This is a genomic window from Geodermatophilus sp. URMC 65 (genome assembly GCF_053502545.1).
Genome location: NZ_CP199954.1, coordinates 5,448,501 through 5,504,588 on the forward strand (window position 1 = coordinate 5,448,501; position 56,088 = coordinate 5,504,588).

A 56,088-nucleotide genomic window follows, 5' to 3' on the forward strand; every position below is an offset into this window, starting at 1 on the left:
CCGGCAGAACCCACGGGCTGTCGGCGAGGGCGGGGAACCGGGCGCGGCAGGACTCCCAGGCGTGCCACGCGGTCAGCGCGCCCGGCACCGACCACTCGCCGTCCTCGGTGCGGACGACGATCCGCCGCGCCGTCGGGTGCACCTGGTCGCGGCGCAGCGACCGGAACTGCCCGACGGTCCCGGGCCAGCCCAGGGCCAGCGCGCACCACGCCACGGTGCGCAGGTGCTCGGGGTCCTCGGTCCTGATCTGGGAGAGTGGCCGCAGCTCCAGGGTCTGCGGGTCGGGCTCGGGCGTCCGCACCATCGGCAAGGCGATCCCGCCGTACCGGGCGACCTTGCTGTACAGGGCGACGGTGGCCGGCTTCCAGCCGCGCGCCGCGGCGATGGGCTCCATCCCCTCCTCGACGAGGGCGTCGGGCCCCATGCCGACCTCGAGCGCGGCGTCGACCAGCCGGCGCCACTGGGCCTCGTAGCCCGGAGGCACGGGCAGCCGGTGCCAGGCCCGCTCGGGGGGCGGAGCCGGCATGGCCGGGAGAGGCGGTTCCCACCGGTCGCTCATGCTCTCACTCTACCGTTATCACCAACAAGTAAGACAAGAACTCAGGAAGGACACCGGCGCCTCCGGCGCCGCCGCACCGACAACAACAGTTCCGCCGCTCATCCCGTTCGGCGCGCGGCACCGCGGCAGGCTGGTGATGCTGATCAGCGTGCGGACGGTGGGTGTCGAGGAGGAACTGCTCGTCGTCGACCCCTCGGGTCGGCCGGTACCGCTCGGGCCGGCCGCGCTGGAGGTGGCGGCCCGACGTGGCGAGGGCGAGACGGTCGAGGAGCACGACCGCGCCGAGCGGGAGGACGGCGACACGGGCGAGGTCGACGATCCGGCCGCCCGCCTGGTGCCCGAGCTCAAGGCCCAGCAGCTGGAGTTCGGCACCCGCGTGTGCACGGGCCTCGAGGACGTCGCCGCCGACCTGCGGCACTGGCGGGAGCGGGCGGACGCCGCGGCCCGCGGTGTCGGCGCCCGGGTGGCCGCGCTGGCCAGCTCGCCGGTGCGCGTCGAGCCGCGGACCACGCCGGGGGAGCGGTACACCCAGATGGCCGACACCTTCGGGCTCACCGCGGCCGAGCAGCTGACCTGCGGCTGCCACGTGCACGTCGCCGTCGAGGACGACGAGGAGGGTGTCGCCGTCCTCAACCGGATCCGCGTGTGGCTCCCGGTCCTGACCGCGCTGACCGCCAACTCGCCGTTCTGGCTGGGCCGGGACAGCGGGCACGCCAGCTACCGCGCTCAGGCGTGGAACCGCTGGCCGTCGTCGGGCCCCAACGAGCTGTTCGCCGACGCCGCCGCCTACCACCGGCTCGTGCAGGAGCTGCTGGCGACCGAGACGATCGTCGACACCGGGATGGTCTACTTCGACGCCCGGCTGTCCGAGCGGTGGCCCACCGTCGAGGTGCGGGTCGCCGACGTCGCGCTGCGGGCCGAGGACGCCGTCACCCTCGCCGGCCTGGCGCGCGGTCTGGTCGACGCCGCCGCGGGGGAGTGGCGGGCCGGGGTGCCGGCGCCCGCCGTCCGCAGCGAGGTGGTGCGCATGGCCGCGTGGCGGGCCAGCCGTTCGGGGCTGACCGGGGACCTCGTGCACCCCGCCACCGGCCGCCCCGCGCCGGCCGCGGAGGTCGTGACGGCGCTGCTGGAGCACGTGCGGCCCGCGCTGGCCGCCGCCGGGGACGAGCAGCGGGTCGCCGACGGCGTCGCGGCGGTCCTCGACCGGGGCACGGGGGCGGACCTGCAGCGGCGGGTGTTCGCGGAGACCGGTGACCTCACCGCGGTGGTGCGGGCGGCGGTCGAGGCGACGCACTCCTGACAGCGGTGCCCGGAGACGCCGGTTATCGTCCCGCCATGTACACCGCCAGCTGGGGCGACGTCGTCCGCCGGGACCTCTTCGGTGCGCACCCGGACCCCCGCGACCGCCCGTACCGGTTCGTCATCAGGCTGGCGCTGGCGGTGTTCCGGCTGTTGCGCTTCCGCTTCGACGTCCGCGGCGCCGAGCACGTGCCGACGTCGGGCGGCGCGGTGGTCTGCAGCAACCACGTCAGCTACCTGGACTTCACCTTCCTCGGCCTGGCGGCGCTGCCGCAGCACCGGCTGGTGCGGTTCATGGCCAAGGCCTCGGTGTTCCACCACGGCTTCTCCGGGCCGTTCATGCGGGCGATGCACCACATCCCCGTCGACCGGAAGGCCGGGGCGGCCGCGTTCGACCTCGCCGTCCGCGCGCTCAAGGACGGCGAGGTGGTCGGCGTCTTCCCCGAGGCGACGATCAGCAGCAGCTTCCGGGTCAAGGAGCTCAAGGCCGGCGCCGCGCGGATGGCGATCGATGCCGGCGTCCCGGTCATCCCCGCAGCGGTCTGGGGCGGCCAGCGGCTGTTCACCAAGCACCACCCGATCCAGCTGACCCGCGGCGTGGCGGTCACCGTCGTCCTCGGTGAGCCGATCCGCCCGGAGCCGGGGGAGGAGACCCGCGCGCTGCTGGCCCGCATCCGCACGGCGATGGAGGCGTTGGTCGACGAGGCGCAGCGCACCTACCCCCAGCCCCCGGCCGGCCCCGACGACCTGTGGTGGCAGCCGGCGCACCTGGGCGGCACCGCGCCGACGCTCGAGGAGGCCGTCCGCCTGGACCACAGCGACGTCAGGGGCAGCCGCCCCAAGGCGAGCCCTCTGGCGAGGGTGCGCCGGCTGCTGCGCCGCCGCGCCCGCTGATGGGCGGCCGACGAGCCGAGTCCTGGGTCGGCCCCGTCCAGACGCTCGCCGCGAGCCTGCGGGCGGTGAGGAGGACGCGATCCTCCTTCAGTCGACGACCGCAGGCGCCATGAGCCGGAAGGCGTCGAGCTCGACGTCGTACCAGCGGCGCATCCGGCCCAGCGGGGTCATCCCCAGCCGGGTGCAGACCGCCACCGACGCGGTGTTGCCGGGCCGGACGACGGCGTACACCTCCGGCAGGCCCGCCCGGAAGCCTCGCTCGATGACCGCCCGCGCCGCCTCGGTGGCGTAGCCGCGGCCCCAGCTGTCCGGGTGCAGGTGCCAGCCGACCTCCACCTCGCCCACGCCGTGGGGGAGGGGCTTGAGCAGCACCGTGCCGGCCACCGTCCCGGAGTCCAGCTCGAGCGCCCAGACGCCGAAGCGGTCGTCGGCCTGCGCCACCGCGCGCCAGCGGGCGACCAGCTCGACCGGCGGGACCGACGGCGTGCCGCCCAGCCAGCGGGTGACCTCGTCACGGCCGTAGAGGTCCACCAGCCGCGCCAGGTCGTCCCGGCGGGTGGTCCAGGGCCGCAGCCGCAACCGGGCGGTGCGCAGGTCCCCGCGGTCGGCCGCCACGCCGTCCTGCCTACCGCCGGGGGCGGTCCGCGGCCACCGGACGCCGGACCCCCGGGACGCGTTCCCGGAGGCACCGTGGTGTCCTTCCCCGGGGGCGGACGGCACCCGCGCGACGGAGGGGGCGGAGCGTGACCGAACGCGTGCTGGTCGCCGGCGTGACGGTCGGCGACCGCGCCGGGCGGGCGGTGCTGGTGCAGGACGGCCGGATCGCCTGGCTGGGGGACGCCGCCGCGGCGCCGTCCGCCGCCCGGGTGGTCGAGGGGGAGGGGGCACTGCTCACCCCGGCCTTCGTCGACGCGCACGTGCACGCCACAGCGACCGGTCTGGCGCTCAGTGGCCTCGACCTCCACTCGAGCCTGAGCCTTGCGGACGCCGTCGCGTCACTCCGCGCACACGCGGAGGCCACTCCGGGCGGCGTCCTGCTCGGCACCGGCTGGGACGAGACCGGCTGGCCGGAGGGGCGCGGGCTCACTCGGGCCGACGTCGACGCCGTCGTCGGCGACCGGCCGGCCTACCTGGCGCGGGTCGACGTGCACTCCGCCACCGTCTCGACCGCGCTGCTGGACCGGATCCCGGGGATCGCCGACCTGCCCGGGTTCTCCGCGGACGGGCAGCTGCGGCTGGACGCCCACCACGCCGCCCGGCAGGTGGCCTACGGGGCGGTGGACGCCGTCCAGCGCGGCGCCGCGCAGCGGGCCACCCGCGCGGCGGCGGCCGCCCTGGGCATCGGCAGCCTGCACGAGATGGCCGGCCCGGAGGTCTCCGGCGCCGACGACCTGGCGGGTCTGCTGGCGATCGCCGCCGCCGAGCCCGGTCCGCGGGTGTTCGGCTACTGGGGTGAGCTGGCCGAGCGCGGCGGCCTGGACGTGGTGCACGAGCTCGGCCTGACCGGCGCCGGGGGCGACCTGTTCTGCGACGGTGCCCTGGGCTCGCACACCGCCGCGCTGAGCCGTTCCTACAGTGACCGACCCGAGACCGCGGGTCACCTGCGCTTCGAGACGGCGTCCCTGGTCGCGCACGTGCGGGCCTGCACCCGCGCCGGCGTGCAGGCGGGGTTCCACGTCATCGGGGACGCCGCGGTCGACCAGGTGCTCGACGCGGTCGGCACGGTCGTCGACGAGCTGGGCGCGGCCGCGGTGCGGGCGTGCCGGCACCGCCTCGAGCACGTCGAGATGGTGTCCCCGGCGGCGGTGGAGCGGCTGCGCGCCTGGGGGATGGTCGCCAGCGTGCAGCCGGCGTTCGACGCGGCCTGGGGCGGGGACGCCGGGATGTACGCCGAGCGGCTCGGGGTGGACCGGGCGCTGGGCACCAACCCGTTCGCCGACCTCGCCGACGCCGGGGTCGCCCTCGCGCTGGGCAGCGACGCCCCGGTCACCCCCCTGGACCCGTGGGGCGGGGTGCACGCGGCGGTCGACCACCACACGCCGGGATCGGGGCTGCGGCCCTTCCGCGCCTTCGACGCGGCCACGCACGGCGGCTGGCAGGCCGTCGGCAGGGAGCACCCGCAGGGGCCGCTGGCCGTCGGGGCACCGGCCGACCTGGCGCTGTGGGCGACGCCGGAGACGCTGTCGGCGGTGCTCGCCGGGCGGAGCCGGCCGGCCTGCCGCCTGCTCCTGGTGGACGGCGCCCCGGTCGGGGACGCGGGCGCGTAGGGCGCGAACGGGTTCCGGTCCGTTGCCCGGCCCGCGGGAGCCGGGGACCGCAGCGGCGCGGTGCTTACAGTGACTGCAGGTCCACACCCGGAGGTGCTGACAGCTGACCGGAGGCGGCGTACGCGGGGTCCGCACGGACGGGGGACCCGGAGCGGGGCATCCGCCGGTCCCCGGCGGGATGGGATGCTGGACCGCGGACCGCCGGCGAGGACGCCGGTGGCCGCCACCCCGTCCGATCGGCTCGGGGCAGGTCAGCGACCGGGGGATCCCGGCCGCACGGGTGCACGGGAGGCACGGGTGCCGTCAGCGACGCCGACCGGCACCCTCGAGCGGTCCGCCGGGTCCTCGGGCCCGAGCTCCGCGGCCGCGTCCCGGCGGCGCTGGGTGGGTGGGCAGGTGGCATGGCGCACGCTGCTGGCGGCCCTCGCCGGCGGACTGCTCCTGCTCGCCTTCCCCGGCTCCTCGCTGCCGCTGCTGGCACCGCTGGGCCCGGCCGCCCTGGCGCTGGCCGTCCACGGGCAGCGCGCCCGCTCCGGCGCCTGGCTGGGCCTGGTCGCCGGCCTGACGTTCTTCGTGCCGCTGCTGTCATGGAGCGGCATCTTCGTCGGCGCGCTGCCGTGGCTGGCCCTCGCCGCCTCGCAGGCCGCCCCCGTCGCCCTGCTCGGCGCGGCGACGGCCGTCACGTCGCGGCTGCCGCTGTGGCCGCTGTGGGCGGCGGCCCTCTGGGTGGGCCAGGAGGCGCTGCGCGGCCGGTTCCCGTTCGGCGGCTTCCCCTGGGGCCGGCTGGGCCTGAGCCAGACCGAGGGCCCGTTCCTGGCGCTCGCCGCCTACGGCGGAGTGCCCCTGGTCGGGTTCGCCGTCGCGCTCACCGGCACGCTGCTGGCCGCCGCCGTCCTGCGGCTGCGCTCCGGAGGACGGCGCGCCGCAGCGCTCACCGCCCTGGGCGCGCTGGCCGTTCCGGCGCTGGGCGGGCTGGCCTGGCTGCCGCTGCCCGGCTCCTCCCTGACCGCCGGCGGGCCGACCCGGACGGTCGCGGTCGTGCAGGGCGACGTCCCGAAGCCGGGCCTGGAGTTCAACGAGCGCCGCCGGGCGGTGCTGGACAACCACGTGGGCCGGACGATCGCCCTGGCCGCGGCGGTCGCGGCCGGCGAGCAGCCGCAGCCCGACCTCGTCGTCTGGCCGGAGAACAGCTCCGACATCGACCCCTACCGCAACGCCGACGCCGCCCGCGAGATCAGCCGCGCCGCGGCCGCGATCGGCGCGCCGGTCCTGGTGGGCGCCGTCGTCAGCGGGCCGGGTGAGTTCATCAGCAACACGGCGATCGTGTGGGACCCGGAGACCGGGCCGGGCGACACCTACGTCAAGCGCCACCCGGTCCCCTTCGCCGAGTACATCCCCTTCCGGGACTTCTTCCGGCTGTTCAGCGACAAGGTCGACCTGGTGCGCCGCGACTTCGCCGCCGGCGACGAGGTCGGCCTGCTCCAGATGGGCGGCGCCCGGATCGCCGACGTCATCTGCTTCGAGGTGGTCTACGACGGCCTGGTGCACGACGCCGTCTCCGCCGGTGCCGGGATGATCGTCGTCCAGACCAACAACGCCACCTTCGGCTACAGCGCCGAGAGCGAGCAGCAGGTCGCGGCCGCCCGGGTCCGGGCGGTCGAGTTCGGCCGGTCGGTCGCCCTGGCCTCCACCAGCGGCATCTCGACGGTCATCGCCCCCGACGGCTCCGTGGCCGCCGCCTCGGGGCTGTTCGAGCCGGCCGTGTTCGTCGAGGAGGTCGCGCAGCGCGACTCCAGCACCCTCGCCGAGCGGCTGGGCGCCGGACCGGAGTGGCTGCTGAGCGCGCTGGGCGCCGGGGCGCTGCTCGCCGTCGCCACGGCCGCGCTGCGCCGCCGGCCGTGGAAGAGGACGGCGTGGTGAGCCCGCGCGTGCTGGTCGTCGTCCCGACCTACGACGAGGTGGACAACATCGAGCCGATCCTGGAGCGGCTGCACGCGGCCCTCCCGGAGGCGCACGCCCTCGTGGTGGACGACGGCTCGCCCGACGGCACCGGCGAGCTGGCCGAGAAGCTGGCCGCGCTCGACCCGCGGGTGCACGTGCTGCGGCGGACCACCAAGTCCGGCCTGGGCCCGGCCTACGTCGCCGGCTTCCGCTGGGGCCGCGCGCGCGGCTACGACGTCCTGGTCGAGATGGACGCCGACGGCTCGCACCACCCCGAGCAGCTGCCCGACCTGCTGGCCGCGCTGGAGGACGCCGACCTGGTGCTGGGTTCGCGGTACGTGCCCGGCGGTCGGGTGGAGGACTGGCCGCTGCACCGGCTGCTGCTCTCGCGCGCGGGCAACCTGTGGACCCGCTGGTCGCTGCGGCTGCCCCTGGCCGACGCCACCGGCGGTTTCCGGGCGGTGCGCGGCGAGCTGGTCGACCGGCTGCCCTTCGACGACGTCGCCAGCCAGGGCTACTGCTTCCAGGTGGACTGGGCGTGGCGGGCGGTCCGCGCCGGCGCCCGGGTGGTCGAGGTGCCGATCACCTTCACCGAGCGCACGTTCGGGCGGAGCAAGATGAGCCGCTCGATCGTTCAAGAGGCGTTGGTACGGGTCACCTGGTGGGGCCTGCAGGACCGGCTGGCCGACCGGCTGCCGGGCCGGGTCCGCCACCCCGTGCCGGGACGTGCCCGCGACGGCGGACGGTCGACCGAGGTCCGGTAGGCGGACCCGGGACCGCCGCCGCGTGCGGGCAGAGGGAGAGCCGTGGGACACCGCGTGCGCGTGCTGGTGGGGCTGTGGGCGCTGGCCGAGGTCGTCGTCCTCGTCCTGGTCGCCTCGTGGATCGGCGTGGGGTGGACGGTGCTGGCCGCTCTGGCCACCACCGCCCTGGGCTGGGTGCTGCTGGCCCGCCAGGGCACCCGGGCGCTGGCCGAGCTGCGGGAGCGAGCCCGCGAGCGGCGGGCCCCCGGACGGGCCCTGGGGGACGCCGGGCTGATCGCCGTCGGCGGGGTGCTCATGGTGCTGCCCGGCTTCTTGGGCGACGCCGTGGGACTGCTGTGCCTGCTGCCGCCGACGCGCTTCCTGGTCCGCGGGCTGCTGGGCCGCACGGTGGCCTCCCGGCTGCCGGTCGGGCTGCGCGGGCCGGTGCGGGTGCGCAGTGCCCGCGCGGAGGGGACCCTCGGCGGTCCGTTCGGTTCGGGTGCGCACGCGTCCGGGTTCGGGCGGCCGCTGGTCATCGAGGGCGAGGTCGTGCGGGACGAGCCGGTGCGCGACGACCGCCCCTGACGCTGCCCCGCTCCAGGCCGGCCCGCCCCTGGGGTTGATCATGGAGTCGTCGCCTGGCCGCACGGCGTGTCCGCGCTCGTCGCCTGCAACGAGCCCATGATCATCTGCCGGGGAGAGCCGCACCGGGCCCCGAGACGCGGAACGGCCCCGGTGGGGGATCCACCGGGGCCGTTGCCCGCGTCGTGCGACGGTGTCAGCTGGCGCGGGTCCGCCGGCCGCGCAGCACCTCGAGGCGCTCGGCCAGGACCTCCTCGAGGTCCTCCACCGAACGGCGCTCCAGGAGCATGTCCCAGTGCGTCCGCGGGGGCTTGACCTTCTTCGGTGCGGGCTCGGTGCCGCCGACCAGCTTGGCGGCCGAGCCGTCGAACTTGCACTCCCAGGTGTCGGGGAGTTCGGCGTCATCCGCGAAGGGCACGGTGAACAGGTGGCCCGACGGGCACCGGTACTCCGCGTACTGCCGCTCGATCGGCGCGGTGTTCCGTTCGGTCTCGTAGCTCACGCTGCCCAGTCGGCTGCCCCGCAGGGAACGCTCGCCCATGGCACACCGTCCTCTCGTGCTGGTGGTGTCGGTCCAGACTCACCGTCGCAGCAGGGGACTACCCACTGGACGGCGGGATCAAGAGGACCAACGACAGAGTTCGCGGAGAGATTCCGCGGAATCGGTCCCGAATCATCGCATGGGGTGGTAATGCGACCTACGGCACCCCCCTTCCGGGGGAGCAGGGGCCGGCGCGTCAGCTCAGCGCGAGCTGCCCCGGGCCGGCCGCCGTCGGGCCCAGCTGACCCAGCACGTGGTGGTGCCGGCAGAGCACCTGGTAGTGCACGTCGGCGTCCCGGGCGTCGGGAGCCGGCTTGGGCGCCGTGTCGGCGACGACGACGGTCTCGCCCTCGCGGACCATCTCCCCGTCCACCACCCGGGCGTTGAGCAGCCCCGGCAGCCCGCACCAGCACAGCACCTCGACCTGGATGCGCTGGACGTCGTCGGCGACCTCGAGCAGCCGCTGGGTGCCCGGGAACAGCCGCGCCCGGAAGTCGGTGGTGAGCCCGAAGGCGTACACGTCCACGTGCGACTCGTCGACGAGCTCGGCGAGCTGGTCGACCTGCTCGGCGGTGAGGAACTGGGCCTCGTCGACGATCAGGTAGTCCACCCGGTGCCCGGCGGCCCAGTGGTCGCGCACCAGCAGCCGCAGGTCGGTGCCGGCCGCCACCTCCAGCGCCTCGCGGCACAGCCCCACCCGGGAGCTGATCTGCGGCTGCGCGGAGCGGTCACCCTGGGTCAGCAGCAGGCCCCGCCGTCCCTGCCGGCTGTGGTTGTGGTCGACCTGCAGGGCCAGCGTGGACTTGCCGCAGTCCATCGGCCCGTGGAAGAAGCGCAGGTGGGCGGGTGCCGGGTGCCGGGTGGCGGCGCCGGTCGCCGGCGGCGGGGACGGCGGACAGCAGCGGTGCGCCGTCCGTGTCGGTCAGGGGTGTCACAGGATCTCCTCGCCGGCGCTCGTCGGTCCTGCGCCACGGGGTGCTCCGCTCATCCGTGACCTCGCCGGCTCGGTCACAGGCGCTCCGGTGGGGTGTTGCCGGCCGCGACGACCGCGCGGCGGATGGGCAGCGCGGCCAGCGCGACGAACCCGGCCACGAAGAAGACGACGAGGCTGACGATGGCCAGCCGGTAGGACCCGGTCAGCTGGTAGGTCAGCCCGAACGCCAGCGGGCCCAGCCAGCTGGTGCCGCGGTCGCTGATCTCGTAGAAGCCGTAGTACTCGGCCTCCTTGCCGGCCGGGATGAGCTGGCTGAACAGCGACCGGGACAGCGCCTGCGTACCGCCCTGCACCAGCCCGATGACGGCGGCGAGGGCGTAGAACTGCCCGACCGCGCCGGCCTGGAGGAAGTAGGCGACCACCAGCACGCCGATCCACGCCACCAGGGCGCCCAGGACGACCCGCTTGGCCCCGTACCGACCGGCCAGCCGGCCCAGGCCCAGCGCGCCGGCGATGGCCACCACCTGCACCATGAGGATCGCGCCGGTCAGCACCGACTGCTCCAGGCCGAGTTCCTCCGTGGCGTAGGTGGCCGACAGCGAGATGACGGTCTGCACGCCGTCGTTGAACAGCAGGTACGCGCCGAGGAACCACAGCGTCAGCGGGAAGGCCCGCATCTCCCGCATCGTCGTCACCAGTTGGCGGAAGCCGCTGCGCGACCGTGCGGACGCCTCGCGCACCGGCCGGTTGCGCAGCCGGGACACCGTGAAGACGGTGAACGCGCCCCACCACAGGCCTGCCGTGGCCAGGCAGATCCGCACCGCCTCGCCGGTGGTCAGCCCCAGGGACGGCGCCCCGAGCACCAGCCCCAGGTGGACGGCGAGCAGCAGCGCACCGCCGACGTAGCCGAACGCCCACCCACGGCTGGAGACGGCGTCCCGCTCGTCGGGGCCGGCCAGGTCCGGCAGCCACGAGTAGTAGACGACGGTCGCCGCGCCGAAGCTGATGTTGGCCACGATGAACAGCAACGCGCCGAGCAGGTAGCGGCCGTCGGCGACGAAGTAGAGGGCTGTGGTGGTCAGCGCGCCCAGCGCGGCGAAGCCGGCCAGCATCTCCCGCTTGCGGCCGGTCCGGTCGGCCACGGCGCCGGTCAGCGGCAGCACCAGGACCTGCAGCAGCACCGACGCCGACAGCACGTAGGAGAACCAGCTGCCCGGCGGGATGGACAGGCCGAGGAAGCCCAGCCGGCCGTCGGGCCCCGCCGCCTCCTCGGCGACCGACGTCAGGTACGGGCCGAGGAAGACCGTGGTGACGCTGGTGTTGAACACCGACATCGCCCAGTCGTAGGAGTACCAGCCGAACCGCTCGCGGCGCAGCGCGCGGTCGGCAGCGGGGCTGGTCGGCCCGGTGGTGGCGGCGGTCGTCACGGCCGCAGGGTGTCAGCCGTGAACGAGGTCGTCCAGCAACTGCTGGTCACGCCGGGATGTCGCCGGGACGACACCGTCGTGGTCGGCCGCCCGGATCCAGCTCACCGCGGGACCCACTGGCCGCGGCGCTCGAGCAGGTCCCGGAGCATCGCCGGGCGGTCGGTCATCACGCCGTCCACCCCGAGGTCGAGGACGGCCGCAGCCTCCTCCTCGGTGTCCACCGTCCAGACGTGCACCTGCAGCCCGCGGGCGTGCGCCGCGGCGATGAAGCGCTCGTCGACCAGCGCCCGGCCACCCAGCTGCAGCGGCACCTGCGCGCAGCCGGCGGGGATGCGCACCAGCCCGGCGGCGCGGGGGGAGTAGGAGGACAGCCGCAGCGCCGCCACCCCGCGCGGGCCGAGCGAGGTGCACACCGAGGGCCCGAACACCCGGCGGGCCGCGGCGACCCGGGCGTCGGAGAACGACCCCAGGCAGATGCGGTCCTCGGCGCGCAGCCGGCGGACGGTCCGGGCCAGCGCGGCGACCACGCCCGGTGCCTTGATGTCGAGGTTGAACCGCACGTCGGGCCAGGCGCCGAGCAGCTCGTCGAGCCGCAGGATCGGCTCCCGCCCCCCGATCCGGGCGGCTGCCAGCTCGCCCCACCCCAACTGGTCGACGCGCCCGGTGCGGTCGGTGACGCGGTCGAGGGTCGGGTCGTGGAAGACGATCGGCACGCCGTCGGCGGTGACCCGGACGTCGGTCTCGAGGTACCGGTACCCCATCGCCACGCAGGCCTCGAAGGCCGGCAGGGAGTTCTCCAGGTGCTCGATCGCCCCACCCCGGTGGGCCATCGCGATGGGGGTGGGTCCGTCGAGGAACGCGTACCGGACCGGGCCCACGCCGACACGCTAACGCCGCTGGTCCACGCACCGGTCGGGGCCTCGTCCGCCCGCCGTGACCGGCCTCCCGCACGCGCGGACCGGGCGTGTCCGCCGTTTGTGTCGGTGGCGGCGTCTACGGTGCGCAGCGTGGCAGAGCGAGACACGATCCGGACGATCGACGAGGAGGCAACGACCGAGACCGGGCTGCCCGGCCCGCGGAGGGGGAGTGGCAGCGAGCGCCGGTGCGGCTGGTGCCGCCGGGTGCTGCCCCAGCAGGGGTCGGTCGGGCGCCCGCGCCAGTACTGCGGTCAGGCGTGCCGGCAGCGGGCCTACGAGCAGCGTTCCGCGACGGCGAGGGCCGGTCTGTCCGGCGACGTCGTGCTGGTGACCCGGGCGGAGCTCGACGGGCTGCAGGACCGGCTGTACCAGCTGCGCTGCGCGATCGAGGACGTGCAGACCCTGCTGGGCGAGCGGCACACCAAGGCCGAACTGGAGCGTTCCCTGCAGGACCTGGTGCGGTCGACCGGCCGGCTCGACAAGCTCTGGGTCTCCGAGCGCGCCGCCGGCTGACCGCACCGGCCCGGCGGGTCAGCCGTCGTCGGCGTCGTCGTTGCTGTTGCCCTGCTCGACGCCGTCGTCCTGGTCGGACAGGTCGGGCACGTTGTCCTGCGACGGGTCCGACTCGTCGTTGGTCTCGACGTTCGGCGGCGTGTTCTCGTCGGTGCTGCCGTCGTTCTGGTCCTGCCCGGCTGCCTGACAGGCGGTCATCGTCGCGCCACCCCCGAACAGCGCCAAGGCGGTCATCAGTGCGGCGATCGGGCGTCGGAGTTGCATGTCTCCGACCCTAGGCAGCCGTCGCGCGGCGCGCCCGTCGAAGAGCGTCCCATCCGTCATTCCGTCACAGTGACGTAAATACCCGTGGGTGAGCGGGCCCGGGGAAGTGGCGACCGAGAGGTCGGCGGAGGGTCGGGATGAGGAGTCGAGGTGGCCAGTGGACCAGCCGACGGCGTACCGGGCGTCGCCGGACGACGGGAAGCCGGCTGCCGGGCTGATGAGCCGTCATGCAGAAGCCCGGCGGGCCAACGGGCGTCGAGCAGATGGGTCGAGCTGTCGCGTCGCGGCGGGCGCCCGTCGTCGTATCGGCGCACCCGTTGACGCGACGTCATGAGCAGCGCACACCACGTGTCCTGGCTTGGCTGAGTGCCGGTCGGACCGGGTGGTGTCCGAGCCCCTCTCGACCGTCTGACCCTGAACGCCGATAATGCACATTATGTCAAGTAGTCCGACGGGGATCCTCCTCCGTCGGACCTGGTCACGACAGGGTCAGGACGTCGTAGTCGGCGAAGCGACGGTCCGCCGTGACCAGGACGAACCGCCGGCGCGCGGCCTGGGCGATGAGCATGCGGTCGAACGGGTCGCTGTGGTGTCTCGGCAGCGCGCCGGCTGCGAGGCCGTCCTCGACGGTGACCGGCAGCGCCTCAAAACCCTCCTGGTCCAGCTGGTGGATCAGTCGATCCGGGGACGGCGAGCTTGCCCACCGCGGCCTTGATCGCCATCTCCCACGCCGTCACCGCTGACACCACCACCGTCGACGTCGGGTCTGCGATCGCCTTCCGCATCGTCGGCGTCAGCCGCGGGTCACCGAAGAGCCACCACAACAAGACGTGGGTGTCCAGCAGCAGGGTCACGAGTCGACGTCACCGTGGAAGGCGGCGATCAGCTCCTCGGGCGTCTCGTCGAAGTCGTCCGCGATCCACCCCTGACCCCGCCAGGCTCCCGGCGTCCGCGGTTCGGTCCGCACGGTGACCGGCACCAGCCGGGCGATCGGCTTGCCGGCTCGGGCGATGACGACGTCCTCCCCCGCCTCGACGGCCTCGAGGAGCCGCGAGAGATGCGTCTTCGCCTCGTGGACGTTGACGGTCGTGGACATGTGTCGAGGGTATGGCCAAGTCTGACTAAGTCGACGGTGAGGGCCGGCCGCTCACCGACGTCCTAGCGGTCTTTTCGCCACGTGACGTTGTGCGGGGCGATGCCCGGGGGCGAGAACCGATCAGTTCGCCGGTGCGGGATGGTCCACCCCTCGACGTCCCGACCGAGAGGAACCCCGTGCCCAGCAGCGTCACCCCGATGATCATCACGCACGACCTCGAGCGCCTGGCCCGCTTCTACACCGGCGTCGCCGGCGCGACGGAGACCAGTCGGACCCCCGACGGGGGACCGACGTTCTACCTCGGCCTGCGCGTCGGCGACTCCGAGCTCGGCATCGTCTCCGACGGATCGATCGAAGGGGCGCCGGCGGGCCGGGTGTTGCTCAGCATCGAGGTGCCCGACGTCGACGCCGCCCTCAGCCGGGTCGAGGCCCACGGCGGACAGGCACCGGCGCCGGCCAACGACATGCCGTGGGGGCAGCGCGTCGCCCACGTACGAGACCCGGACGGCAACGCGGTCAACCTGACCACCACGCGATGACCGGCCTCAGCGGCTGGCGAACGCGACCCGCAGCCCGAGGGCCACGAGCACGGTCCCGCTGACGGTCTCGAGCCGCCGACGGATCCGCGGCCGCCGGAACCACGAGCCCGCGCGGGCGACCCCGGCGGCCAGGGCCAGGTAGAGACCGGTCTCCAGACCGACCTGCAGCAGGCCCAGCAGCGCCGTCGTCGCGAACACCGGCCCGTCCACCGGGACGAACTGCGGGTAGAACGCGAGCATGAGGACGGCGGCCTTCGGGTTGGCCAGTTGCACCAGGAGGCCCTCGCCGAACGCCGTCCACCAGTGGCGGTGGCCCGAGGACGGCCCTGGCTCCCCCACCGTGTCCGGATGCCGTCCCTCGCGCCACGCCGTCCGCCAGGCCTGGATCCCGAGCCCGAGGAGGACGGCCGCGCCCACCACGCGGAGCACCAGGTAGGCCACCTCCGAGGCGGTCACCAGCGCGGCGAAGCCCGCACCCGCCAGGAGAGCCCACACGTAGAGGCCGGCCTCCAGGCCGAGCACCACGGGTACCGCCCCGCCGGTCCCCCGCAGCGCCGCGCGCCGGATGACCAACGCCATCGCGGGGCCCGGGGAGACCGAGATGAGCACCACGGCCAGCACGAAGGCCGGCAGTGACGAGACGAGGTCCACGGCTGGTGATGGTCGCCCGCCTGGTTCGTCGCGTCGACCGGATATCCGGGTTGCGATCGGTGTGTTGTCTAGCTCTTCTCGTAGTTTTAAAAACATGTTGGGGATAACGGACAACGTGTCGATGGGCCGCAGAGCGCCGAGCGCCCCCGCCTCACATCGGCGGGGTGCGCTATCGGTGGGACCACCGAGCGCCGGCCGGTCGGACGGCGCTCGCCGACGCCGGGACCTGCACGTCGCTGCCGGACGCAGCCGGGACGGTGCCCGAGGTGCTCAGCGACCGCACTCCACCCGGAGGACCACGCCGGACGTCGGCTGCAGGGTCACCGACCGCGCGGTCCGGCCACTGCGGTCGACCGTCCCGCGGGGCGGGACCACCGTGACCGTCGCCTGGGTGGGGTTGACCGCCGCCCAGGCCGTCGTGAACCTGCGGGTCCAGGCGCCGGACGGCTCACGCAGCGCATCCGCGGCGGCCGGGCCGGTCGCGACGGCCATCTCCGGCAGCCACTCCGGCTGGGTGTAGTCCCCCGCCGCGGTGGTCGACGGGGTCCAGTACTCGTCGCCGTTGCCGCGCACGAGGACGCTGGCGTAGGCGTACAGCAGGGTCCGGGTGTCCCCCGGGGCCGCACGGGTCACGCTGAGGGTCAGGCCGGGGCCCGCCAGCTGCCCTGTCTGCGTCACCCAGCCGGTCCGGCCCCAGTCCCACAGGAAGCCCGCACCGGGGTCGGTCCCCCAGTGCGCGAAGTTCTCCTCCATGGCCCCGCCGAACGCCGCGTGCGCGTCCCACCGCCCGTCCTGCAGCCGCGCGTCCGAGGTGTTGGGGACCAGGAGCCTGCCCCGTTCCCGCAGGGCCTGCCCGGCCCGCGTGACCAGGCCGTCGAGTCCCTCCTGCAGCCGCGCGTCGGTCTCCGCTGCCGACGCCGTGCCGGCGAGCAGGCCTGCGTCGTACCACCGCAGGGTCGCCAGGTCGTTGTCGGCGAGGACGCCGTCCCAGCCGGCCGAGACGACCTCCGCGACGACGTTGTCGACCCAGCGCTGCTGGTAGGCCGGGTCCCACACCGCCATCTGCCAGTGCCCCGGGTGGGGGTCCCACTCGATCCGCTCCCCGGCGTCGTCGACGGCGAACCAGGACGGATCCGCCTCGCCGTACCCCACACCGGCCGGCGGGAGCGGATCCGTGTGGTAGCTGCGCGTGCTGGCGAGGTCCTTGTACACGAGCACGACCACGGAGGGGTCCTGCTGCTTGATGCGCTCGAGGGCCCACGTCTCCCAGGGGTTGAGGACCACGACCCCGTACCGGGTGGCCGCGGCGTCGATCTCCTGCTCGGTCGGCCGGTCCCCGATGGCGTACCAGAAGCCGCGCCGTCCGGCGGGGTCGTCCGCCGCATCGGAGGGCTGCGGACAGGCCGACGCATTCGGTGCCGGATCGCGGGTGGAGGCGCTCGGAATCGCGACGAGAGCGGCCGAGAGGACCGCACCGACCGATCGCCACAGTCTGCGCGTCCTCGGGGAGGTGATCACACCGGTGGGCATCGACGGGTCGGGCGTCCCGCTCGATCCCCCGTCGGGGTGACCCTGCCCGCGCGCCTGCCCGCGGGCGCTCCCACCCTCGTCTTGCGGCGGTGCGATCCCGATCACATCCTCTGTTCATGGGGTCGGCCCGCGTGTCGTTCTCCGAGTACCGCGACCTGGTTCGATCGGACCTCTACAGGCTGCGCGCACGCTCGGGCCCGGCGGAGTTCCTCCGCCACGTGGTGCTCGGGGGCTCCTCCGGGGCCTTCCAGTACGTCTTCTGGATGCGTACCTGCCGGTTCACCCGCAGCCACCCGCAGCTCCGGTTCGTGCTGGACCCCGTGAGCAGGGTGGTGCTGCGGCACTACACGTACAAGTACGGCATCGACGTCCCGTACACGACGAGCATCGGCAGCGGTTTCTACATCGGCCACTTCGGCGGCATCGTGGTCAACGAGCGCGCCGTCATCGGGCGGAACTGCAACATCTCCCAGCAGGTCACCCTCGGTCAGGCCAACCGGGGCAGGCGCAAGGGGTACCCCGTCGTCGGCGACGACGTCTACCTCGGCCCGGGAGCGAAGGTGGTCGGTGCTGTGCGCATCGGGGACGACGTCGCCATCGGGGCCAACTGCGTGGTGACCGAGGACGTGCCGGACCACGCCGTCGTGGTGGGCGTGCCCGGGCGGGTCATCTCCCTCGACGGCTCCGCGGAGTACGTCGACAACACCGACCACCCGCAGCGGTCCCGTCCCGAGCGCCCCCCTCAGGCCTCGTCGAGCACCTCCTCGTAGACCTCCAGCATCCGGGCCCCGCTGGCGGAGAGCTCGTACTCCCCGACCACGTGGCGACGGGCAGCGGCGCCCTCGCGGTCGGTGGCCGCCCGGTCCCGCAACCGGACCCCGACCGCCTCCGCCAGCGCGGCGGGGTCCTCGGCGGGCACCACCGCGCCGGTCCCGGGCAGCACGATCTCCCGGGCTCCCGCGACGTCGGTGATCACGACGCTGCGGCCGCTGGCTCCCGCCTCGAGTGGGACGAGGGCCATCCCCTCCCAGCGGGACGGGACGACGACGACGTCAGCGGCCGCGTACCAGTCCCGGGGATCGGGGCTGTTGCCGACGAGGACGACGCCCTCCCCGCCGGTGGAGGACAGCCGTTCCTGCCAGGGCCCCTCCCCCACCAGCGCCAGGCACGCGCCCGGAACCGACTCCCGGATCCTCGGCCAGGCCTCGAGCAGCACGTCCTGCCCCTTCTGCTCACTGAGGCGGCCGACGCACACCGCCAGGGGTCCGGCGCCGGAGCCGAGCCTCGCGCGCGCCTCGTCGCGGTCCCCCGGACGGAACCTGTCGGTGTCCACCCCGTTGGGCACCACGCGGGCCCTGTCGTCGAGGGGCACGCCCAGTTCCTCCGCGTGGCGGCACTCGGCCTGGCTCACGCACACCACCCGCTGGGCCCACCTCACCGCCCGGACCTCCCAGGCCAGGGTGGCCCGCCGCAGCAGCCCCTGGACGGCCAGGAAGGACCAGGCGTGCGGTTGGTACACCGTCGGCAGCCGCCCGCGTACCGCCAGACGGCCGGCGAGCCCGGCCTTGGCGCTGTGCAGGTGGACCAACGAGGGGCGCAGGGCCAGCAGGATCCGGCGCAGGCTGGCGGTCTCCCGGACGACGACCGGTCCGGGGCTGCGCTGCGCCGTCCAGGACACGTGCCGCGCCCCGCCCGCCACCGCCTCGGACGCCAGCCACCCGTCGTCCGGACACACGACGGTGACCTCGAACCCGGCTGCCGCCTGGTGGCGGACCAGCCCGGCCACGCAGCGGGCGACGCCCTCGGTCGTGGGCTGGGCGACGTGGACGACGTGGACGGTCACGAGGTCTCCCCCAGGAGGTCGGTGTAGAGGTCCAGGTGTCGGTCCAGGGCCGTGCCCACCGAGAACCTCTCCCTCGCGATGGCCGCCGCCCGCGTGCCCCACTGGGCGGCGTCCCCGACGGTGGTCAGTTCCTCGAGCGCCCGGGCCAGAGCAGCGGCGTCGCCGGGCGGCACGACGATGCCGGCGCCGGCGACCATCTCCGCGACCCCTCCGACGTCGGTCGCGACGACCGGCTTGCCGGCGCCGAGCGCCTCGATGAGGACCAGCGGCTGCTGTTCCATGGCGGACGGCAGCACGAACGCGTCGGCCCCGGCCAACAGGGCAGGCACGTCGCCGCGGAAGCCGAGGAACTCGACCCGCCCGCGCAGCCCGGACCCGGCGGCGAGCGCCTCGAGTCCGGCCCGTTCGGGGCCGTCGCCGGCCACCTGCAGCGTCACGTCCGGCGGGAGGGCGGCGCGGGCCATGGCCTCGAGCAGGACGTGCACGCCCTTGCGGCGCACGAGCAGGCCGACGAACAGCAGCCGCCGCACCGGCCCGCGGAGCACGCCGGCCGGAGGCAGGGGCATGCCGTTGTCAATGTGGACCACGCGGTGGGCGGGGACCCGCAGCCGCTCCCGCAGGAACCGGCCCATCGACGACGCGGGGACGACCGTGCGTGTCACGGCTCGCGCCACGAGGGCGTCGGCCGCCAGGACCGTGCGGGTGTACCGCGAGGGTCCTCCCCCACGCCCGCCCTGGAACCACGACTGGGTCACGTCGTCGGGGACCCCGTGGTAGGTGTGCACGACGACCCCCGGCCGGCCTCCTCGGCGCGACCCCCAGGTGGCGCCGGCACAGACCAGGCCCGAGCGACGGTCCTGCGCGTGGACGACGTCGGGTCGCCAGGCGAACAGCTGACGTCGGGCGCGGCGGATCGCGCCTGCGGCACCCTTGCCCTCGACGAGCACCTCCGTGTGGAGGTGGGCCACCCGGTCGGCGCCCCGGGCCGGCCTCGGGCCGAAGACCCGGACCTCCCAACCGGGCACCCGGCTCGCCGCCAGGGCGAGTTCAACGGTGACGTCCACCGGTCCGCCCCGGTCCTGGGTGAGCAGGTAGGCCAGTCGCCGGGTCCGTGCCGGGCCGCTGTTCATCGTCGGGTTCCCTCCGTCTCGCGATCCACCGGGGGCGCTCCTCACCGCGCCGCGGCCGCACGCAGGTCGCGGACCAGCGGTCGGTCGACGAGCACGAGGACCCCGCAGTACGCCACCAGGACGACGACCCCGGTGACGGCACCGCCGACCAGTGAGCCGGCAGGCGGGAGGAGACCGGCCCGGCCGGCCGCCGTGTGCAGGGCGGCGACAACGGCGGCGGCGAGCAGCGGCGCGAGGACGACACGGCCGAGGCCGGGCCCCAGCAGCCCTGCTCCGCGGAGCATCCCACCGACGACGGCGGCGGCGACCGCGACGGCACCGACCTGGGCCCAGGCCACCCCGATGATCCCGAACCGGACGAGTCCGATCGCGGCGGCGAGGAGGACCACCACGTGGACGACCTGCGCGCGCAGGTACAGCCCGGGGCGTCCGGATGCCCGGAGGGCCTCGTGCCCCATCAGCACGACGCCGAGCAGGACGCCGTAGACGGCGAGCACCCGCAGGACCGGCGCGGACCCCGCCCACCGGGGGTCGATCACGACGATCCGGTCGGCGAGCAGCGCGACGGCGGTGTAGGCCCCGCCGGTCGTCGCCACCAGGACGTGCAGGAAGCGCACCACGGCCGGAGCCATGGCCTGTTCTCCACCGGAGGCCATGAGCCGGGCGTACAGGGGGAAGGCCACACCGCCCAGCACGACGGCGCCCATGACGTAGGGCACGAAGGCGATGCGGAACGCGAAGGAGTACACGCCGGTCGCGGCCTCCCCGAGGGCACGGGAGATCACGACGTAGTCCAGGTTCAGGAGCACCAGGCCGAGCACCGCCCCCGGACCGGTCACCGCCGCCCAGCGCACGGTGCTGCGTGCGTGGGGACCCGACCAGCGCAGCGACACCCGGATCCCCACGGCGAGACCGAGCAGGGGGGCCAGCACGGCGGTCGTCACCAACCCGGCGACCAGCGACCACTCCCCCAGGCCGAGGGCGGCAGCCGCAACCGTCACCGCCGCCCCGGCGAGGGCGCTGCCGGCATCCGGCACGAGGCGCCGCCGGAAGTCCAGGTGGCGGTGCAGGTAGGCCATCTGCACCCCGGCGAAGGCCGTGAACGGCAGGCTGAGGACCGCCACACGGAGGAGGTCGGTCGCGCCCGGCGCCCCGACGGCCTCGGCGATCTGCGGTGCACCGGCGGAGACGACCAGCGCGATGGCGACGCCGGCGCCGACCGACAGCGAGGCCACCGTCCCCGCGAACCGGCGGGGTTCCTCGGACGTCCGGGAGATGACGTCGTACACGCCGGCCGACTGCAGTACCAGGGCGAGGTTCACCAGCGCCACGGTGACGGTGACCGTCCCGAGCTCGCCGGCGGTCAGGAACACCCCCAGGGCGAGGGTCACCACGACCTGGGAGCCCTTGCTGAGCAGGTTGACCAGCCCGAGCCAGAGCGCTCCCCGTGAGGCCGCCCCGGCCAGCCCTCGGTTCACGGGCGGACCCGGCTCGTGCCGCGGTCCCTCGGCGGCTCTGGTCGAGGCAGGACGCTCACCGGGCCACCACCGCGCCGAGCTCGTGACCCGAGTCCACCGCCGCCAGGAGGGCCGCGGTGAGCTCCTCGGTCGTCGTCCGTCGCAGCTGCACGGTGACGATCGCCGGCTCAGGTTGGACGGCTTCCCGGACCCGGTGCCGTGCGTCGGTGGCCGCACGACCGTTGGCCGTTCCCGGCCGCCCGTCCTCCCCGCCGTCCCCGGGAGGGGGTCCGTGGTCCAGCGCACGCCGCGCCAGCCGCTCGTCGATCGCCGCGGCGACGCCGTCGTCCGTACCTGGCCCGGCGGGGAAGGTCCGGACCCGGGTCGCCCCGGGAGCCGCGAGGGCCAGCCGTGAAGCGAGGACGTCCACCCCGCCCTGCCGGCGTCCCAGCGCCACGACCGGCACCGCCGACGAGGCCACCGAGTGCACGACCTGCTCGACGTCGGCGACGGTGAGCAGGCGGGGACGCAGCACCTGGACGGCGGCGACCGCGAGGAGCCCCACGACGACCGCGGCGAGCACGCCGAGGCCTCCCGCGAGCAGCGGGTCGGGGCCCACCTGCGTCGGCTCGGCGCCGACGTCCCCGAGGACGGTGAACGTCCCGACCGGCGCGAGCAGGTTGCTGGAGACGATCTCGTCGACCACCGCCCGGAGGATGGCCGTCGCTGCGTCGGGGCTGTCCCCGGTGACCGTCACGCGGGCCACCCCGGACGCGGGCACGAGCTCGACGGCCACGGACTCGCTCAGCGTGGCCGCGTCCAGTCCCGGCAGTCGGCCGGCCAGCCGGTCCAGCACCGGGGTCGACACCGCGACCTCGGGCAGGGCCGGCATGATCGAGCTCACGACGGCCCCGTACTCGGGGCCCTCCGCGGTCCCGTCGGCGACGGGGGTGGCCACGATGCCGATCCTCGCCTGGTAGAGCGGGTCACGCGTGAGGAGCAGGGCCAGGACGAGCGCCAGGGTGCCCGCGGCCGCGAGGACCGCGGGGACGAGAGCGCGGCGCAGCGCCGCCAGGGCCTGGGAACGCGTCACCGCGCCGCCCCGGGCGCGGGGGCCGCAGCAGGTCCGGCGACCAGGCCGCGGAGGAGCGCGTCATAGCGCCGGGTCATCTGCAGGGGGTCGTGCTTGTCGGCGATCGTCCGACTCGCCGCGTCCGATGCGGCCCCGCGCGCGTCGACGTCGGTGAGCAGTCGCTCGAGGGCGGCGGCGAGCGCATCCGGGGACCCAGGCGGCACCAGGAGCCCACCGCCGTCGCGGAGGATCTCCGTGAGACCGTCGACCTCCGTGGCGACGACCGGCCGCCCGGCCGCCATCGCCTCCAGCACGAAGACGGGCAGGCCCTCCCAGTCCGAGGCCAGTGTCGCGACGTCCGCGGCCGCGAGCAGTCGCGGGACGTCGGTCCGGTTGCCCAGCAGGCGCACCCGGTCACCGAGTGACAGCTCCCGGTGCATGGCCTCGAGAGCGGGGCGGTTGGGGCCGTCCCCGGCGACGAGGAGGACACAGTGTCGCGGCAGGCGTCCCCACGCCCGGAGCAGGACGTCGTGACGCTTCTGGTCGACCAGCCGGGCCGCGCAGAGCGCCACGGGTGCTCCTGGCTCCAGCCCCAGCTCACGCCGGGCCTGCTGCCGGTCGGGGAGGACGGGCGCGGTCACGGCGTTGGGGATGACGACGGGTGACCGTCGCAGGCCCGCACCCTGCAGCCGGCTGGCGATGGCCTCGCTGACCGTCACCACGGCGCGGGGCGCGGTGCTGAGCAGCCGGGCAGCGGCGCGGTAGTCCTCCGCGGCCACCCCGTGGAACACGGTGACGACCGGGATCCGGCTCCGCCGGCTCAGCTGCGCGAGCGTCACCGCCGCCGTCACCCCGACGTTGTGGGCGAGGACGACGTCGGGGCCGGCGTCGACGAGCGCCCGGCGGCTCGCCACGACCGCGCGGACCAGTCCCGCAGGCCTGCGGCGGGACAGCGGGACGCGGTGGACCTCGGCCAGCCCCTGCGCGACGATCTCCTCCTCCCGGGATCCCCCTGCGCTGGCCACGGTGGAACGCCAGCCCACCTCGGGCCCCCGTCGTACGAGCTCGACCACCAAGGACTCCGCGCCGCCCGTGCCCATCTCACCGATGGCGTGCAGGACGTGCATTCACGTGCTCCTCTCCCCGCTGCGGCTGCGCAGGTCGACCGCCGCGGCGATCGACAGCCCCGCCCACAGCGGCATGTAGTACTGCTCGGACAGGAAGACCGAGCTCACGCAGACGGCCAAGAGGCTGCCCTGGACGGCGAGGGCGGCGAGCACAGCGGGGTCACGGACCACCGCCCCGTCGGCCCGGCGCCGCCGGACCGCCTGCTCGCTCGCCCCGAGCGCCGCGACGATCCCCCCGACGAACAGCAGCAGGGCGACGGCCCCCAGCTCCGCCCCGACCTCCAGGTACATCTCGTGGGCCACCGGCGTCCGTTCGGCGAGCTCGGCGAACCCCGAGTACTCCACGTATCCGCTGCGGAAGCCACCCGGCCCCACGCCCAGCAGGGGATTGTCCGCCAGCATGCGCGCCGCGGCCTGCCAGCGCAGCAGCCGCGTGTCGACGTTGGTCGCGGCGATGTACTGCTTCTGGTCCAACGCCTGCTGCACCACGTCCTGCGCCAGCAGCAGGATGGGCACCGCCAGCGCGGCGAGCAGGGCGCCGGCCGCGGCGAGGAACCGGACCGGGACCAGCCCCCTGAGCAACGCCCAGACCAGGACCGCGGTGGTCGCGAGGATGCCGCCGCGGGACAGCGTGGCCAGCGCCCCCACGAGCAGGAGGGCGAGGACCGCCCCCCACGCGACGGCCCCCGAGGGGCGGGCGGCCTTCCGGACGGCCAGCAACACGATGGGGACGGCGGCCGTGATGACGTAGGCGAGGTCGTTGGGGTCCTCCAGCGGACCGGTCGCCCGGGGGGAGCCGAGCAAGGCGAAGCTGACCACCGCACCGAGGGCGCTGGCCGCCGCGCCGGCCACCAGCGCATAGAGGGCCACCCAGACGTCGACGTCGTGGGTGAGCACGTCGACCAGGGCCACGACCAGGAGGAGGAAGGGCAGCCACCGCACCGCGTACCCGAGGGCGTGACCGTTGTCGAGGTTGACCGCGGTCGACGCGAGGACGAGGGGGACCAGGCCGACGGCACACCAGGTCACGGGGTGGGAGGCCCCGACCGGACGGTCGTGGACCATCCGGTTCGCCAACCAGGTCAGCAGGAACAGCGCGGGCGCCACCTTGCCGAGGTTGGCGTCGACGGCCTGCAGGTAGCCCTCGAGTGGAGCGAGAGCCAGGGTGGCGACCAGGGTGACGCCGAGGAGCCCGGCCGACGACTTCCGAGCCCGCGTGGTCCGCCCGGCACGCTCCGAGGTCCCCGGAGCGGCGGGTGCGTGCGCCGTCAACCTCCCTGCCGTCGCAGCACCTGGCCCACGGTCCTGACGATGATCTTCATGTCCAGCCAGGGCGACCAGTTCTCGATGTAGTAGTTGTCGAAGCGGGCCCGATCCTCGATCGATGTGTCTCCGCGCAGCCCGTGCGCCTGTGCCCAGCCGGTCAGGCCGGCCGGCACCCGGTGGCGGGCGGTGTAGCGGGGGATGTGCGTGGAGAACTGCTGCACGAAGTGCGGACGCTCCGGGCGGGGGCCGACCAGGCTCATGTCCCCCCGGACGATGTTCCACAGCTGCGGCAGCTCGTCCAGCGACGTCGCGCGGATGAACTTCCCGACAGGCCCGAGCCGGTCGTCGTGCTTGATGTTCCAGTTGGTCTGCGACTCGCTCTCGTCGACCGGCTTGAGCGACCGGAACTTCAGCACGTCGAACGGCCGCCCGTCGATCCCGACCCGCTGCTGCCGGAAGATGATGCCGGGACCGCCCTCGTACCGGACCGCGAGAGCCACCGCCGCCATGACGGGTGCGAGGACCACCAGGGCCAGACCGGCGACCACGGCGTCGACCAGTCGCTTGGCCTTCCACCAGGGACTGCGGAAGACGGCCCGGCGCACGCGGATCAGGGGTATCCCCCAGATCTCGTCGGTGTAGCGGTTGGCGTTGTGCAACTCGAACAGCCGCGGCACGAGGAAGACCTCGACGTCCAGCCGGTCGCAGGTCCGGAGGACGTCGACGAGTTCGTCCTCGTCAGCCGACCCGAACGCCACGATCACGTCCCGGACGGCCCGTTCACGGATGATCCGTCCCAGCTCCTCGTACCCGCCGAGCACAGGCGCGGGCAGCAGCGCCGGGTCGTCCGTCGGAGCAGCGGAGTCGACGAACCCCACGGGGTCGAGTCCGTAGTCCCGCCGCTCCCGCAGCGTGTCCGCGAGCCGTGTCCCGACCTGCCCGGCCCCGAGGATGAGGGTCCGGTGACGGACCTTCCCGCGGCACCGTGCCCTGCGGACGACGGTGTAGGCGATGCGCCGGACCACCAGGACGACGCCCAGGAGAGCCACCGCGTGGACGACCTGCTGGCCGGGCGGGTCGACGTGGGGGAACAGGGAGATGAGCGCCAGTTTGATCGCGAAGCCGACGACGGACGCGGCCAGGATGTACGGCAGGTCGTCCAGGAGCGAGAGGTTCAGCCGTGACCGGTAGAGCCCGGCCACGTAGAAGACGATCAGGTACACCAGCAGCACGACGACGTGGACCGGGGACGTCGGTGAGGTGATCACGGTGGCGATGACGAAGGCCACGATGTCGGCCAGCAGCAGGTAGGGACGGACGCCGCCGCGCAGCCACCACGGTTCCGGGTTCCGCCACGGGGCCTCACGCGTCAGCGTGGTGACGGCCCGGGTCGGTGGAGGCAGCGTCGGCGGGGTGTGGTCCTGGGCGGCCCCTGCAGTGGCGGCCGCCGGGAGGTCAGTACCCACCGGCCTGTGAGCGTGCTCGGTCATCACTGTCCTCCTGCCACCGGGCCGCAAGAAGCTAACCGAGGACTCGGCGGTCCGCTCTTCGAGTTCGGGCCTGACTGGCGGCCTTGCGATCCTGTCTTCAATGTCAGTTGGGGATAACGGTGTAGGGTTCAGGGGGGGCACGGCGTGCTGGCACCTCACGCGCCCTCGTCGTCGGCGGACACGACGCCCGGCAGGACCGTGCCGGGGCGCACGGCGTTCACAGCTGCGTGCGGTTGACTCCCCCGCGTGGACGTCGTCGAGGGGCTCTGGGCCCAGGTGACCACTCCCCTGCCCCGGCTGCCGACGACGGTCCTCGTGGGCGCGCTCGTGGCGGCCGGCGCCGTCGTCCTCGCCCCTACCCTGTGGCGGCCGGCCCGGACGGTCGTGACCATCGCCCACGAGGGCGCGCACGGGCTGGTGGCCCTGGCCGCGGGACGACGGCTGTCCGGCATCCGGCTGCACTCGGACACCTCGGGGCTGACCGTGTCGGCGGGGCGGCCGACCGGGCTGGGCATGGTGCTCACCTGCGCGGCGGGCTACACCGGCCCGGCGCTGTTCGGCCTGGGAGCGGCGGCACTGCTGGCCGCCGGCCACGCGGTCGGGCTGCTGTGGGCGCTGCTGGGCCTGCTGGCGCTGCTGCTGGTGCAGATCCGCAACTGGTACGGGCTGTGGGCGGTGCTGGTCACCGGCGCCGTCGTCCTGGCCGTCACCGGGTGGCTCCCGCCGTCGGGGCAGGCCGCGTTCGCCGCTGCCGGCACGTGGTTCCTGCTGCTGTCCGCGCCCAAGACCGTGCTCGAGCTGCAGCGGGCCCGGCGTCGCCGCGCCGCGCCGGACTCCGACGCCGACCAGCTGGCCCGCCTCACCCGCCTACCCGCGGTGCTGTGGGTCGGTCTGTTCCTGCTCGTCGACGTCGGCGCGCTGCTGCTCGGCGGCTGGTGGCTGCTGGGCGACCGGCTGCCGGTCTGACTAGCGTCGGCCGCGCCGCCGGGGGGCCACGCCGTACGGCTGGGACACCGGCGCGACCTCCGGCGGGGGTGGGATCTCGGCGCTGACCTCGTCCTCGGTGACGGTCAGGCGCCGCCCGTGGTGGTGCACGTCGAGCGCCTCGCCGTCGAGGAGCCGGTAGCTGGCCTCGGTCGGCGTCACGGTGACCACCAGCAGTCGGCCCTGGTAGTTGAGCCGGAAGCGCAGCCGGCTGATCCGGTCGGGCAGCCGCGGGGCGAAGGTCAGCCGCCCGTCGTGGTCCCGCATCCCGCCGAACCCGGCGACGGCCACCGTCCAGCCGCCGGCCAGCGAGGCGATGTGCAGGCCGTGCCCGGAGTTGCCGTGCAGGTTCTGCAGGTCGGTCAGGGTGGCCTCGCCCCAGTAGTCGTAGGCCAGGGCCAGGTGGCCGGTCTCGGCGGCCACCACGGCCTGCTGGGTGGCCGACAGGGAGGAGTCGCGCACCGTCCGCGCCTCGTAGTAGGCGAAGTCGGCGGCCTTCTCCTCCGGGGTGAAGGCGTCCCCCCGCAGGTGCAGCGCCATCACCAGGTCGGCCTGCTTGACCACCTGCTTGCGGTAGATGTCGAAGTACGGGTAGTGCATGAGCAGCGGATAGCAGTCCGGCGGGGTGGCCTCGAAGTCCCACTCCTCGTGGTGGGTGAAGGCGTCGGACTGCATGTGCACCCCGCGCCGGGTGTCGTAGGGCACCGCCATGAGCGCGGCCGCCCGGTCCCAGCGGTCGGTCTCCTCCGCCGTGACGCCCAACCGGCCGGCCACGTCGGGCTGGCGCTTCACCGCCGCGATCGCCTCGCGCAGGTTCCGCTGCGCCATGAGGTTCGTGTAGACGTTGTTGTCCACGACGGCGGTGTACTCGTCAGGACCGGTGACGCCGTCGATCCGGAAGCCGTGCTCGTCGTCGAAGTGGCCCAGCGAGGCCCACAGCCGCGCGGTCTCGATCAGCAGCTCGGCGCCGTGGTCGCGGTCGAACTCCTCGTCCTCGGTGGCGTTGTGGTAGCGGACGACGGCGTCGGCGATGTCGGCGTTGATGTGGAAGGCCGCCGTCCCCGCCGGCCAGTAGCCCGAGGTCTCCTCGCCGCGGATGGTCCGCCACGGGAAGGCCGCACCGTCCAGGCCGAGCACCCGGGCCCGCTCGCGGGCCAGCTCGAGGGTCGAGTGCCGCCAGCGCAGCGCGTCACGGGCGGCATGGGGCGCGATGTAGGTGAGCACCGGCAGCACGTAGGTCTCGGTGTCCCAGAAGGTGTGCCCGTCGTAGCCGGGGCCGGTCAGGCCCTTGGCCGGGATGGGCTGGCGCTCGGCGCGCAGGCCCGCCTGGAGCAGGTGGAAGACGCCCACCCGCACCGCCTGCTGGAGCTCCTCGTCCCCCTCGATCTCGACGTCGGCGTGCTGCCAGTGCTCGTCGAGCACCTCGCGCTGCTCACGGAGCAGCCGCTCGAAGCCGGCCAGCTTGGCGGTGGCCAGCGCGCCCTCGACCTGGTCGCGCAGCGCAGCCGCCGAGCGCCGGGAGGACCAGCCGTAGGAGAGGTACTTGACCAGCTTCACCGACGAGCCCTGGGGCAGCCGGGCGGCGAGGGTGAAGCGGGCGAGGTCCTCCCCCGCCTCGATGTCCACCGTGGAGGTGTCCGGGACCTCGACGACGTGGTCCATGCCGGCGGCCATCCGCAGCCGGCTGCGCTTCGTGCGGTGCACCAGGACCGCCCGCTGGCCGCGGGCCACGGCCATCTCGCTGACCAGCGGGCGGGCCAGCGCCGCGGCCGCGCGAGGGTCGGCCTCCGAGCCGCTGTCGACCGGCTCGTTGGCCAGCAGGTCCGACTGCAGGGCGATGTAGAGGTCGCCCTGGCCGTCGGTGCACTCGACGGTGTACTCGATGGCGGCGATCGAGCGGCGGCGCAGCGAGACCAGCCGGAGGCTGGTCACGGTCACCACGCGGCCGTTCGGGGAGCGCCACTCGGTGCTGCGGCGCAGCACGCCGCGGCGCAGGTCCAGGGTGCGCCGGTGCTCGACGATCTCGCCGTAGTCCAGGTCCAGCGGGGTGTCGCCGACCAGCAGCCGGATCAGCTTGCCGTCAGTGACGTTGACGACCGTCTGCCCCTGCTCGGGGAAGCCGTACCCGACCTCCGCGTAGGGCAGCGGTCGCTCCTCGAAGAAGCCGTTGAGGTACGTCCCGGGGACGACGACCGGCTCGCCCTCCTCGAACGAGCCGCGCATGCCGATGTGCCCGTTGGACAGTGCGAACACCGACTCGTGGACGGCGAGCGAGGCGTGGTCCAGGCCCGTCTCGCTCAGCGCCCAGGGCTCGATCGGGAAGTGCGGTCGCCCCTCGGTCACGGCGTGCTCCCCTCGAGCAGCTCGGCGAGGTCCTGGACGACGACGTCCGCACCGGCGGCCTGCAGCCCGTCGGCCTGCCCTACGCGGTCGACGCCCACGACGTAGCCGAAGGAACCCGCACGTCCGGCGGCCACGCCGGCCAGCGCGTCCTCGAAGACGACGGCCTCGGCCGGCGGCACCCCCAGCGCGCGGGCGCCGGCCAGGAAGGTGTCCGGGGCGGGCTTGCCGCGCAGCCCCTGTGCCGCCGCGACCTCGCCGTCCACCCGGGTGTCGATGAGGTCGGCGAAACCACCGGCCTCGATGACCTGCCGCCCGTTGCGCGAGGCGGTGACCACCGCGGTGGCCAGGCCCGCCTCCTTGGCAGCCTGCAGGTAGCGGATCGAGCCGGGGTAGACCTCGACGCCGTGCTCGGCGAGCTCGGCGTGCACCAGCTGGTTCTTCCGGAGACCCACCCCGTGCACCGTCGCGGCGTCCGGCGGGTCGTCCGGCGTCCCCTCGGGCAGCGTGATGCCGCGGCTGGCGAGGAAGTCGCGCACCCCGTCGAGCCGCGGTTTGCCGTCCACGTAGCGGTTGTAGTCCTCCTGGGTGAACTCGGGCGCCTCGGGGTCACGGGCCCGCAGGAACTCGTCGAACGTCCGCTTCCACGCGGCCATGTGAACCGTCGCGGTCCGGGTGAGGACGCCGTCGAGGTCGAACAGGCAGGCGCGAATCGAGCCGGGGAGACCGAGCACTCCCCGACGCTACCGGCGTGCGCGGGCCCGCGCCGTACGGGGAAACACGCTGTTCACCGGGGGGTGGCCCCGCCCTGAGCCTGCGAAGGGCGGGGAGGACGGGGTCCTTCTAGGGTCGGCGCTGGGGGTAGCCGTCCCCGCCGTCCGCCCGAGAGCTGAGGAGCCCGTCCATGGCCGAACGCCCGACGCCGCCCAGTCCCTACGACTTCCTGCCGCAGGTATCGAGCTTCGAGGTCACCAGCACCGACGTCACCGACGGCGCGCCGTTGGGTCGGGCCCAGGTGAGCGGGGTCATGGGTGCCGGCGGCGAGGACCGCTCGCCCCAGCTGTCCTGGTCGGGGTTCCCCGAGGGGACCAAGAGCTTCGCCGTCACCGTCTTCGACCCCGACGCCCCCACCGGCAGCGGCTTCTGGCACTGGGTGGTGGCCGACATCCCGGCCTCGGTCACCGAGCTGCCCAGCGGCGCCGGCGACCAGCAGGGCTCCGGGCTGCCGGAGGGTGCGGTCCAGCTGCGCAACGACGCCGGCTTCCCCGGTTTCGTCGGCGCCGCTCCCCCGGCCGGACACGGGCCGCACCGTTACTTCGTCACGGTGCACGCCGTGGACGTCGAGCGGCTCGACGTGCCGCCGGACGCCTCCCCCGCGTTCCTCGGCTTCAACCTGTTCGGCCACACCCTCGCCCGCGCCGTGCTCGTCGGCACCTACGAGCAGGGCTGAACGGCCCCGTTTCGTACCGCACCGCGACCGGCCGGACGCGCAGCGCTCCGGACACACGGCCGGTGCTTGAGAGTTCTCCTATCTGTTCCCTGAGCTGGGCACCATGGCGGCATGGTGACGGCTGGGGCACACGGGAGCCGGCGACGGCGTGCCCGCTGGTGCCCGCCGTCGGTGGTGGTCTCCGTCGTGCTGCTCGCGTTGCTGCTCACCGGGATGGCCGTGCCCCGGTGGGCCACGGCCGAGGACGACGTCGCAGCGGTGGAGGACGCCGCACCCGCAGAGGTCCCCCCCGCGGACGACGTCCCGGCAGCGGACGTCCCGGCGGCAGCCGCCGACATCCCGGCGGCGGACGTCGTCCCGGCGGTGACCGCCGCCCACGGCGACCTCGGGACCTTCGCCGTCGTCGTCGCCGACCAGGAGGAGCGTCAGACGGACGTCTCCATCCGCGCCGCCGAGGCCCTCACCGCGCAGGTGCTGGCCCGGACGGCCGGCAACGAGCTGGCCGACCGTCCCTTCCCCACCGCCTCGCTGGTCAAGCTCTTCCTCGCCGCGGACGTGCTGCACCGCGCCCGCACCGGCGGAGTCGCCCTGACCCCCGCCGACCGCGCGGAGCTCGAGGTGATGATCCGCAGCTCGAACGACCCCGCTGCCTCGGACCTGTGGGTGCGCTTCGGCGGCGCACAGGCCGTTCGCGACGTCGCCGTCCGCTACGGGCTGACCGACACCGCGCCGCCACGGAGGTGGGGCCAGTGGGGCGAGACGACCACGACCGCCGCCGACCTGGCCCGCTTCCTGACCCGACTGCCGGTGATCGCGCACCCGGACGACGCCGAGGCGCTGCTCGGCTGGATGCGCACGGCCACCCCGATCGCCTCCGACGGCTTCGACCAGGAGTTCGGCGTCTTCGGCACCCTGCCCGGCGCCGCGGTCAAGCAGGGCTGGATGTGCTGCCTCGCCGGCCAGCGCCACCTGCACTCGGTGGGCGTGGTCGGCGGACGGGTCGTCGTGCTGCTCAGCGAGGTGCCCTCGTCGGTGGGCTGGGACCGGGCCAAGGTGGCGCTGGACGCCGTCGCTGCAGCCGTCCCGGTCCCGCCGCCCGCCTGACGGCGGCTCAGCCCACGTCGGAGAGGTCGGCCACGCCCACGGTGGCCAGGCGGGCGAAGCCGGTCCGCTCGTAGACCCGTGCCACGTCGTCGTCCCCGGCGACCAGGAACACCAGCTCGGCGGTCTCGCGCGCGTGCGCGGTCAGCGCCGAGGCCAGCCCCGCGCCGAGGCCCCTGCCCCGCAGCCGCGGGAGCGTGGCGACGCCGACGATCTCGGTCACCTCGACCCCGTCGACGACGACCGGGTGGTGGGTGCCGACCGCGACCGGCTCGCCGTCCTCCACCGCGACCATCATGACCGTGCGACCGGTCGCGATCCGCTCGCGCAGCACCGCGGTGCGAGGCGAGCCGACGGCCACGCCGACCGAGGCGCCGCCGGCCTCCGAGCGCGGCCCCGGGTGGGCGAAGGCGATCGAGGTCAACCGCTCGTAGCGCGGCAGCTCGGGATCGTCCGCGCCGACCAGGTAGAGCCGCACCCCGGGTGGCAGCACCAGCTCCACCGGGTCCGCGGCGACCAGCAGCGGCGAGGAGCCCACGGTCAGTCCTGCGGCCCGGACGGCGGCCTCGACGGTGGGCGCGTCCTCGCAGACCCACTCGACCGCCACCGGCAGGCCGGCGGCCTCCTGGAGCGCCACGGCGGCCCGGACGTCCTCGACGCTCACCGGCTCCCCCGGCCGCGGCCGCGCCGGGTACGGCCAGGTCGGGCTGCCGACCGGCACGTCGAGACCGCCGGCGGGCTGGATGCGCGCATCCGGCAGCGGCGCCGCGGCGAAGTACTGCTCGACGCGCTCGAGCAGCCCCGGGGGCAGGGACACACGGGCACCCTAGACGGGCGGCGCGACGACGTCCGCTCGAGCGCCGGTCGGACGGCCCTCCCCCACCCGGGCGGGTGAGCCGGAGAGGCCGGACGGCACGATGGAGTCCGTGACAGCAGTGGGATGGGCGGCGTGACGGCAGCGGCACGACCCCAGGTGTCGCCCTACGCGGTGTTCGACCGCGACTCGTGGCGTGCGCTCGCGGCGGGCAGCTCCCTGCCGCTCGACGCGACGCAGCTGGAGTCGCTGGCCAGCCTCGGCGACCGCATCGACCTCGACGAGGTCGCGACGGTCTACCTGCCGCTGGCCGGGCTGCTGCGGTTGCACGTCGAGGCCAGCAGGCGGCTGTGGGCGGCCCGCAGCGAGTTCCTGGGCGACTCGACGGCCAAGGTGCCCTACGTCATCGCGGTGGCCGGCAGCGTCGCCGTCGGCAAGAGCACCACCTCCCGGCTGCTGCAGACCCTGCTGGCGGCCGGACCCGGCAACCCGCGGGTCGACCTCGTCACCACCGACGGGTTCCTGCTGCCCAACGCCGAGCTGGAGGCGCGTGGACTGCTCGGCCGCAAGGGCTTCCCGGAGAGCTACGACCGGCGGGCGCTGCTGCGCTTCCTGGCCGAGGTCAAGTCCGGCCGGGGTCAGGTCAGCGCCCCGCTGTACGACCACAAGGCCTACGACGTCGTCCCCGGTGGCCGGCAGGTCGTCGACCGGCCCGACATCCTCGTGCTGGAGGGGCTCAACGTGCTCCAGGCGGGCCGCCGGGCCGACGGCCAGGCGCCCGAGGTCTTCCTCTCGGACTTCTTCGACTTCTCCGTCTACGTCGACGCCGCCGAGTTCGACATCCAGCGCTGGTACGTCGAGCGCTTCCTCGCGCTGCGGCGGACGGCGTTCGCCGACACCAGCGCCTACTTCCACCGGTTCGCCGGCCTGACCGACGAGCAGGCCCGCGAGACCGCCCTCGGCATCTGGGCGGCGGTCAACGGCCCCAACCTGCGCGACAACATCGCGCCGACCCGCTCGCGCGCCCGGCTGGTGCTGCAGAAGGCCGCCGACCACGAGGTCCGCCGGGTCCTGCTGCGCAAGATCTGACGCGGGGACCCTCCCCCACAACGGCTACACCCCCACAATTGATCGAGATCGGCAAATGTTGGGGTAACGGTCATGCACCATGTGGCTCGCCTGCCCGGCCCGGTGATCATGGGGTTGTTGCCGTTCGCCACGGTGCGTCGCCGCGTGTCGGCGGCGACAACCCCATGATGGACCCGGCTGCCGCCGACGCTGGCGCTGCGGCGTCGGCGGCCTCGCGTCGTCGAGCGTCCCGGCGCGTTCGCGCACGCGGCTCGAGCGACCTCCCCTCGTCGTCCGTGACAGGCGCGCCACCCGGCTCGACGAGCGGCGCGGGGTCCCGGAGGACCACCCCCCTCCCCCGTCCGTGCGGGTCGACCACGTCGGCGCCAACGAGCCGGTTGTTGGGGATAACGGCGATACACGACATACGTATGAGCTGCGGTGCCGGTCGTCGACCGGCACCGCAGCTCCTGGACCGTCAGGGCCCGCCCACGGGCCCGGCTCCGCGGCTCGGTCCGCTCCTCGCTCGCGGAACTCGCCGCGATCCCCTCGCGGGGACGGCCGCCGTCAGGCCCGGGCGCCGGCGGGGACGGCGTCGGCGGGGACGGCGTCGGCGGGGACGGCGTCGGCGGCCGTCCCGAGGTCGTCCGGTGCACCCTGGCTGCGGTCGGGGACGCGGGCCGCCGGCCCCGGCGCCGGCTCGGGCTCGGCGAAGGCCTCCGGCGAGGGGCAGGAGCAGACCAGGTTGCGGTCGCCGTAGGCCTGGTCGATCCGCCGCACCGGGGCGAGGTAGCCGCGGCCGCGCAGCGCCGGCACCGGGTAGACGGCGGCCTCGCGCGGATACGGCCGCGCCCACTCCCCCGCCACCATGGCCAGGGTGTGCGGGGCGTTGCGCAGCGGGTTGTCGGCGCGGTCGTACTCGCCGGTGGCGACCTTCTCGATCTCGGCGCGGATGGCGACCATCGCGTCGACGAAGCGGTCGAGCTCGCCCTTGTCCTCGCTCTCGGTCGGCTCGACCATCAGCGTGCCGGCGACCGGGAAGCTCATCGTCGGGGCGTGGAAGCCGAAGTCGATCAGCCGCTTGGCGATGTCGTCGTTGGTGATGCCGGTGGCCTTGGTCAGGGGCCGGATGTCGAGGATGCACTCGTGCGCGACCAGCCCGTCGGCGCCGGTGTAGAGCACCGGGTAGTGCTCCCGGAGCCGCGCGGCGACGTAGTTCGCGGCCAGGATGGCGTGCTCGGTGGCCTGCAGCAGCCCGTCGGGGCCCATCAACCGCAGGTATGCCCAGGAGATCGGCAGGATGCCGGCCGACCCCCACGGTGCAGCCGAGACCGCCGGGCCCTGGGTGCCCGTGTCGACCAGCGGGTGGCCGGGGAGGAAGGGCACCAGGTGCTCCCGGACGCCGATCGGCCCGACGCCGGGGCCCCCGCCGCCGTGCGGGATGCAGAAGGTCTTGTGCAGGTTGAGGTGGCTGACGTCGGAGCCGAACCGGCCGGGCCTGGCCAGGCCGACCATCGCGTTGAGGTTGGCGCCGTCGACGTAGACCTGCCCGCCGGCGTCGTGGACCGCGCCGCAGATCTCCTGGATGTCGGCCTCGAACACCCCGTGCGTCGACGGGTAGGTGATCATGATCGCGGCCAGCCGTTCGGCGTGCTGGTCGACCTTGGCGTGCAGGTCCGCGACGTCGACGTTGCCGGCCTCGTCGCAGGCGACGACGACGACCCGCATGCCGGCCATGACGGCGCTGGCGGCGTTGGTGCCGTGCGCCGACGACGGGATGAGGCAGACGTCGCGGTGCGCCTCGTCGCGGGAGGCGTGGTAGCCGCGGATGGCCAGCAGCCCGGCGAACTCGCCCTGCGAGCCGGCGTTGGGCTGCACGCTGACCGCGGCGTAGCCGGTGACCTCGGCCAGCGCGGTGCACAGCTCGTCGATCAGCTGCCGGTAGCCGCGGGCCTGCTCGGCCGGGGCGAACGGGTGCAGCTGGGCGAACTCCGGCCAGGTGATCGCGGCCATCTCCACCGCGGAGTTCAGCTTCATCGTGCACGACCCCAGCGGGATCATCGTGCGGTCCAGCGCGAGGTCCTTGTCCGCCAGCGAGCGCAGGTAGCGCAGCAGCGCGGTCTCCGAGCGGTGCGCGGAGAAGACCGGGTGGGTGAGGAAGGGGGTGCGGCGGCGCAGCTCGGCCGGCAGCGCTCCGTTGTCGTCCACCGCCGCGCTGCCTCCGTCGGTGCTGTCCGCGGCCACCCCGAAGGCCTCGGCGACCGCGCGGAGGATCTCCACGGTGGTCGTCTCGTCGCAGGCCACGCCGACGGTGTCGGCGTCCACCAGCCGCAGGTTGATCCGCCGCTCGGCCGCGGCGGCGACGACCTCGGCGGCCCGGCCGGGCACCCGGGCGTGCACGGTGTCGAAGAAGCGGTCGTGGACGACGTCCACGCCCCCGGCGCGCAGCCAGCCGGCCAGGGTCTGCGCGCTGCGGTGCACCCGGGCGGCGATCGCGGTCAAGCCCTCGGCCCCGTGGTAGACGGCGTAGGCGCCGGCCATGACGGCGAGCAGCACCTGCGCGGTGCAGATGTTGCTGGTGGCCTTCTCCCGGCGGATGTGCTGCTCGCGGGTCTGCAGCGCCAGCCGATAGGCGACGTCGCCGTCGGCGTCGACCGAGACGCCGACCAGCCGGCCGGGCAGCTGCCGGGCCAGGCCCTCGCGCACGGAGAGGTAGGCGGCGTGCGGCCCGCCGTACCCCATGGGGACGCCGAAGCGCTGCGAGCTGCCGCAGGCGACGTCGGCGCCCCACTCCCCCGGCGCCTCCAGCAGCGTCAGCGCCAGCAGGTCGGCGGCGACGACGACCGCGGCGCCGGCCTGGTGCGCGGCGGCGGCCAGCGCCCGGTGGTCGCGGACGGCGCCGCTGGCCCCCGGGTAGGACAGCAGCACGCCGAACGCCCCGGCCTCGGGCAGGTCGGTGGGCCAGCCGGCGGACAGGTCGGCGACGTGCAGGTGGATGCCGAGCGGCTCGGCGCGGGTGCGCAGGACGGCCAGGGTCTGCGGCAGGGTGTCCTCGTCGACGACGAACACCGCTGATCGATCTGCGCGACGCCCGCCCCCGGCACCGCCCGCGCGCCGGACGAGGGTCATCGCCTCGGCGGCGGCGGTCGCCTCGTCGAGCATGGAGGCCCCTGCGACCGGCAGGCCGGTGAGGTCGGCGACCGCCGTCTGGAAGTTGATCAGCGCCTCGAGCCGGCCCTGGCTGATCTCGGGCTGGTAGGGGGTGTAGGCGGTGTACCAGGCCGGGTTCTCCAGGATGGTCCGCTGGATGACCGCCGGGGTGACCGTGCCGGAGTAGCCCAGACCGATCATCGAGGTGTAGACCTCGTTGGCCTCGGCGCGTTCGCGCAGCAGCCGCAGCACGGTCGCCTCGTCGCCGGCCGGCGGCAGGTCCAGCGGCGTCCGGTCGCGCACGCCCTCGGGCACGCACGCGTCGACGAGGGACTCCAGCGTCGGGTGACCGACGGCGGCGAGCATCGCCTGTGTCTCGTCGGGTCGCGGGCCGATGTGCCGGGCGGCGAAGGACCCGGCGGGGTCCAGCGCGGCGAGTGCGGGCAGGGGCTCAGGAGCACGGTCCGCCATTACCACGACGCTACCAGCGGTGGAGGAGTCGGCGACGTCGTCGACCCGCCGGCCGACACCGCGGCCAGGTGCCGTCCCGGCTCGTGGGGAGCCGCTGCGTCCACTCCTCGCGGAGACCTCCGGCCCCCGCTCGGCGGGAGCCGGTCGACGCCGGCTCTGTCAGACCGCGGCGCGGCGGCGGCGGCGTGCGGCGAGCTCGTCGTCCGCGGTGTGCAGCGGAGCGCCGTCGATGCGCTCGGCGGGCAGCTCGGCGAGCTCGCCGGAGAGCTCGCGCAGCGCGCCGGAGACGGCGATGCCGAAGACGCCCTGGCCGCCGGCGAGCAGGTCGACGACCTCCTCGGCGGAGGTGCACTCGTAGACGGTGGCGCCGTCGGAGAACAGCGTGACGTTGGCGAGGTCCTTGATGCCGCGGTTGCGCAGGTGGTCGACGGCCTTGCGGATGTTCTGCAGCGAGACGCCGGTGTCCAGCAGCCGCTTGACGACCTTGAGCACCAGGATGTCGCGGAAGGAGTACAGCCGCTGGGTGCCCGAGCCGGTGGCGCTGCGCACCGACGGGGCGACCAGGCCGGTACGGGCCCAGTAGTCGAGCTGCCTGTAGGTGATGCCGGCAGCGGCACACGCCGTCGGGCCGCGGTACCCGACGAGGTCGCTGTCGACCTCGTCGTAGGACGGCGCGCCCACGGCAGCGTCGCTGAAGAGCTGACCCTGGGAGCCCTTGCTCTGGTCGCTCACGTCAGCGTCCTCCTCTGCTCCCGCAGCTGACGCCGCGGTCCCCCGCGGTGTTGACCGGGACTCGGGTCGCTGCAGTCGGCTGCCGCGTCGGGTTGCCGGTGTCACACCGCTGTTGTTCGCCGACCGTAAGCCGGGCCCTGGGGCGGGTCAACTGAGGAGGGCGGCGTGTCGCGGCACTCACCCATCGGAGGGGTATCGGCGTACCGGCGCCGTTCCTTGACCCCGAACGCGCCTGCGACCGCGGCCACTCGACGCACGCGCCCCGACCGTCACAGCAGTCACACGCGCCGCACGCCCGCCGACCCGGTGGCCCGCCCCGAGCGGGCGAACGGTGGGAGGACGAGGTCCTGCCACGAGCGGGGGCAGGGGCGGCCCCGTCCCGGGTCCGGCCCGAGCGTGCGACGGTGGGGAGGACGGGTCCTCCGTCAGGCCGGGCCGCTGCCGCCCGACCCGGAGCCGGCGCCGAAGTCCTCCGGGGAGATCTGGTCGAGGAACTCGCGGAACTTCTCGACCTCGTCCTCCTGCTCGTCGGGGATCTCGATCCCGACCTCGTCGAGCAGCTCCTCGGCGCCGTAGATCGGGGCGCCGGTGCGGACGGCGAGGGCGACGGCGTCCGACGGGCGGGCGCTCACGACCCGGTCGTCCCCGAAGACCAGCTCGGCGATGTAGATGCCGTCGCGCATCTCGGTGATGTTGACCGCCTCGAGCGTCGCGCCGAGCGCGCGGACGACGTCCTTGAGCAGGTCGTGGGTCATCGGCCGGGCCGGGCGCACACCCTGCTGCTCGAAGGCGATCGCCGCCGCCTCGACCGCACCGATCCAGATCGGCAGGTACCGCTCGCCCTGCGTCTCCTTGAGCAGCAGGATCGGCTGGTTCCCGGGCAGCTCGACCCGGACACCGACGACTCTGAGTTCCTGCACGGTGGGGCTCCCTCAGCGGCGGCCCGAGGACGGGCGGTGGATCGGTACGGCGGCTGGTGGACGACGGGGCCGTGGACTCGGGGCCCGACCCCGACCACGGTACGCCCGAGTCAGGGGCGCAGGAGATCCCGCAAGCGCGCCTCCAGCAGCGCACCGTGCAGCTGCGCGGAGAGGGCGACCAGCTCCCGCAGCTTCTCGGTGGCCCGGTTGCGGGCCTCCTCGGAGCGGGCCCGCAGCACCGGCGCGACGAGCTGCTCGACCAGTCCGGCCTCGCGCTCGGCGCCGTTCTGGTAGACGCGCAGGTGCCGCGGCTCGATGCCGTGCCGGGCCAGCCCCGCCGCCGCCCGGGCGATCGGCAGGTCGGTCGCCGGGTGCCGGCCGTCGGCGTCGGGGGTCAGCAGCCCGAACTGCACGCAGTCGGCCAGTTGCCCGGCCTCCAGGCCGGACGCCCGCGCGAACTGGTCGCCGGTCAGGCTGCCGGTGTCGGCCTCCTCCTCGGGCGGCGGCGCCGCCGGCGGCGCGCTGCCGGGCAGCGGCTCGCCCCGGTCCAGCGCTGCGAGGTGCTCCTTGATGACCCGCAGCGGCAGGTACTGGTCGCGCTGGGCGGCCAGCACGTACCGCAGCCGGGCCACGTCGGCCGAGGAGAACTTCCGGTAGCCCGACGGCGTGCGCTGCGGGTGCACCAGGTCCTCGGACTCGAGGTAGCGGATCTTGCTGATCGTGACGTCGGGGAAGTCCTCGCGCAGCACGGTCAGCACCTCGCCGATGGTGAGGCGCGGCGCGTGCCGGCCGTCGGGCTCCCCGGACGCCTCGGCACGCGAGGGCTCCGCGTTCACGCCGCCGTCCGTGCCGTCGGCACCGTCCCGGTCCCCCTGGCTGCGCGCCGGGTCACGAGCGCTCCTCGCTGGCGCTCGTCGCGCTCGTGCCCGGTGGCGCTGTGCTCACGCGTGACCTCGCGAGCTCGGTCACGCGCCGGCGGGCTCGCCCGTGCGCGGACCGGTCAGGTAGACGAGGCGGAACTTGCCGATCTGCACCTCGTCGCCCCCGGCCAGCGTGGCGACGTCGACCGGCTCGCGGTTGACGTAGGTGCCGTTGAGGCTGCCGACGTCGTGCACCGAGAAGCCGCCGCCCTCGCGGTGGAACTCCACGTGCCGGCGGCTGACGGTGACGTCGTCGAGGAAGATGTCGCTGTCGGGGTGCCGGCCAGCGGTGGTGACGTCCTGGTCGAGCAGGAAGCGGCTGCCGGCGTTCGGGCCGCGCTTGACGACCAGCAGCGCCGAGCCCGCGGGCAGCGACTCGACCGCGCCGGCGTGGGCGTCGGCCTCGGTGACCTCGGGGGTCTCCGCGGAGTCCTCGCCACCCACCTTGGGGATGACGCTGGTGGACTCGCCGATCCGCTCCTGGGACAGCGCCGCGCCGCACTGCGCGCAGAAGCGACTGCCCTCGGGGTTGTTGTGGCCACAACGAGTGCAGTGCACGTCTGTCTCCTCCGGTGCAGGGGTGGCACCGCCGCGGACCTGGGTCTGGCCGCGGGCGGCCGGCGGACGACGGGCCGGACAGCCCGTCGCGGGTCGGTCGCCGCGTCGAGCACGGCGGGCCGTGGGTCATGGAACCAGCGGCCGACCCGAGGGTCAACCGAACGTACAGGGTGAGGTTCAGCGGTCGCTCAGCGGCCTCCGCGGCGCCCCGGACGGCAGCATAGTGATCGCCGCCGGGCCCGGGGGGACCGCCGCCGCGGCCCCGGAGCGCCGGTCAGCTCGCCTCGACCAGCGCCTGGTAGGCGGCGGCGTCCATCAGGTCCGCGGTGGGGTCGCCGCCGTCCCCGGCGACGCCGATCTCGACCAGCCAGCCGGCGCCGTAGGGGTCGGCGTTGATGGTCTCGGGGGCGTTGGTGAGGGCCTCGTTGACCGCGGTCACGACGCCGGTGACCGGCGCGTAGACGTCGGAGACCGACTTGGTCGACTCCACCTCGCCCATGGGGGCGCCGGGCGCGACCTCGGCGCCGACCTCGGGCAGCTGCACGAAGACGATGTCACCCAGCGCGTCCTGGGCGTGGTCGGTGATGCCGACCCGCACGACGGCGCCCTCGCCCCCACCCGGCTGCAGCAGCGCCCACTCGTGCTGCTCGGTGTAGCGGCGGTCGTCGGGCGTGGTCATGCAGCGGCTCCTCGTCGATGAGGTCGGGTGTCGATCCGGTGGGGTGCGGTCCGGCGCGGCGTCATCCGCCGTCGTCGGTGTCGGGTTGAGCGTATTGAGGGCGGTCGAGCTGCCGCAACGCGTCCACGACGACGGTCTCGGACTCCTCGATGTCGACGCTGCCGCCCTGCCGGCCGACCCGGTCGACGACGCCGCCGGGGATGTTCATCGCCGTCTCCAGGTCCTGCGCCGAGCCGATGACCCGGATCTCGTAGGGGCTGTCCACCTCGACGCCGTCGACCCGCAGCGCGCCGGGGTCGCCGGTGACCGCCGTGGACACCCCGACGCGGACGCCGTCGATCTGCATCGTCTCCGCGCCGGCGCCGCGCAGCTCCTGGACGGCGTCGAGCAGGTCGGCGACCCGCACCCGGCCCTCGGGGTCGCGGATGGTCATGAGCAGCCCCGGGCCCTGGGCGGCGACGGTGCCGTTGAGGATGCCGAGGGCCTCGGCGCGCTCCTGGGCCTCCTGCAGGGCGGCCTCGGACTGGCTGTCGTCGTTGGTGAGATCCCGCAGCGCCGCGCGCTGGTCGGCGATCTGCTCGCGCAGCCGGTCCTCGCGGGCGTCGAGGTCGTCGAGGATGCGGACGAGGTCCTCCTCGCGGAGGGTCGAGTAGTCCTCGCCCGTCCCCGTGGTGCGCACCTGGACGGCGATGGCGAAGCCGAGCAGCAGGGTGAGGACCCCGATCAGCGCGGCGGCCAGCGGGTCTCGCCGGCGCGGCCTCCCGGGGGGCTGCGCCGGCTCCGCGGGGGGCTCCGGGGGCTGCGCGGGCCGGTTGCCCGCGTCCGCGGCGGGCGCGGGGGTGTCGGGGTCGGGGGCGCCCAGGTCGGAGACGTCGAGGTCAGGGGCGTCGTCCCCGGGGTGGACCTCGTCCTCCGGCCGCCGGTCGGGCTCGGGGCGCTGCTGGTCGCTCATGCCCGGAACACGTGCCGGCGGATGGCCGCGGCGTTGCCGAAGATGCGGATGCCGAGGACGACGACCACCGCGGTGGACAGCTGCGCGCCCACGCCGAGCTGGTCGCCGAGGAACACCACGAGCGCGGCGACCACGACGTTGGACACGAAGGAGATGACGAACACCTTGGCGTCGAAGATCCCGTCGAGGCGGGCGCGGAACCCCCCGAAGACCGCGTCGAGGGCCGCGACCACGGCGATCGGCAGGTAGGGCTGCAGCCACAGGGGCACGGTGGGGTCGAACACCAGGCCGAGCACGATGCCGACGGCCAGGCCGAGGATCGGGATCACGATCAGCCCCCCGGCGCCGACTCGGGCGCCACGTCGTCGGTGGGCACGGCGGGCGGCACCTCGGACACCGGGACGGCGGAACGGAGCTCGGGCGGACTCCCGGCGGGAAGGGACAGCTCGTCCTCCTGGGCGAACTCGAAGCGCAGACCGTAGGTCTCGGAGATGACGGCCAGGGCGTTGACCTCGGGGCTGGCCAGGAAGCGGCTGCGCAGGGTCGCGGGGTCGCCGATGGCGCTGACCAGGTAGGGGTTGGTGACCGGCCGGAAGTCGACCAGGACCGCGTCACCGGCGAAGCGGATCGCCGTCGTCGGGCCCAGCCGCTGGCCGTTGATGCTGACCGCCTCGGCGCCGGACGCCCACAGCGCGTTCACCACCAGCTGCAGGTCGCCGTCGCGCACCTGGCCACGGGGGTCGGCCTCCGTCGTCCCGCCGACCGGGTCCTCGTCGGCGTCCGGCTCGGCGTCGGCGAGAGTGACGAGCAGGCCGGGACCGCTGACCGGGAGCGCCCCGGCGGCGAGCTCGGCGTCCTCCACACGCTCGCGAGCCCGTTGCCCGACGGCGGTGGCCGCCAGCGCGTCGTCTCTGGCGGTGGTGACGTCGCTGCGCAGCGACTCGAGGTCGGCGGCGAGCCGGTCGGTGGTCGCCGACTCGCTCTCGACCTCGGCGACCAGCGCCGAGCGCACCTCCTCGCGGCCCTGCGCGCCGGCGGCGGCCTGGTCGTAGGTGACCGCGGCCAGCAGCCCGGCGAGGGCCAGCACGAGGGCGACGGCGAGCTGCCCGTGGCGCCGTCGGGACGGCGGGGCCTCCTCCCCGGCGGCGCGGGCCTCGCGGGTCCGTGCCGCCTGCGCGTAGGCGGGGTCCAGGGTCTCGGCCAGCACCTGGTCGAGCAGCGAGGCGCCCAGCGAGCGCGGCCCGCCGCCGCGCTGCACCGTCGTCACGGGGCCGCCCGGTCGGCGCGGACCAGCCCGGCGACCTGGACGACGTAGAAGACACCGGCCAGCACGTACAGCGCCCCGCCCCACACGGTCAGCGCCCAGGCGACCGGCTGGACCACGGCCGCGACCGGGCCCTCGCCGTCGGCGAGCAGCAGCAGCGGGAAGGCGTAGAGCAGGATGAAGGTGGCCGCCTTGCCCAGGTAGTGCACCTGCAGCGGCGGGTAGCCGTGGGCGCGCAGCAGCAGCAGCGCCAGGGCCAGCACCAGCTCGCGGCCGACCAGGACGGCGACCACCCACAGCGGGACGACCTCGCGCAGCACGAAGGCGACCAGCGTGGCGACGATGTAGAGCCGGTCGGCGGCCGGGTCCAGCAGCGCGCCGAGCTTGCTGGACTGCCCGAGGGCGCGGGCCAGCTTGCCGTCGAGCCAGTCGGTGGCGCCGGCGACCATGAGCACGACCACGGCCCAGCCGTCGGCCTGCGGCCCCAGCAGCAGCCAGAGGAACAGCGGGACGCCGAGCAGCCGCAGCACCGACAACGCGTTGGGCACCGTCCACACCCGGTCGGGCAGCACGTTGCGGTCGGGCAGGGCCGGCACGCTCGCCCCCGTCCGGGCCGAGGCGGCGGCCGACGGCCCGTTCGTCGACGTCACGACACCTCCGCACCCGCTGGACACCGGCCCCCGAGGCTAGTCGAAGGACCCCCGTCCCCCTCCCCGCTCGGGGGCTCGCGGCGAGCCCCTGGCCGGGGCCGCTAGGCGGGCACGGCGGTGAGCGACGCGGGCGCCGGCTCGTACCCCATCGGCCGGCGGGTGAAGCTGCCGGTGCCGTGGGACACCGAGCGCAGCGCCCCGGCGTAGCCGAGCAGCTCGACCTCGGGGATCTCGGCGCGCACCGTCGTCCGGTCGCGCTCGGGGTCGGCGTCGCTGCCGGTGACCCGCGCCCGCCGTCCGGACAGGTCGCTCATCACCGCACCGACGTACTCCCCCGGCACCACGACCTCCACCTCGCACCACGGCTCGAGCACCCGGGTGCCCGCGGCGGCCGCGGCCTCGCGGACGGCGAGCGCGCCGGCGGCCTGGAACGCCGCGTCCGAGGAGTCCACGGAGTGCGCCTTGCCGTCGACGAGGGTGAAGCGGGCGTCGACGAGCGGCCGGTCGCCGTTGACGCCCTTCTCCGCCTGCGCGCGGATGCCCTTCTCCACGCTGCCGTGGTACTGGCCGGGCACCGTGCCGCCGACGATGCGCTGCTGGAACACGATCCCGGTGCCCGGCTCGCCCGGCTCGGCCTCGACGACCACGACGGCGTACTGGCCGTGCCCGCCGGACTGCTTGACCAGCCGGCCGGTGACCCGCGCGGACCCGGCCAGGGTCTCCACCATGGGCACCCGCACCGGGACGGTGTTCACCGCGACGCCGTGCCGGGTGCGCAGCCGTTCCAGCAGCACCTCCGCGTGCGCCTCCCCGACGCACCAGAGCAGCAGCTGCGCGGTGTCGGGACGGCGCTCGAGCCGGACCGTCGGGTCCTCGGCGACCAGCCGGGCCAGGGCGGTGGCCAGCCGGTCCTCGTCGGCCCGGGACGCCGCCTCGACGGCGACGGGCAGCTGGGGGGTGGGCAGGTCCCACGGTGGGACCAGCCGCGGGTCCTCGGGCGAGGAGAGGGTGTCCCCGGTCTCGGCCGCAGTGAGCCGGGCGACGGCGCAGACGTCGCCCGCGGGGCAGGCGGCGACCGGGCGGAGGGTCGCGCCCAGCGGCGAGCTCACCGCGCCGATCCGCTCGTCGACGTCGTGGTCGGGGTGCCCGCGGTCGGCCATGCCGTGCCCGGAGACGTGCACCGGGGTGTCCGGGCGCAGGGTGCCGGAGAAGACGCGGACCAGCGAGACCCGGCCGAGGTAGGGGTCGGTCGTCGTCTTGACCACCTCGGCGACCAGCGGGCCGTCGGGGTCGCAGGACAGCGGGGCCGCCGGCGAGCCGTTGGGGCGGGTCGCCGGCGGGCAGCCGTGCTCCATCGGGCTCGGGAAGCCGTTGACCAGCAGGTAGAGCAGCGAGTCGATGCCGATGCCCTGCAGCGGGGCCGCGCAGAGGACGGGGTGGAAGTGGCCCCGCGCGACCGCGGTCTCCAGGTCGCTCATCAGGTCGCCCTGGACCAGTTCGTCGCCGGCGAGGTAGCGCTCCATCAGCGCCTCGTCCTCGCTCTCGCCGATGATGCCCTCGATCAGCTCGCTGCGCAGCCGGTCGGCGTCCGGGGCCTCGGCACCGGGCTGCAGCAGGTTGACCACCCCGGAGACGCTGCCGTCCGGGCCGCGGTCGACGAGGTGGACCGGGTAGACCCCCGCGCCGAGCATCGTCTGGCACAGCCGGACGGTCTCCTCGACGTCGGCCCGCGCGCGGTCCAGCTGGGTGATGACCACCGCGCGCGGCATGCCGACCGACGCGCACTCCTCCCACAGCTGCACGGTGCCCGCGTCGACGCCGTTCACCGCGGAGACGACGAAGAGGGCGGCGTCGGCCGCGCGCAGCCCGGCCCGCAGCTCGCCGACGAAGTCCGGGGAGCCCGGGGTGTCCAGCAGGGTGATGCGGTGCCCGTCGTGCTCGACGGTGGCCACGCCGAGCGACACCGAGCGCTGCTGGCGGACCTCCACCTCCTCGCTGTCGAGGCAGGTGGTGCCGTCCTCGACCCGCCCGGCGCGGGTCAGCGCGCCGGTGGCGACCAGCAGCGCCTCGGCGAGGGTGGTCTTGCCCGCGGCCGCGTGGCCCACCAGGGCCACGTTCCGGACCTTGTCGGCCGGCCGCGGGCCGGGTGCGGCGACGGTCTCCCTGGCCACGCCGCTCAGCCGTTCGCCGGCTCGGGGACGACGGCGCAGGTACCCGCAGCCGGGTGGAAGACGCCGGTGTGCCCGTCGGGGTCCCACCGGACGACGTAGGGCGGCCCCCCGCCCTCTCCCCTGACCTCGAGCACCTTGCCGGTGCGCTCGGGCTCTCCCTGGTGGGTCGACCGGACGACGATCCGGTCCCCGACGCGTGCTTGCACAACGACCTCCTGGCGGCTGCCCCCGATTGGTGTGCTGTGGGTCACAGCCTGCTCCGGGGCGCGGGGCCGATCAAGGGACCCGGGGCTCGTCCTCCGCGTCGACCGCGGCGGTGTGGGCGGCGATCGCGTCGGCCAGCGGTCCGACCACGGCGGCGGGCAGGGCGTGGCCCATCCCGGGGATCGTGACCAGCCGCGCTGAGCCGATGACCGCGGCCAGGTGGGCGGCGTGCGGCGGCGGGTTGACCGGGTCCTCGGGCGCCTCGATCACGAGGGTGGGCACCCGGACGGCGGCCAGCTCGGCCCCGCGGTCGAGCCCGGACGGGTCGGCGAGGGCGTGCGCGACGGGGCTGCGGGCGCTGCCGCTGTGCGCGACCACGCGCTCCTCGAGCGCGCGGAACTCGGCGGGGTCGAAGGGGACGCCGGCCCCGTTGAGCAGTCGCCAGTGCTCCACCCGCCAGGCGAGCTCGGACTCGGGGTCGCGCTCCTCCCCCATCGAGGCCCAGTACTGGAGGACGTGCGGGGCGGGGCCGGGCAGGTCGCTCTCCCCCGCCACGTCGGCCAGGCCGCTGCCGAGCGCGGACGTGGCGAGGACGGTGGCGCTGCGCAGCCGGTCGGGGTGGTCGAGCAGCAGCAGCTGCACGAGCGTGCCGCCCATCGACATGCCGACGACGTGCGCCCGGTCGATGCCGAGCCCGTCGAGCAGGTGGACGGCGTCGGCGGCGAGGTCCCGGACCGCGTACGGCGCGACCGCGTACGCCCGGGTGGAGCGGCCGGTGTCGCGGTGGTCGTACCGGACCACCCGGTGCTGCTGCGCCAGCCGGTCGACCAGCGCCTCGGGCCAGGTGAGGCCACTGGCGTTGGCCCCCATCACGAGCAGCAGCGGCGTTCCGGCCGGGTCGCCGCGCTCCTCGGCCCAGAGGTCGACGCCCGGCGCCACGGGGATGCGGTGTTCCACGGGCGGCAGCCTGACGCGCGCGCCCGGCCCCCGTCGACCGCGTTCCGGGGCCGGCGCCCATGCTGGTCGCATGACGAGCTCCCAGCACGCGGCCGGCCGGGACCAGGAGAGCGAGCTCGCCCACGCCGTCCCCCGGGAGGCCGCTGACGGGCCACCGCCGTGGGTGGCCGTCTGCGGGACCCCGGTCGCCGTCGTCCAGGGCAGCTGGGCCGGGCGGCGCGGTCTGGGCTCGGCGTCGCCCTGCCCGGAGTGCGCCCGGCTCCCAGCCGGCTGACCGGTTCTCCCTCGGTGCGGCGTCCCGGCGTCGACGAGGTCGCGGCCGAGTTGGGGATAACGGTAGAGGGAGCGGCGCGTGGGCGCGCCGGTCCCCGTCCTCCCGGACCGGCGCGGCGGACGACGGCGGGCGGAGCGACGTGGGGGTCGTCCTCACCGGCCGGCCCGGCGGCGTCGCGCAGGCCACGGCCGGAGGCGGGGTTGCCCGCACCCGGCGGGCCGGTGTGCACTGGCGGCGGCTCGCCGCGGGCCCACCGGGCGGGCTCCCCAGCGTGCCGAGGAGGCCGGACGTGACGCGTCGAGCGAGGCCCGGGCTGCAGGAGGAGCTGCTGCGCTTCCTGCAGCCGCCGGTGCCGCGGCGGGGGGAGCTCGTCAGCGAGCGGGTCGCGCCCACACTGGCCGACATCGGCGACGCGATGGCCGGCCGGAGGGCGGACGAGGTCCTCGCCGCGCTGGACGCCGCGATCCGGCAGGCGGGCGGGACCCCCGACCCCGAGGCGCTGCGCGAGTTCGCCGCGCAGATCGAGGCCGGCGAGAACCCCTTCTGGTGACGGACCCCCTCCTGGGTCCCCCGCGAGCTCGGGGACGCCCTGGAGGGGGCCGGGGGTCAGGAGGCGCGGAAGAGGTCGCCCCGGGCCTGGCGGACGAGGACGGCAGCGGCGGCGCTGTCGGCGTCCCCGCGGCCGGCGATCAGGGCGGCGAGGTCATCGCGGTCGCTGACGGTGGCGTAGCCGGCCAGCTCGTGCTCGAGAGCCCGGCGGGCGCGGCGCTCGTCCCGGCGGCGGCGCAGCCACGTCCCCAGGCCCAGGTGGGGGGTGGTGGCGGTGGTGGCGATGGCGAAGGAGCTGCCCTGCATGGTGGTCTCCCTGGTGTGGGTCGATGTCTCCTCTCCTATGGTCGGCCGAAAGTCTTGGCAGATCTCGCTGCGACGCTGTGAGTGTGCCCACCACGAGTGAGCAGATGTGGCCGACGCCACCGGCTCCGGCGCCCGCGACGAGGCACAGGTCGTGCCGAAGCCCCTGTCGTGCGACGGGAGCGGGTCAGCGGCCGACGAGCGTCGTCTCGAAGTCGTAGCGCGACGCGCGGTAGACGTGCCGGCCGTACTCGACGGCCGCCCCCTGGTCGTCGAAAGCGGTGCGCTGCATGGTGAGCAGCGCCGAGCGCGGCGGCTCGTCGAGGAGCCGGGCCTCGTCGGCACGCGCCAGCCGCGCCCCGATGCGCTGGTGGGCGACCCGCAGGTGGACCCCCCGGGCCCGCAGGTACTGGTAGAGCCCGCGCTCGGTGAGGTCCTCGACGGTCGGCTCGAACCGGCCCGGCAGGTGGTTGGTGAGCAGCGCGAGCGGCTCCCCCCGCGAGCGGCGCAGCCGCCGGACCACGACGATCTCGTCCCCCTCGGGCACGTCGAGCTCCTCCGCCACGTCGGCCGGGGCCGGGACGCGGTCCAGGGACAGCACCTCCGTCGTCGGCGCCTCGCCGGACCGGGAGAGGTCGTCGTAGAGGCTGGTCAGCTCGACCGAGCGGCGCACGTGCGGCTGGATCACCTGGGTGCCCACCCCGCGCTTGCGGACCACGAGCCCCTTGTCGACCAGCTCCTGCACCGCCCGCCGCACGGTGGGCCGCGACAGCCCGTAGCGCTGGGCCAGCAAGATCTCGTTCTCCAGGCGGGAGCCGGCCGGCAGGTCGCCCCCGGCGATGGCGCCCTCGATGGCCTGGGCCAGCTGGAAGTACAGCGGCGTGGGACTGGATCGGTCCAGGTCGATCGTCAGCACGGGGCCTCCTCCGGTGCGGCGCCACGGGGCTCGGCCAAGGACTCGGCGGCTCCGCGGACCGATGATGACACCTCAGCACGTCCTGTTGTCCTCACCTCTTCGGGGGGCCACCGACGACCGGACGTCCTGTTGGCCGTATGTCCTTACAAAGTCTTGACACGTTGCTGTGTCGCGGAGCACAGTCCCAGGGGCAGCCGGACGACGAGCAGGGGAACGGAGCACCGTGGCAGACACCCTGGAGATGGTGGCGATGGGCCGGAGCGGGGTCGACGTCTACCCGCTGCAGGTCGGCGTCGGCCTGGAGGACGTCGAGACGTTCGGGAAGTTCCTCGGGGGCAGCGCGGCGAACGTCGCGGTCGCCGCGGCCCGGCTCGGCCACTCCAGCGCCCTCGTGACCGGGGTGGGCGACGACCCGTTCGGACGCTTCGTCCGCCGGGCGCTGCGCGACCTCGGCGTCGACGACCGCTTCGTGGTGGTCGACCCCGCGCACCCCACTCCGGTCACCTTCTGCGAGATCTTCCCGCCCGACGACTTCCCGCTGTACTTCTACCGCCGGCCCACCGCCCCGGACCTGCAGATCCGCCCGGAGGACCTCGACCTCGCGGCCATCCGCGACGCCGGGCTGTTCTGGGCGACGGTCACCGGCCTGTCCGAGGAGCCCAGCCGGTCGGCCCACCACGCGGCGTGGGAGGCCCGGGGCCGCCGCCGGCACACCGTGCTCGACCTCGACTACCGGCCCGTGTTCTGGGCCTCGACGGAGGAGGCCACCGCCCAGGTGCGGGCGGCCCTCCCCCACGTGACCGTCGCCGTCGGCAACCGCGAGGAGTGCGAGGTCGCCGTCGGCGAGACCGACCCCGACCGCGCCGCCGACGCGCTGCTCGACGCCGGGGTGGAGCTCGCCATCGTCAAGCAGGGCCCGCGCGGCGTCCTCGGCAAGACCCGCACCGAGCGGGTCGTCGTCCCGCCCACCCCGGTCGAGGTCGTCAACGGCCTCGGCGCGGGCGACGCGTTCGGCGGCTCGCTCGCGCACGGCCTGCTCGCCGGGCTGCCCCTGGAGCAGCTGCTGCGCAACGCCAACGCCGCCGGGGCGATCGTCGCCTCCCGGCTGGAGTGCTCCACCGCGATGCCGACCACCGCCGAGATCGATGCCCATGTCAAGGCCTCCGTCACCGCCTCCCTGGAGGGGACCCGTGTCTGACACCGCCCTGTCCCCCGCCGAGGTCTCCGTGCCCCAGACGCTGGGCGCCCCGCCGGTGTGCACCTCGTACGCCGAGGTCACCGAGCTGCGCAGCCGGGACCCGCAGGCCATCCGCCGGGCGCTGGCCGCCCGCAGCCGGCGGCCGGCCTTCCTGCCCGAGGACGGCCGGCTCATGCTGGTCGCCGCCGACCACCCCGCCCGCGGCGCGCTGTCGGCCCAGGGGCGTCCGACGGCGATGAACAGCCGCACCGACATGCTCGACCGGCTGCGCACCGCGCTGGCCCGCCCGGGCGTGGACGGCCTGCTGGCCACCGCCGACATCGCCGAGGACCTGCTGCTGCTCGGCGCGCTCGAGGACAAGGTCGTCGTGGCCTCGATGAACCGCGGCGGCCTGGCCGGCGCGAGCTTCGAGCTCGACGACCGGATGACCGGCTACGACGTCGCCGGCGTGGTCGAGGCCCGCTTCGACGCGGCCAAGATGCTCAACCGGATCGACCTGGACGACCCGGGCACGGTGCGGATGCTGGAGACCGCCGGGCGCGCGGTCACCGAGCTGGCCCGCGCCGGCGTCGTCGCGATGCTCGAGCCGTTCCTGTCCCGGCGGGTCGACGGCCGGGTCAGCAACGACCTGAGCCCGGACGCGGTCATCAAGTCGGTGCACATCGCGCAGGGCCTGGGCGCCACCTCGGCCTACACCTGGCTCAAGCTGCCGGTGGTCGCGGAGATGGAGCGGGTCATGGACGCCACGACCCTGCCCACGATGCTGCTCGGCGGGGACCCCTCCCGCCGACCCGAGGAGACCTACGCGCAGTGGCGCGACGCACTCGCCCTGCCGGCGGTGCGCGGCCTGGTCGTCGGCCGGACCCTGCTGTACCCGCCGGACGACGACGTCGCCACCGCGGTGGACACCGCGGTCGGCCTCGTCCATTGAGCCGCGGCCCCGTCCCTGGTCCCGCCCCGAGCTCGCGAGGGGTGGGGGGACGGGGTCCTCTCACTCACCCTGGAGCAGTCGAATGACCGCGACCACCGCGTCGCAGCACCTGCCCGCCGGCAGCGCCGCCTCCGGCCCGTACGCCCTCGAGGTGACCCCGGAGTCCGCCGGCTGGGGGCACTCGAGCCTGCGGGTGCTCGACCTGCCGGCCGGCGGGCGCACCACCTTCGACACCGGCCCGGACGAGGTCGTCGTCGTCCCGCTGGAGGGAGGCCTGACCGTCGAGTGCGACGGCGAGGTGCTCACCCTCGCCGGCCGCAGCGGCGTGTTCGCCGGGCCGACCGACTTCGCCTACCTCCCGCTGGGCGTCACCGCCGAGCTCGCCAGCCGGGACGGCGGGCGGTTCGCCCTGTGCGGCGCCCGCGCCCGGCGGCGGCTGCCGGTGCGGTACGGCCCGGCCGCGGACGTCCCCGTCGAGCTGCGGGGCGCGGGCCGCTGCAGCCGCCAGGTGAACAACTTCGCCACCGCCGACGTCTTCGAGGCCGACGCGATCATCGCCTGCGAGGTGATCACGCCCGGCGGCAACTGGTCGTCGTACCCGCCGCACAAGCACGACGAGACCTCCGAGCACGAGACCGAGCTCGAGGAGATCTACTACTTCGAGGTCGCGCCCGGGCCGCAGGGCCAGCCGGGCCTGGCCTACCAGCGGGTCTACGGCACCCCCGAGCGGCCCATCGACGTGCTCGCCGAGGTGCGCGACCGCGACGTCGTGCTCATCCCGCACGGGTGGCACGGCCCGTCGATCGCCGCCCCCGGGCACGACCTCTACTACCTCAACGTCATGGCCGGCCCCGGCCCCGAGCGGGCCTGGCGGATCGTCGACGACCCCGACCACGCCTGGGTCCGCGGCACCTGGGCCGACGAGCCAGTCGACCCCCGGCTGCCCCTGCACTCCCCCGCCGGCACCGCGCAGAACGGAGAGCCCCGATCGTGAGCGAGCACCTGCCACCCCCACCGGCCGTCCCGGAGACGGTGCGGCTGACCGTGTCCCAGGCCGTCGTGCGCTTCCTGGCGCAGCAGTACACCGAGCGCGACGGACAGCGGCAGCGGCTGTTCGCCGGCTGCTTCGGCATCTTCGGGCACGGCAACGTCGCCGGCCTCGGCCAGGCGCTGCTGCAGGCCGAGATCGACGAGCCCGGCGCCCTGCCCTACGTGCTCGGCCGCAACGAGCAGGCCGTGGTGCACACCGCCGTGGCCTACGCCCGGGCCAGGGACCGGCTGCAGACCTGGGCGGTCTCCACCAGCGTGGGCCCCGGCTCGACCAACATGCTCACCGGCGCGGCGCTGGCGACCATCAACCGACTGCCGGTGCTGCTGCTGCCGGCCGACACCTTCGCCACCCGCTCGGCCGGCCCGCTGCTGCAGGAGCTCGAGCGGCCCGACAGCGGCGACGTGACCGTCAACGACGCCTTCCGGCCGGTGTCGCGCTACTTCGACCGGATCTGGCGGCCCGAGCAGCTGCCCGGCGCGCTGCTCGGCGCGCTGCGGGTGCTCACCGACCCGGTCGAGACCGGCACGGTGACCCTCTGCTTCCCCCAGGACGTGCAGGCCGAGGCGTTCGACTGGCCGGTCGAGCTGTTCGCCGAGCGCACCTGGCACGTGGGCCGGCCGCTGCCGGAGCCCGCCGCGCTGGCCCGCGCCGTCGAGGTGATCCGCTCGGCCCGCCGGCCGCTGGTCGTCGCCGGCGGCGGCGTCATCTACTCGCAGGCCACCGAGGCGCTGGACGCGTTCGTCTCGGCCACCGGCATCCCGGTCGGGCAGACCCAGGCCGGCAAGGGCGCCCTGCCCTACGACCACCCGCAGTCGGTCGGCGCCATCGGCTCCACCGGGACGACGGCGGCCAACGCGCTGGCCCGCGAGGCCGACGTCGTCATCGGGATCGGCACCCGCTACCAGGACTTCACCACCGCCTCGCACACCGCCTTCAACGACCCCGCCGTGCGGTTCGTCAACGTCAACATCGGCTCGATGGACGCCGTCAAGCACGCCGGGGTCAGCGTGCAGGCCGACGCCCGCGAGACGCTGACCGCGCTGACCGACGCCCTGGCCGGCTGGTCGGTCGGCGACGCCTACCGGACCCGCACCGCGGAGCTCGCCGCCGCGTGGGAGGCCACCGTCGAGGCCGCCTACCACCCGGAGGTGCCCAGCGCGGGCGAGGGCGGCCGGCTCACGCAGAACGAGGTCATCGGCATCGTCAACGAGGTCTCCGCCCCGCGGGACGTCGTCGTCTGCGCCGCCGGCTCCATGCCGGGAGACCTGCACAAGATGTGGCGGGTCCGCGACCGCAAGGGCTACCACGTCGAGTACGGCTACTCGACCATGGGCTACGAGATCCCCGGCGGCATCGGCATCCGGATGGCCGCCCCCGACCGCGACGTCTTCGTGATGATCGGCGACGGCTCCTACCTGATGATGCCGACCGAGCTGGTCACCGCGGTCCAGGAGGGCGTCAAGATCGTTGTCGTCCTGGTGCAGAACCACGGCTTCGCCTCGATCGGCGCGCTGTCCGAGCAGCTGGGCTCCCAGCGCTTCGGCACCCGCTACCGGTACCGCTCGGACTCCGGCCGGCTCGACGGCGACGTGCTGCCGGTGGACCTCGCCGCCAACGCCGCCAGCCTCGGCGTCGACGTGCTGGTCGCCCAGGACGGGCCCAGCTTCGAGGCGGCGCTGCGCAAGGCCAAGGCCAGCGACCGGACGACGGTCGTGCACGTCGAGACCGACCCGCTCGTCGACGCGCCGTCCAGCGAGTCCTGGTGGGACGTGCCGGTCAGCGAGGTCTCCACCCTGCAGAGCACCCAGGACGCGCGCGCGGTCTACGACAGCTGGAAGGCCGCCCAGCGGCCCGCCTACCTGGCACCGTCCGAGCGCGACGTCCCCCAGTCCTGATCCACCCGACCGCTTCCGGAAGAGAGAAGAGATGACCGTGCAGAACGCCGCGGCGCCCGGCCAGTCCACCCCGGAGCCGGGCCGGGCCCGGATCCGGGTCGGGTCGGCGCCCGACTCGTGGGGCGTCTGGTTCCCCGACGACCCCGCACAGGTGCCGTGGCAGCGCTTCCTCGACGAGGTGAGCGCCTGCGGCTACCAGTGGATCGAGCTGGGCCCCTACGGCTACCTGCCCACCGACCCGGCGCAGCTGTCCGACGAGCTCGCCGCGCGGAGCCTCGAGGTGTCCGCCGGCACCGTCTTCGAGCACCTGCACCGGCCCGACTCCTGGGACGCGGTGTGGGGTCAGGTCAAGGACGTCGCAGCGCTGACCCAGGCGATGGGCGGCACCCACGTGGTCGTCATCCCCGACACCTTCCGCGACCAGAAGACCGGCGCCGACGTCGAATCCCGCGACCTCACCCCCGAGCAGTGGGAGGCCAAGACCCGGGGCGTGACGCAGCTCGGCAAGGCGGTGCAGGAGGAGTACGGCCTGTCGATCGCCTTCCACCCGCACGCGGAGACGCACGTGGGCTGGCAGCGCGACATCGAGCGGTTCCTCGCCGACACCGACCCGCAGTACGTGCCCCTGTGCCTGGACACCGGGCACGTCAGCTACTACCGCGGCGACAACCTCGAGCTGATCAACAAGTACCCGGAGCGGATCGGCTACCTGCACCTCAAGCAGGTCGACCCGGCGGTGATCGACCGCGTCCTGGCCGAGGACATCACCTGGGCGGCCGCGGTGCCGATGGGGGCCATGACCGAGCCGCCGAACGGCGTCCCGGCCTACCCGCCGCTGTTCGAGGCCATCGAGGCGCACGGGCTCGACGTCTTCGCGATCGTCGAGCACGACCTGTACCCCTGCCCGCCGGACGTCCCCTTCCCCATCGCCCAGCGCACCCACCGCTACATCGGCAGCTGCGGGTTCCCGTCGCTGCAGATCGGCGCCCCCAGGACCGCCACCCCCGAGGAGGACCGGGCGTGACCACCGCAGAGACCCGCGCCGGGGCGCTCCCTGACCTCGCCGACGTCCCGGCCCGCGACCTTCGGGTGGCCGTGCTCGGCGTCGGGATGATGGGCGCCGACCACGTCGCCCGGCTCTACAGCCGCATCTCCGGCGCGCAGGTCGTCGCGGTCAGCGACGCCTACACCGAGAAGGCCGAGCAGGTGGCCGCCACCGTGCCCGGCTGCCGGGTGATCGGCGACCCCCTGGCCGCGATAGCCGACGACGACGTCGACGCCGTCCTGATCGCCACCCCCGGCCAGTTCCACGAGGAGCAGGTGCTCGCCTGCATCGAGCGGGGCAAGCCGGTGCTGTGCGAGAAGCCGCTGACCATGGACGCCGACAGCTCCCTGGCCCTCGTGCGGGCCGAGGACGGGTACGCCGCCCGCACCGGCCGACGGCTGGTGCAGGTCGGCTTCATGCGCCGCTTCGACCCGGAGTACGCCGAGCTCAAGGCGCTGA

Annotated in this window: 58 protein-coding genes (2 of these 58 running past the window's edge); 21 read left to right on the forward strand and 37 right to left on the reverse strand. The window is 74.8% G+C overall.

Features of this window, described 5'->3' with window-relative positions; genetic code table 11:
• Positions 1–559: the 5' portion of a hypothetical protein gene (locus ACWIX7_RS26215; RefSeq protein ID WP_448619326.1), read on the reverse strand. 299 nt of this gene lie to the left of the window's left edge; only the first 559 of its 858 coding nucleotides appear in the window; the start codon lies at positions 557–559; its stop codon lies beyond the left edge, outside the window.
• Between ACWIX7_RS26215 and ACWIX7_RS26220 the strand changes: the two genes are divergently transcribed.
• Positions 558–1,859, forward strand: a complete 1,302-nt coding sequence (locus ACWIX7_RS26220; RefSeq protein ID WP_448619327.1) for a glutamate--cysteine ligase 2 — start codon at positions 558–560, stop codon at positions 1,857–1,859. The genes ACWIX7_RS26215 and ACWIX7_RS26220 overlap by 2 nt on opposite strands.
• A gap of 35 nt (positions 1,860–1,894) precedes the next feature.
• Positions 1,895–2,752, forward strand: coding sequence for a lysophospholipid acyltransferase family protein (locus ACWIX7_RS26225; RefSeq protein WP_448619328.1), 858 nt, complete (start codon positions 1,895–1,897; stop codon positions 2,750–2,752).
• A gap of 87 nt (positions 2,753–2,839) precedes the next feature.
• Here ACWIX7_RS26225 and ACWIX7_RS26230 read toward each other — a convergent pair whose 3' ends face one another.
• Positions 2,840–3,367 (reverse strand): GNAT family N-acetyltransferase, encoded by a 528-nt coding sequence (locus ACWIX7_RS26230; RefSeq protein ID WP_448619329.1) that lies wholly within the window; start codon positions 3,365–3,367, stop codon positions 2,840–2,842.
• A gap of 128 nt (positions 3,368–3,495) precedes the next feature.
• Here ACWIX7_RS26230 and ACWIX7_RS26235 point away from each other — a divergent pair, with 128 nt between their 5' ends.
• From ACWIX7_RS26235 to ACWIX7_RS26250, 4 genes are all read left to right on the forward strand, one after another.
• On the forward strand, positions 3,496–5,019 hold the full coding sequence (locus tag ACWIX7_RS26235; RefSeq protein ID WP_448619330.1) for an amidohydrolase: 1,524 nt from the start codon (positions 3,496–3,498) through the stop codon (positions 5,017–5,019).
• Between the two features lie 297 nt (positions 5,020–5,316).
• The gene (gene lnt / locus ACWIX7_RS26240) at positions 5,317–6,939 is read left to right on the forward strand and encodes an apolipoprotein N-acyltransferase (RefSeq protein ID WP_448619331.1); all 1,623 of its coding nucleotides are present in this window, start codon (positions 5,317–5,319) and stop codon (positions 6,937–6,939) included.
• Positions 6,936–7,724, forward strand: a complete 789-nt coding sequence (locus tag ACWIX7_RS26245; RefSeq protein WP_448619332.1) for a polyprenol monophosphomannose synthase — start codon at positions 6,936–6,938, stop codon at positions 7,722–7,724. The genes lnt and ACWIX7_RS26245 overlap by 4 nt, the downstream gene beginning before the upstream one ends.
• 42 nt (positions 7,725–7,766) lie before the next feature.
• Positions 7,767–8,288 (forward strand): FxsA family protein, encoded by a 522-nt coding sequence (locus ACWIX7_RS26250; protein ID WP_448619333.1) that lies wholly within the window; start codon positions 7,767–7,769, stop codon positions 8,286–8,288.
• Between the two features lie 193 nt (positions 8,289–8,481).
• On the opposite strand, the gene ACWIX7_RS26255 is transcribed toward ACWIX7_RS26250, so the two are convergent.
• The 4 genes from ACWIX7_RS26255 to ACWIX7_RS26270 form a co-directional block, all read right to left on the reverse strand.
• Positions 8,482–8,826 carry an RNA polymerase-binding protein RbpA gene (locus tag ACWIX7_RS26255; protein ID WP_089304327.1) on the reverse strand — a complete coding sequence of 115 codons (345 nt, stop codon included), beginning with the start codon at positions 8,824–8,826 and terminating at the stop codon, positions 8,482–8,484.
• A 196-nt stretch (positions 8,827–9,022) separates the two neighbouring features.
• Positions 9,023–9,643, reverse strand: a complete 621-nt coding sequence (locus ACWIX7_RS26260; protein ID WP_448619334.1) for a thymidine kinase — start codon at positions 9,641–9,643, stop codon at positions 9,023–9,025.
• 191 nt (positions 9,644–9,834) lie between these two features.
• Positions 9,835–11,187 carry an MFS transporter gene (locus ACWIX7_RS26265; protein ID WP_448619335.1) on the reverse strand — a complete coding sequence of 451 codons (1,353 nt, stop codon included), beginning with the start codon at positions 11,185–11,187 and terminating at the stop codon, positions 9,835–9,837.
• Between the two features lie 101 nt (positions 11,188–11,288).
• Complete coding sequence (locus ACWIX7_RS26270; RefSeq protein ID WP_448619336.1) at positions 11,289–12,065, reverse strand: glycerophosphodiester phosphodiesterase; 777 nt, start codon at positions 12,063–12,065, stop codon at positions 11,289–11,291.
• Positions 12,066–12,194: 129 nt separating this feature from the next.
• On the opposite strand from ACWIX7_RS26270, the gene ACWIX7_RS26275 reads away from it, so the two are divergent.
• Positions 12,195–12,617: a hypothetical protein gene (locus ACWIX7_RS26275; protein ID WP_448619337.1), complete on the forward strand. Its 423-nt coding sequence runs from the start codon at positions 12,195–12,197 to the stop codon at positions 12,615–12,617.
• 18 nt (positions 12,618–12,635) lie between these two features.
• Here ACWIX7_RS26275 and ACWIX7_RS26280 read toward each other — a convergent pair whose 3' ends face one another.
• The 4 genes from ACWIX7_RS26280 to ACWIX7_RS26295 all read right to left on the reverse strand — a co-directional run bounded on the left by ACWIX7_RS26280 (position 12,636) and on the right by ACWIX7_RS26295 (position 13,977).
• Positions 12,636–12,881, reverse strand: a complete 246-nt coding sequence (locus ACWIX7_RS26280) for a hypothetical protein (protein WP_448619338.1) — start codon at positions 12,879–12,881, stop codon at positions 12,636–12,638.
• A gap of 478 nt (positions 12,882–13,359) precedes the next feature.
• Positions 13,360–13,557: a type II toxin-antitoxin system VapC family toxin gene (locus tag ACWIX7_RS26285; protein ID WP_448622194.1), complete on the reverse strand. Its 198-nt coding sequence runs from the start codon at positions 13,555–13,557 to the stop codon at positions 13,360–13,362.
• Positions 13,526–13,735: a type II toxin-antitoxin system VapC family toxin gene (locus ACWIX7_RS26290; protein ID WP_448619339.1), complete on the reverse strand. Its 210-nt coding sequence runs from the start codon at positions 13,733–13,735 to the stop codon at positions 13,526–13,528. Before ACWIX7_RS26290 ends, ACWIX7_RS26285 begins: the two co-directional genes overlap by 32 nt.
• Complete coding sequence (locus tag ACWIX7_RS26295; RefSeq protein ID WP_448619340.1) at positions 13,732–13,977, reverse strand: type II toxin-antitoxin system Phd/YefM family antitoxin; 246 nt, start codon at positions 13,975–13,977, stop codon at positions 13,732–13,734. Before ACWIX7_RS26295 ends, ACWIX7_RS26290 begins: the two co-directional genes overlap by 4 nt.
• 176 nt (positions 13,978–14,153) lie before the next feature.
• Here ACWIX7_RS26295 and ACWIX7_RS26300 point away from each other — a divergent pair, with 176 nt between their 5' ends.
• Entirely contained in the window at positions 14,154–14,516 is a 363-nt protein-coding gene (locus ACWIX7_RS26300; protein ID WP_448619341.1) for a VOC family protein, read from the forward strand.
• Positions 14,517–14,522: 6 nt separating this feature from the next.
• Here the strand turns inward: ACWIX7_RS26300 and ACWIX7_RS26305 are convergent, their stop codons facing one another.
• Positions 14,523–15,167, reverse strand: a complete 645-nt coding sequence (locus ACWIX7_RS26305) for a LysE family translocator (RefSeq protein WP_448619342.1) — start codon at positions 15,165–15,167, stop codon at positions 14,523–14,525.
• A 270-nt stretch (positions 15,168–15,437) separates the two neighbouring features.
• Positions 15,438–16,697, reverse strand: a complete 1,260-nt coding sequence (locus ACWIX7_RS26310) for a putative glycoside hydrolase (protein WP_448619343.1) — start codon at positions 16,695–16,697, stop codon at positions 15,438–15,440.
• Between the two features lie 116 nt (positions 16,698–16,813).
• On the opposite strand from ACWIX7_RS26310, the gene ACWIX7_RS26315 reads away from it, so the two are divergent.
• A complete protein-coding gene (locus ACWIX7_RS26315; protein WP_448619344.1) occupies positions 16,814–17,467 on the forward strand; it encodes a serine O-acetyltransferase in 654 nt (217 codons plus the stop codon).
• On the opposite strand, the gene ACWIX7_RS26320 is transcribed toward ACWIX7_RS26315, so the two are convergent.
• From ACWIX7_RS26320 to ACWIX7_RS26350, 7 genes are read right to left on the reverse strand one after another with little or no spacing between them, the layout of a single operon-like run.
• Positions 17,440–18,540 carry a glycosyltransferase gene (locus ACWIX7_RS26320; protein WP_448619345.1) on the reverse strand — a complete coding sequence of 367 codons (1,101 nt, stop codon included), beginning with the start codon at positions 18,538–18,540 and terminating at the stop codon, positions 17,440–17,442. The two genes, ACWIX7_RS26315 and ACWIX7_RS26320, sit on opposite strands and share 28 nt — an antisense overlap.
• Positions 18,537–19,670, reverse strand: a complete 1,134-nt coding sequence (locus ACWIX7_RS26325) for a glycosyltransferase family 4 protein (RefSeq protein ID WP_448619346.1) — start codon at positions 19,668–19,670, stop codon at positions 18,537–18,539. Before ACWIX7_RS26325 ends, ACWIX7_RS26320 begins: the two co-directional genes overlap by 4 nt.
• Before the next feature lie 41 nt (positions 19,671–19,711).
• On the reverse strand, positions 19,712–21,148 hold the full coding sequence (locus ACWIX7_RS26330) for an oligosaccharide flippase family protein (RefSeq protein ID WP_448619347.1): 1,437 nt from the start codon (positions 21,146–21,148) through the stop codon (positions 19,712–19,714).
• 55 nt (positions 21,149–21,203) lie between these two features.
• On the reverse strand, positions 21,204–22,220 hold the full coding sequence (locus ACWIX7_RS26335) for a hypothetical protein (RefSeq protein ID WP_448619348.1): 1,017 nt from the start codon (positions 22,218–22,220) through the stop codon (positions 21,204–21,206).
• Positions 22,217–23,326, reverse strand: a complete 1,110-nt coding sequence (locus ACWIX7_RS26340) for a glycosyltransferase (protein WP_448619349.1) — start codon at positions 23,324–23,326, stop codon at positions 22,217–22,219. Before ACWIX7_RS26340 ends, ACWIX7_RS26335 begins: the two co-directional genes overlap by 4 nt.
• Complete coding sequence (locus ACWIX7_RS26345; RefSeq protein ID WP_448619350.1) at positions 23,327–24,598, reverse strand: O-antigen ligase family protein; 1,272 nt, start codon at positions 24,596–24,598, stop codon at positions 23,327–23,329.
• Positions 24,595–26,058, reverse strand: coding sequence for a sugar transferase (locus ACWIX7_RS26350; protein WP_448619351.1), 1,464 nt, complete (start codon positions 26,056–26,058; stop codon positions 24,595–24,597). Before ACWIX7_RS26350 ends, ACWIX7_RS26345 begins: the two co-directional genes overlap by 4 nt.
• Before the next feature lie 270 nt (positions 26,059–26,328).
• On the opposite strand from ACWIX7_RS26350, the gene ACWIX7_RS26355 reads away from it, so the two are divergent.
• A complete protein-coding gene (locus ACWIX7_RS26355; protein WP_448619352.1) occupies positions 26,329–27,048 on the forward strand; it encodes a M50 family metallopeptidase in 720 nt (239 codons plus the stop codon).
• Here ACWIX7_RS26355 and ACWIX7_RS26360 read toward each other — a convergent pair whose 3' ends face one another.
• Positions 27,049–29,409, reverse strand: a complete 2,361-nt coding sequence (locus ACWIX7_RS26360; RefSeq protein WP_448619353.1) for a glycoside hydrolase family 65 protein — start codon at positions 29,407–29,409, stop codon at positions 27,049–27,051.
• Positions 29,406–30,140: an HAD family hydrolase gene (locus ACWIX7_RS26365; protein ID WP_448619354.1), complete on the reverse strand. Its 735-nt coding sequence runs from the start codon at positions 30,138–30,140 to the stop codon at positions 29,406–29,408. Before ACWIX7_RS26365 ends, ACWIX7_RS26360 begins: the two co-directional genes overlap by 4 nt.
• Positions 30,141–30,310: 170 nt before the next feature.
• Here ACWIX7_RS26365 and ACWIX7_RS26370 point away from each other — a divergent pair, with 170 nt between their 5' ends.
• Positions 30,311–30,856: a YbhB/YbcL family Raf kinase inhibitor-like protein gene (locus tag ACWIX7_RS26370; protein WP_448619355.1), complete on the forward strand. Its 546-nt coding sequence runs from the start codon at positions 30,311–30,313 to the stop codon at positions 30,854–30,856.
• Positions 30,857–30,967: 111 nt separating this feature from the next.
• Positions 30,968–31,960 (forward strand): serine hydrolase, encoded by a 993-nt coding sequence (locus ACWIX7_RS26375; RefSeq protein WP_448619356.1) that lies wholly within the window; start codon positions 30,968–30,970, stop codon positions 31,958–31,960.
• 7 nt (positions 31,961–31,967) lie between these two features.
• Here ACWIX7_RS26375 and ACWIX7_RS26380 read toward each other — a convergent pair whose 3' ends face one another.
• The gene (locus tag ACWIX7_RS26380; protein ID WP_448619357.1) at positions 31,968–32,774 is read right to left on the reverse strand and encodes a GNAT family N-acetyltransferase; all 807 of its coding nucleotides are present in this window, start codon (positions 32,772–32,774) and stop codon (positions 31,968–31,970) included.
• A gap of 123 nt (positions 32,775–32,897) precedes the next feature.
• Between ACWIX7_RS26380 and coaA the strand changes: the two genes are divergently transcribed.
• Positions 32,898–33,860 carry a type I pantothenate kinase gene (gene coaA, locus ACWIX7_RS26385; protein WP_448619358.1) on the forward strand — a complete coding sequence of 321 codons (963 nt, stop codon included), beginning with the start codon at positions 32,898–32,900 and terminating at the stop codon, positions 33,858–33,860.
• Between the two features lie 546 nt (positions 33,861–34,406).
• Here coaA and gcvP read toward each other — a convergent pair.
• From gcvP to ACWIX7_RS26450, 13 genes are all read right to left on the reverse strand, one after another.
• Complete coding sequence (gene gcvP / locus ACWIX7_RS26390) at positions 34,407–37,460, reverse strand: aminomethyl-transferring glycine dehydrogenase (protein ID WP_448619359.1); 3,054 nt, start codon at positions 37,458–37,460, stop codon at positions 34,407–34,409.
• A gap of 159 nt (positions 37,461–37,619) precedes the next feature.
• Entirely contained in the window at positions 37,620–38,192 is a 573-nt protein-coding gene (locus tag ACWIX7_RS26395; protein WP_448608496.1) for a MerR family transcriptional regulator, read from the reverse strand.
• A gap of 425 nt (positions 38,193–38,617) precedes the next feature.
• Positions 38,618–39,112 carry a bifunctional nuclease family protein gene (locus ACWIX7_RS26400; RefSeq protein WP_100498332.1) on the reverse strand — a complete coding sequence of 165 codons (495 nt, stop codon included), beginning with the start codon at positions 39,110–39,112 and terminating at the stop codon, positions 38,618–38,620.
• 110 nt (positions 39,113–39,222) lie between these two features.
• The gene (gene ftsR, locus ACWIX7_RS26405; protein WP_448619360.1) at positions 39,223–39,948 is read right to left on the reverse strand and encodes a transcriptional regulator FtsR; all 726 of its coding nucleotides are present in this window, start codon (positions 39,946–39,948) and stop codon (positions 39,223–39,225) included.
• 129 nt (positions 39,949–40,077) lie between these two features.
• Positions 40,078–40,590 (reverse strand): oxoglutarate dehydrogenase inhibitor Odhl, encoded by a 513-nt coding sequence (odhI, locus tag ACWIX7_RS26410; protein ID WP_012948792.1) that lies wholly within the window; start codon positions 40,588–40,590, stop codon positions 40,078–40,080.
• Between the two features lie 274 nt (positions 40,591–40,864).
• A complete protein-coding gene (gcvH, locus tag ACWIX7_RS26415; RefSeq protein WP_448619361.1) occupies positions 40,865–41,269 on the reverse strand; it encodes a glycine cleavage system protein GcvH in 405 nt (134 codons plus the stop codon).
• A gap of 61 nt (positions 41,270–41,330) precedes the next feature.
• The gene (locus tag ACWIX7_RS26420) at positions 41,331–42,221 is read right to left on the reverse strand and encodes a DUF881 domain-containing protein (RefSeq protein WP_448619362.1); all 891 of its coding nucleotides are present in this window, start codon (positions 42,219–42,221) and stop codon (positions 41,331–41,333) included.
• The gene (locus ACWIX7_RS26425; protein ID WP_091214231.1) at positions 42,218–42,550 is read right to left on the reverse strand and encodes a small basic family protein; all 333 of its coding nucleotides are present in this window, start codon (positions 42,548–42,550) and stop codon (positions 42,218–42,220) included. Before ACWIX7_RS26425 ends, ACWIX7_RS26420 begins: the two co-directional genes overlap by 4 nt.
• 2 nt (positions 42,551–42,552) lie before the next feature.
• The gene (locus tag ACWIX7_RS26430; RefSeq protein WP_448619363.1) at positions 42,553–43,488 is read right to left on the reverse strand and encodes a DUF881 domain-containing protein; all 936 of its coding nucleotides are present in this window, start codon (positions 43,486–43,488) and stop codon (positions 42,553–42,555) included.
• Positions 43,485–44,135 (reverse strand): CDP-alcohol phosphatidyltransferase family protein, encoded by a 651-nt coding sequence (locus ACWIX7_RS26435; protein WP_448619364.1) that lies wholly within the window; start codon positions 44,133–44,135, stop codon positions 43,485–43,487. Before ACWIX7_RS26435 ends, ACWIX7_RS26430 begins: the two co-directional genes overlap by 4 nt.
• Positions 44,136–44,236: 101 nt before the next feature.
• On the reverse strand, positions 44,237–46,306 hold the full coding sequence (locus tag ACWIX7_RS26440) for an elongation factor G-like protein EF-G2 (RefSeq protein ID WP_448619365.1): 2,070 nt from the start codon (positions 46,304–46,306) through the stop codon (positions 44,237–44,239).
• A 5-nt stretch (positions 46,307–46,311) separates the two neighbouring features.
• Positions 46,312–46,512 (reverse strand): DUF1918 domain-containing protein, encoded by a 201-nt coding sequence (locus ACWIX7_RS26445; RefSeq protein WP_448619366.1) that lies wholly within the window; start codon positions 46,510–46,512, stop codon positions 46,312–46,314.
• 70 nt (positions 46,513–46,582) lie between these two features.
• Positions 46,583–47,467 (reverse strand): alpha/beta fold hydrolase, encoded by an 885-nt coding sequence (locus ACWIX7_RS26450; protein ID WP_448619367.1) that lies wholly within the window; start codon positions 47,465–47,467, stop codon positions 46,583–46,585.
• A 70-nt stretch (positions 47,468–47,537) separates the two neighbouring features.
• On the opposite strand from ACWIX7_RS26450, the gene ACWIX7_RS26455 reads away from it, so the two are divergent.
• Together ACWIX7_RS26455 and ACWIX7_RS26460 are read left to right on the forward strand one after the other, a co-directional pair.
• Positions 47,538–47,741, forward strand: coding sequence for a hypothetical protein (locus ACWIX7_RS26455; protein ID WP_448619368.1), 204 nt, complete (start codon positions 47,538–47,540; stop codon positions 47,739–47,741).
• 289 nt (positions 47,742–48,030) lie between these two features.
• Positions 48,031–48,291, forward strand: coding sequence for a hypothetical protein (locus ACWIX7_RS26460; protein WP_448619369.1), 261 nt, complete (start codon positions 48,031–48,033; stop codon positions 48,289–48,291).
• Positions 48,292–48,347: 56 nt separating this feature from the next.
• On the opposite strand, the gene ACWIX7_RS26465 is transcribed toward ACWIX7_RS26460, so the two are convergent.
• A complete protein-coding gene (locus tag ACWIX7_RS26465) occupies positions 48,348–48,596 on the reverse strand; it encodes a hypothetical protein (RefSeq protein WP_448619370.1) in 249 nt (82 codons plus the stop codon).
• Positions 48,597–48,780: 184 nt separating this feature from the next.
• On the reverse strand, positions 48,781–49,509 hold the full coding sequence (locus tag ACWIX7_RS26470; protein WP_448619371.1) for a GntR family transcriptional regulator: 729 nt from the start codon (positions 49,507–49,509) through the stop codon (positions 48,781–48,783).
• A 223-nt stretch (positions 49,510–49,732) separates the two neighbouring features.
• Here ACWIX7_RS26470 and iolC point away from each other — a divergent pair, with 223 nt between their 5' ends.
• The 6 genes from iolC to ACWIX7_RS26500 form a co-directional block, all read left to right on the forward strand.
• Positions 49,733–50,707, forward strand: a complete 975-nt coding sequence (iolC, locus tag ACWIX7_RS26475) for a 5-dehydro-2-deoxygluconokinase (RefSeq protein WP_448619372.1) — start codon at positions 49,733–49,735, stop codon at positions 50,705–50,707.
• On the forward strand, positions 50,700–51,638 hold the full coding sequence (locus ACWIX7_RS26480) for a class I fructose-bisphosphate aldolase (RefSeq protein WP_448619373.1): 939 nt from the start codon (positions 50,700–50,702) through the stop codon (positions 51,636–51,638). The genes iolC and ACWIX7_RS26480 overlap by 8 nt, the downstream gene beginning before the upstream one ends.
• Before the next feature lie 82 nt (positions 51,639–51,720).
• Positions 51,721–52,632, forward strand: coding sequence for a 5-deoxy-glucuronate isomerase (gene iolB, locus ACWIX7_RS26485; RefSeq protein WP_448619374.1), 912 nt, complete (start codon positions 51,721–51,723; stop codon positions 52,630–52,632).
• Positions 52,629–54,584, forward strand: a complete 1,956-nt coding sequence (gene iolD, locus ACWIX7_RS26490) for a 3D-(3,5/4)-trihydroxycyclohexane-1,2-dione acylhydrolase (decyclizing) (RefSeq protein WP_448619375.1) — start codon at positions 52,629–52,631, stop codon at positions 54,582–54,584. Before iolB ends, iolD begins: the two co-directional genes overlap by 4 nt.
• Positions 54,585–54,615: 31 nt before the next feature.
• Positions 54,616–55,608, forward strand: coding sequence for a sugar phosphate isomerase/epimerase family protein (locus ACWIX7_RS26495; protein ID WP_448619376.1), 993 nt, complete (start codon positions 54,616–54,618; stop codon positions 55,606–55,608).
• A protein-coding gene (locus ACWIX7_RS26500; protein WP_448619377.1) for a Gfo/Idh/MocA family protein crosses the window boundary here: on the forward strand, positions 55,605–56,088 show its beginning. Its footprint extends 605 nt past the window's final position; 484 of the gene's 1,089 nt are visible here — the first part of the coding sequence; it begins with the start codon at positions 55,605–55,607; its stop codon lies off the right edge, out of view. Before ACWIX7_RS26495 ends, ACWIX7_RS26500 begins: the two co-directional genes overlap by 4 nt.

What these genes read in the sequence shown, in the direction of transcription:
- ACWIX7_RS26220 (WP_448619327.1), top strand. Translation starts at nt 558, where the DNA reads ATGCTCTCACTCTACCGTTATCACCAACAAGTAAGACAAGAACTCAGG.
- ACWIX7_RS26225 (WP_448619328.1), top strand. Translation starts at nt 1,895, where the DNA reads ATGTACACCGCCAGCTGGGGCGACGTCGTCCGCCGGGACCTCTTCGGT.
- ACWIX7_RS26255 (WP_089304327.1), bottom strand. Translation starts at nt 8,826, where the DNA reads ATGGGCGAGCGTTCCCTGCGGGGCAGCCGACTGGGCAGCGTGAGCTAC.
- ACWIX7_RS26260 (WP_448619334.1), bottom strand. Translation starts at nt 9,643, where the DNA reads ATGGACTGCGGCAAGTCCACGCTGGCCCTGCAGGTCGACCACAACCAC.
- ACWIX7_RS26280 (WP_448619338.1), bottom strand. Translation starts at nt 12,881, where the DNA reads ATGCAACTCCGACGCCCGATCGCCGCACTGATGACCGCCTTGGCGCTG.
- ACWIX7_RS26295 (WP_448619340.1), bottom strand. Translation starts at nt 13,977, where the DNA reads ATGTCCACGACCGTCAACGTCCACGAGGCGAAGACGCATCTCTCGCGG.
- ACWIX7_RS26310 (WP_448619343.1), bottom strand. Translation starts at nt 16,697, where the DNA reads ATGCCCACCGGTGTGATCACCTCCCCGAGGACGCGCAGACTGTGGCGA.
- ACWIX7_RS26315 (WP_448619344.1), top strand. Translation starts at nt 16,814, where the DNA reads ATGGGGTCGGCCCGCGTGTCGTTCTCCGAGTACCGCGACCTGGTTCGA.
- ACWIX7_RS26325 (WP_448619346.1), bottom strand. Translation starts at nt 19,670, where the DNA reads ATGAACAGCGGCCCGGCACGGACCCGGCGACTGGCCTACCTGCTCACC.
- ACWIX7_RS26340 (WP_448619349.1), bottom strand. Translation starts at nt 23,326, where the DNA reads ATGCACGTCCTGCACGCCATCGGTGAGATGGGCACGGGCGGCGCGGAG.
- ACWIX7_RS26370 (WP_448619355.1), top strand. Translation starts at nt 30,311, where the DNA reads ATGGCCGAACGCCCGACGCCGCCCAGTCCCTACGACTTCCTGCCGCAG.
- ACWIX7_RS26375 (WP_448619356.1), top strand. Translation starts at nt 30,968, where the DNA reads ATGGTGACGGCTGGGGCACACGGGAGCCGGCGACGGCGTGCCCGCTGG.
- coaA (WP_448619358.1), top strand. Translation starts at nt 32,898, where the DNA reads ATGGGCGGCGTGACGGCAGCGGCACGACCCCAGGTGTCGCCCTACGCG.
- gcvP (WP_448619359.1), bottom strand. Translation starts at nt 37,460, where the DNA reads ATGGCGGACCGTGCTCCTGAGCCCCTGCCCGCACTCGCCGCGCTGGAC.
- gcvH (WP_448619361.1), bottom strand. Translation starts at nt 41,269, where the DNA reads ATGACCACGCCCGACGACCGCCGCTACACCGAGCAGCACGAGTGGGCG.
- ACWIX7_RS26420 (WP_448619362.1), bottom strand. Translation starts at nt 42,221, where the DNA reads ATGAGCGACCAGCAGCGCCCCGAGCCCGACCGGCGGCCGGAGGACGAG.
- ACWIX7_RS26455 (WP_448619368.1), top strand. Translation starts at nt 47,538, where the DNA reads ATGACGAGCTCCCAGCACGCGGCCGGCCGGGACCAGGAGAGCGAGCTC.
- ACWIX7_RS26465 (WP_448619370.1), bottom strand. Translation starts at nt 48,596, where the DNA reads ATGCAGGGCAGCTCCTTCGCCATCGCCACCACCGCCACCACCCCCCAC.
- iolB (WP_448619374.1), top strand. Translation starts at nt 51,721, where the DNA reads ATGACCGCGACCACCGCGTCGCAGCACCTGCCCGCCGGCAGCGCCGCC.
- ACWIX7_RS26495 (WP_448619376.1), top strand. Translation starts at nt 54,616, where the DNA reads ATGACCGTGCAGAACGCCGCGGCGCCCGGCCAGTCCACCCCGGAGCCG.